42 protein-coding genes and 1 pseudogene are annotated in these 48,638 nt (G+C 66.9%); 20 read left to right on the forward strand and 23 right to left on the reverse strand.

Annotated elements, in window-relative coordinates:
- Positions 1-230: 230 nt before the first annotated feature.
- From ACXJKQ_RS19605 to ACXJKQ_RS19615, 3 genes are all read right to left on the reverse strand, one after another.
- A complete protein-coding gene (locus ACXJKQ_RS19605; RefSeq protein ID WP_457107394.1) occupies positions 231-1,049 on the reverse strand; it encodes a universal stress protein in 819 nt (272 codons plus the stop codon).
- A gap of 71 nt (positions 1,050-1,120) precedes the next feature.
- Positions 1,121-2,113 (reverse strand): glucokinase, encoded by a 993-nt coding sequence (locus ACXJKQ_RS19610; RefSeq protein ID WP_457107395.1) that lies wholly within the window; start codon positions 2,111-2,113, stop codon positions 1,121-1,123.
- A gap of 116 nt (positions 2,114-2,229) precedes the next feature.
- Positions 2,230-2,469, reverse strand: coding sequence for a biotin/lipoyl-containing protein (locus ACXJKQ_RS19615; protein ID WP_457107396.1), 240 nt, complete (start codon positions 2,467-2,469; stop codon positions 2,230-2,232).
- 195 nt (positions 2,470-2,664) lie between these two features.
- Here ACXJKQ_RS19615 and ACXJKQ_RS19620 point away from each other — a divergent pair, with 195 nt between their 5' ends.
- The 4 genes from ACXJKQ_RS19620 to ACXJKQ_RS19635 all read left to right on the forward strand — a co-directional run bounded on the left by ACXJKQ_RS19620 (position 2,665) and on the right by ACXJKQ_RS19635 (position 5,321).
- A complete protein-coding gene (locus tag ACXJKQ_RS19620) occupies positions 2,665-3,183 on the forward strand; it encodes an ion channel (RefSeq protein ID WP_457107397.1) in 519 nt (172 codons plus the stop codon).
- 87 nt (positions 3,184-3,270) lie between these two features.
- Complete coding sequence (locus ACXJKQ_RS19625; protein ID WP_457107398.1) at positions 3,271-3,723, forward strand: histidine kinase; 453 nt, start codon at positions 3,271-3,273, stop codon at positions 3,721-3,723.
- Between the two features lie 47 nt (positions 3,724-3,770).
- Positions 3,771-4,418, forward strand: coding sequence for a BON domain-containing protein (locus ACXJKQ_RS19630; RefSeq protein ID WP_457107399.1), 648 nt, complete (start codon positions 3,771-3,773; stop codon positions 4,416-4,418).
- Between the two features lie 105 nt (positions 4,419-4,523).
- Positions 4,524-5,321: a universal stress protein gene (locus tag ACXJKQ_RS19635; RefSeq protein WP_457107400.1), complete on the forward strand. Its 798-nt coding sequence runs from the start codon at positions 4,524-4,526 to the stop codon at positions 5,319-5,321.
- A gap of 124 nt (positions 5,322-5,445) precedes the next feature.
- Here ACXJKQ_RS19635 and ACXJKQ_RS19640 read toward each other — a convergent pair whose 3' ends face one another.
- The 5 genes from ACXJKQ_RS19640 to ACXJKQ_RS19660 form a co-directional block, all read right to left on the reverse strand.
- The gene (locus ACXJKQ_RS19640) at positions 5,446-6,303 is read right to left on the reverse strand and encodes a universal stress protein (RefSeq protein WP_457107401.1); all 858 of its coding nucleotides are present in this window, start codon (positions 6,301-6,303) and stop codon (positions 5,446-5,448) included.
- A gap of 15 nt (positions 6,304-6,318) precedes the next feature.
- Positions 6,319-6,651, reverse strand: a complete 333-nt coding sequence (locus ACXJKQ_RS19645; RefSeq protein ID WP_457107402.1) for a c-type cytochrome — start codon at positions 6,649-6,651, stop codon at positions 6,319-6,321.
- Positions 6,651-7,466, reverse strand: coding sequence for a universal stress protein (locus tag ACXJKQ_RS19650; protein WP_457107403.1), 816 nt, complete (start codon positions 7,464-7,466; stop codon positions 6,651-6,653). Before ACXJKQ_RS19650 ends, ACXJKQ_RS19645 begins: the two co-directional genes overlap by 1 nt.
- Before the next feature lie 183 nt (positions 7,467-7,649).
- A complete protein-coding gene (locus ACXJKQ_RS19655) occupies positions 7,650-8,297 on the reverse strand; it encodes a BON domain-containing protein (RefSeq protein ID WP_457107404.1) in 648 nt (215 codons plus the stop codon).
- 27 nt (positions 8,298-8,324) lie between these two features.
- A complete protein-coding gene (locus ACXJKQ_RS19660) occupies positions 8,325-8,525 on the reverse strand; it encodes a hypothetical protein (RefSeq protein WP_457107405.1) in 201 nt (66 codons plus the stop codon).
- Positions 8,526-8,657: 132 nt separating this feature from the next.
- Between ACXJKQ_RS19660 and ACXJKQ_RS19665 the strand changes: the two genes are divergently transcribed.
- Positions 8,658-11,234: a phosphoketolase family protein gene (locus ACXJKQ_RS19665; protein ID WP_457107406.1), complete on the forward strand. Its 2,577-nt coding sequence runs from the start codon at positions 8,658-8,660 to the stop codon at positions 11,232-11,234.
- A 220-nt stretch (positions 11,235-11,454) separates the two neighbouring features.
- Here ACXJKQ_RS19665 and ACXJKQ_RS19670 read toward each other — a convergent pair whose 3' ends face one another.
- On the reverse strand, positions 11,455-11,661 hold the full coding sequence (locus ACXJKQ_RS19670; protein WP_457107407.1) for a hypothetical protein: 207 nt from the start codon (positions 11,659-11,661) through the stop codon (positions 11,455-11,457).
- A 15-nt stretch (positions 11,662-11,676) separates the two neighbouring features.
- Positions 11,677-12,537, reverse strand: coding sequence for a universal stress protein (locus tag ACXJKQ_RS19675; protein WP_457107408.1), 861 nt, complete (start codon positions 12,535-12,537; stop codon positions 11,677-11,679).
- A gap of 249 nt (positions 12,538-12,786) precedes the next feature.
- On the opposite strand from ACXJKQ_RS19675, the gene ACXJKQ_RS19680 reads away from it, so the two are divergent.
- The 5 genes from ACXJKQ_RS19680 to ACXJKQ_RS19700 all read left to right on the forward strand — a co-directional run bounded on the left by ACXJKQ_RS19680 (position 12,787) and on the right by ACXJKQ_RS19700 (position 16,723).
- Positions 12,787-14,337, forward strand: coding sequence for a PAS domain S-box protein (locus ACXJKQ_RS19680; protein ID WP_457107409.1), 1,551 nt, complete (start codon positions 12,787-12,789; stop codon positions 14,335-14,337).
- Positions 14,327-14,935, forward strand: a complete 609-nt coding sequence (fixJ, locus tag ACXJKQ_RS19685; protein ID WP_457107410.1) for a response regulator FixJ — start codon at positions 14,327-14,329, stop codon at positions 14,933-14,935. The genes ACXJKQ_RS19680 and fixJ overlap by 11 nt, the downstream gene beginning before the upstream one ends.
- 306 nt (positions 14,936-15,241) lie before the next feature.
- On the forward strand, positions 15,242-15,610 hold the full coding sequence (locus ACXJKQ_RS19690) for an SPW repeat protein (RefSeq protein WP_457107411.1): 369 nt from the start codon (positions 15,242-15,244) through the stop codon (positions 15,608-15,610).
- Between the two features lie 79 nt (positions 15,611-15,689).
- Positions 15,690-15,914, forward strand: a complete 225-nt coding sequence (locus tag ACXJKQ_RS19695) for a hypothetical protein (RefSeq protein WP_457107412.1) — start codon at positions 15,690-15,692, stop codon at positions 15,912-15,914.
- 158 nt (positions 15,915-16,072) lie between these two features.
- Positions 16,073-16,723: a helix-turn-helix domain-containing protein gene (locus ACXJKQ_RS19700; RefSeq protein WP_457107435.1), complete on the forward strand. Its 651-nt coding sequence runs from the start codon at positions 16,073-16,075 to the stop codon at positions 16,721-16,723.
- A 134-nt stretch (positions 16,724-16,857) separates the two neighbouring features.
- On the opposite strand, the gene ACXJKQ_RS19705 is transcribed toward ACXJKQ_RS19700, so the two are convergent.
- The 4 genes from ACXJKQ_RS19705 to ACXJKQ_RS19720 all read right to left on the reverse strand — a co-directional run bounded on the left by ACXJKQ_RS19705 (position 16,858) and on the right by ACXJKQ_RS19720 (position 21,224).
- The gene (locus ACXJKQ_RS19705; RefSeq protein WP_457107413.1) at positions 16,858-17,712 is read right to left on the reverse strand and encodes a universal stress protein; all 855 of its coding nucleotides are present in this window, start codon (positions 17,710-17,712) and stop codon (positions 16,858-16,860) included.
- Positions 17,713-17,813: 101 nt separating this feature from the next.
- Entirely contained in the window at positions 17,814-18,110 is a 297-nt protein-coding gene (locus tag ACXJKQ_RS19710) for a hypothetical protein (protein WP_457107414.1), read from the reverse strand.
- Between the two features lie 11 nt (positions 18,111-18,121).
- Positions 18,122-20,857: a cation-translocating P-type ATPase gene (locus ACXJKQ_RS19715; protein ID WP_457107415.1), complete on the reverse strand. Its 2,736-nt coding sequence runs from the start codon at positions 20,855-20,857 to the stop codon at positions 18,122-18,124.
- Entirely contained in the window at positions 20,823-21,224 is a 402-nt protein-coding gene (locus ACXJKQ_RS19720) for a DUF6455 family protein (protein ID WP_457107416.1), read from the reverse strand. The genes ACXJKQ_RS19715 and ACXJKQ_RS19720 overlap by 35 nt, the downstream gene beginning before the upstream one ends.
- A gap of 372 nt (positions 21,225-21,596) precedes the next feature.
- Here ACXJKQ_RS19720 and ACXJKQ_RS19725 point away from each other — a divergent pair, with 372 nt between their 5' ends.
- Genes ACXJKQ_RS19725 through ACXJKQ_RS19740 form a run of 4 tightly spaced genes read left to right on the forward strand, consistent with a single transcriptional unit; the run spans position 21,597 to position 24,547 of the window.
- Entirely contained in the window at positions 21,597-23,015 is a 1,419-nt protein-coding gene (locus tag ACXJKQ_RS19725) for a S41 family peptidase (protein ID WP_457107417.1), read from the forward strand.
- Positions 23,012-23,356 (forward strand): ATPase inhibitor subunit zeta, encoded by a 345-nt coding sequence (locus ACXJKQ_RS19730; protein ID WP_457107418.1) that lies wholly within the window; start codon positions 23,012-23,014, stop codon positions 23,354-23,356. Before ACXJKQ_RS19725 ends, ACXJKQ_RS19730 begins: the two co-directional genes overlap by 4 nt.
- A gap of 52 nt (positions 23,357-23,408) precedes the next feature.
- The gene (locus ACXJKQ_RS19735; RefSeq protein ID WP_457107419.1) at positions 23,409-24,059 is read left to right on the forward strand and encodes a BON domain-containing protein; all 651 of its coding nucleotides are present in this window, start codon (positions 23,409-23,411) and stop codon (positions 24,057-24,059) included.
- Between the two features lie 11 nt (positions 24,060-24,070).
- Positions 24,071-24,547, forward strand: a complete 477-nt coding sequence (locus ACXJKQ_RS19740; protein ID WP_457107420.1) for a hypothetical protein — start codon at positions 24,071-24,073, stop codon at positions 24,545-24,547.
- Here the strand turns inward: ACXJKQ_RS19740 and ACXJKQ_RS19745 are convergent.
- Together ACXJKQ_RS19745 and ACXJKQ_RS19750 are read right to left on the reverse strand one after the other, a co-directional pair.
- Positions 24,542-25,063 carry an isoaspartyl peptidase/L-asparaginase gene (locus ACXJKQ_RS19745; protein ID WP_457107421.1) on the reverse strand — a complete coding sequence of 174 codons (522 nt, stop codon included), beginning with the start codon at positions 25,061-25,063 and terminating at the stop codon, positions 24,542-24,544. The two genes, ACXJKQ_RS19740 and ACXJKQ_RS19745, sit on opposite strands and share 6 nt — an antisense overlap.
- A gap of 130 nt (positions 25,064-25,193) precedes the next feature.
- Positions 25,194-26,480, reverse strand: a complete 1,287-nt coding sequence (locus ACXJKQ_RS19750) for a hypothetical protein (RefSeq protein ID WP_457107422.1) — start codon at positions 26,478-26,480, stop codon at positions 25,194-25,196.
- 290 nt (positions 26,481-26,770) lie between these two features.
- On the opposite strand from ACXJKQ_RS19750, the gene ACXJKQ_RS19755 reads away from it, so the two are divergent.
- Positions 26,771-28,288, forward strand: coding sequence for a GumC family protein (locus tag ACXJKQ_RS19755; RefSeq protein ID WP_457107423.1), 1,518 nt, complete (start codon positions 26,771-26,773; stop codon positions 28,286-28,288).
- Positions 28,289-28,383: 95 nt separating this feature from the next.
- Here ACXJKQ_RS19755 and ACXJKQ_RS19760 read toward each other — a convergent pair whose 3' ends face one another.
- Positions 28,384-29,541, reverse strand: a complete 1,158-nt coding sequence (locus ACXJKQ_RS19760) for a DegT/DnrJ/EryC1/StrS family aminotransferase (protein ID WP_457107424.1) — start codon at positions 29,539-29,541, stop codon at positions 28,384-28,386.
- Between the two features lie 681 nt (positions 29,542-30,222).
- Here ACXJKQ_RS19760 and ACXJKQ_RS19765 point away from each other — a divergent pair.
- Positions 30,223-30,384 carry a hypothetical protein gene (locus ACXJKQ_RS19765; RefSeq protein WP_457107425.1) on the forward strand — a complete coding sequence of 54 codons (162 nt, stop codon included), beginning with the start codon at positions 30,223-30,225 and terminating at the stop codon, positions 30,382-30,384.
- A 512-nt stretch (positions 30,385-30,896) separates the two neighbouring features.
- On the opposite strand, the gene ACXJKQ_RS19770 is transcribed toward ACXJKQ_RS19765, so the two are convergent.
- From ACXJKQ_RS19770 to ACXJKQ_RS19795, 6 genes are all read right to left on the reverse strand, one after another.
- A complete protein-coding gene (locus tag ACXJKQ_RS19770; protein ID WP_457107426.1) occupies positions 30,897-31,316 on the reverse strand; it encodes a GtrA family protein in 420 nt (139 codons plus the stop codon).
- 4 nt (positions 31,317-31,320) lie between these two features.
- Positions 31,321-32,892: a UbiA family prenyltransferase gene (locus tag ACXJKQ_RS19775; protein WP_457107427.1), complete on the reverse strand. Its 1,572-nt coding sequence runs from the start codon at positions 32,890-32,892 to the stop codon at positions 31,321-31,323.
- Between the two features lie 198 nt (positions 32,893-33,090).
- Positions 33,091-35,502, reverse strand: a complete 2,412-nt coding sequence (locus ACXJKQ_RS19780; RefSeq protein WP_457107428.1) for a WD40/YVTN/BNR-like repeat-containing protein — start codon at positions 35,500-35,502, stop codon at positions 33,091-33,093.
- Between the two features lie 472 nt (positions 35,503-35,974).
- Positions 35,975-36,973, reverse strand: coding sequence for a glycosyltransferase family 2 protein (locus tag ACXJKQ_RS19785; RefSeq protein WP_457107429.1), 999 nt, complete (start codon positions 36,971-36,973; stop codon positions 35,975-35,977).
- Positions 36,974-37,038: 65 nt separating this feature from the next.
- On the reverse strand, positions 37,039-38,202 hold the full coding sequence (locus ACXJKQ_RS19790) for a glycosyltransferase family 4 protein (protein WP_457107430.1): 1,164 nt from the start codon (positions 38,200-38,202) through the stop codon (positions 37,039-37,041).
- A gap of 134 nt (positions 38,203-38,336) precedes the next feature.
- The gene (locus tag ACXJKQ_RS19795) at positions 38,337-39,299 is read right to left on the reverse strand and encodes a WecB/TagA/CpsF family glycosyltransferase (protein ID WP_457107431.1); all 963 of its coding nucleotides are present in this window, start codon (positions 39,297-39,299) and stop codon (positions 38,337-38,339) included.
- A 1,321-nt stretch (positions 39,300-40,620) separates the two neighbouring features.
- Here ACXJKQ_RS19795 and ACXJKQ_RS19800 point away from each other — a divergent pair.
- From ACXJKQ_RS19800 to ACXJKQ_RS19815, 4 genes and pseudogenes are all read left to right on the forward strand, one after another.
- Positions 40,621-41,289 carry a sugar transferase gene (locus tag ACXJKQ_RS19800; RefSeq protein ID WP_457107432.1) on the forward strand — a complete coding sequence of 223 codons (669 nt, stop codon included), beginning with the start codon at positions 40,621-40,623 and terminating at the stop codon, positions 41,287-41,289.
- A gap of 137 nt (positions 41,290-41,426) precedes the next feature.
- Complete coding sequence (locus tag ACXJKQ_RS19805) at positions 41,427-42,470, forward strand: NAD-dependent epimerase/dehydratase family protein (RefSeq protein ID WP_457107433.1); 1,044 nt, start codon at positions 41,427-41,429, stop codon at positions 42,468-42,470.
- Between the two features lie 467 nt (positions 42,471-42,937).
- Positions 42,938-43,627: pseudogene (locus ACXJKQ_RS19810) on the forward strand (IS5 family transposase).
- Between the two features lie 3,175 nt (positions 43,628-46,802).
- Entirely contained in the window at positions 46,803-48,089 is a 1,287-nt protein-coding gene (locus ACXJKQ_RS19815; RefSeq protein ID WP_457107434.1) for an O-antigen ligase family protein, read from the forward strand.
- Positions 48,090-48,638 lie beyond the last annotated feature (549 nt).

The following is a 48,638-nucleotide window of genomic DNA, read 5'->3' on the forward strand; positions in this document are numbered from 1 at the left end:
TGGGCGCGGAGCCCGACGACGCCCCGATGAAGCCCTGGAAGGTCGTCCTGGGGATCTTCGTCCTGTTCCAGGCGGCCGCCCTGCTGCATCCGGGTCTCGGCCTGCTCGTCCTCGCGGGCGCCCTGGTGATCGGTCTCCGACGCCTGCTGCGCCGCTGGCGCCGGCGCCGATGAGCCCGGGCCGGCCGCCCTCCCGCAGGACGCGCCCCGCGGGGGTCGGGCCGGCGGTTCCTAGTGGGACATCAGGCAGCAGATCGTCGCCTTGGCCAACAGGTCGCGCGTGACGCCGCCGAAGAACCACTCGCGCAGACGGCTGTAGCCATACGCGCCGGTCACGATCAGGTCGGCGCCGAACGCGTGCGCCGCGCCGCGCAGGTCGTCCGCGACGGTCCAGCCCGAGGGCTTCGCATGGTGCGCGCTGGCGTTGACGTCGTGCAGGGCGAGAAAACGCACCACGTCCTCGACCTCGGCGCGGTCCTCGCCGTCGCCGACGCGGAACACCTGGACCGCCTCGGCGCGGCGCAGGAGGGGCAGGGCGTCCGACACCGCGCGGCGCGTCTGGAGCGTGTTCTTCCAGCCGATGACGATCTGCCGTGCCTCCAGGTACTCGACCTCGGCCGGGACCACGAGCACCGGCCTGCCCAGCTCCATGAGAGCGTCGCCGACATCGACGGCCAAGCCGGCCGTCACCCGCTCGTCGTCCGCCGGGCGGCCGATCACGACGAGGTCCGCGGCCCTGGACTGGCCTTCCAGGAACGGGATCGGACCATCCATGTCGGAGCGCCACTCGACGCGGTCGCTCCGGCCGCAGGCCCCTCTGAAGACCTCCTCGACGCCTGCGAGCCGCTCCAGTGCGGCCTGCCGGATCTCCTCGATGGCCGTGCCCATCGGCACCGCCGTCTCGCCGTAGCCCTGCGGGTAGTCCGGCAGGCAGGCGCCCGCCCCGATCAGGCGGGCACCCAGGCGATGCGACAGCTCCGCCGCGAGCCTGACCCGCGCCGGCGCGTGGCGCCCGTCATCGACTGCGACCATGATGCTGGCATACGACATGGCGATGGCCTCTGACCGAAAATCTCCGGTCGTCACTGTGGGGCACCGCGCGCCTGCGGCGTTGATCTGGCTCAAGCCCGCCAGTCCGCACCGGGGAACAGGAAGCGGTCCTCGGCCGCCAGGAGCGCTGCCAATCCATCGATGGCCGGTTCCGGACGCAGGATCACGAAGCGCGGGATGGCGCGCATCGCCGCCTGGAACGGGGGCTTGTCCTCGAAGGCGTCCCCGAATGCCCCGCCCTGCAGGACCTCGACGATGCGCGGGGCGATCCCACCGGCCAGGTAGATGCCGCCGGTCGCCGAGAACGTCAGGGCGAGATCGCCCGCGAACCGGCCCAGCAGGCGCGCGAACCGGCGGACCGTTTCCCGCGCGAGCGGATCGACCAGGGAGGCATCGAGCACTTCCGGCGGCCGGGACCAGCCGGCGGCCACGCCCCGCGCCGCCGCGATGGCCCGGGCCAGCCTGACGAGCCCGGACCCGGACAGCAGGGTCTCGGCCGTGAGCCGGCCCGCGGCCTTCATCAGGTCATCCCACGGCAGGTCGTCGCGTTCGCAGGGGCCGAACCCGACATGGCCGGCCTCGGTCGTCTGGATCAGGAGGCGCTCGCCGGCCGGGATCAGGGCCGCGGCGCCGAGGCCCGTGCCCGGCCCGAGGACGAGGCGCGGACCCGTGCCCGCGACCCCCGGCCCGATCCGCGCAAGGTCGGTCGGGTCGTCCGCGGCGAGACTCGGTAACAGGCCGGCGAGCGGAACGTAGTCGTTGACCAGCCGCACCGCCTCCAGGCCGAGGGCGGCGCCGATCGCGCCGCGGTCGAACGTCCAGGGTGCGTTGGTCAGGCGCGTGACGCCCTTGTCGACGCGGCCCGCCACGGCGAGCCAGGCGGAGCGTGGCCGGACCGGGCCCGGTCGGTCGAGGAAGGCCCGGATTGCGGCGACCGGACCCGGGTAGTCGGCCGTCGGCACCTTCCAGATCGGCGTGGGCCGGGCCGCCGGCTCCGGCAGGACGGCGAAGCGGGCGTAGGTGCCGCCGATGTCGGCGAGAAGCGCCGGGAGGGGCAGCGGCATCCTCAATCCTCCGGGGATCTGCCCGCCGCCGCGGCCGGCGCGAATTTCAGGCTGCGGATGTCATCGGTCGCCGCAGCCATCTCGGCGATCCGGCGCGTGCCGCGGCGTGCCGGTCGTCACGCATGGACCTCGGCGATGATGCAGCCGGGATCGACCGCCTCGCGCGCCGGCGCCATTTCCTCCAGGCGCCCGGCGACGGGAGAGACGATGTCGTGCAGCGCCCCGCCGATGCGCACGGTGGCCACGGCCTCCCCGGCCCGCACGCGCGCGCCGTCCGCGACGAGCCACCGTTCCAGGATGCCCTCGGGGGGCATGCCGCCGGACCAGAGGGCCTCGGATACGTGGATGTCCGCCATGATTGCCTCCCGGGTCCGGGCGACCGAACGGGCCACCGGGTGGCATGGGATGCCCTCGGAGCGCGTCCCGCGTTGATCTGGATCACGGCATGGCCGACGAGGCCGCCGGGACCGGGGCGCGGCTTGAGGCAGGTCAATGAGGCGCCCGGCAGGTCGGACAGGATCCCCCGGGAGCCCATCGCGCGGACCGAAGCCATGCTCGTCGTCCTGACCGCCAGCATCGTCCTCGTCATGGTCACCATCCTGGTGCTCTACGAGACCCTTCGCCTCACCTCGGAGCATCTCGCCGAACTGCCGGTGCCGCCGCGCTGGCGCATCGTCGCGGTGGTGCTCGCCGCCTTCGCCGGGCATACGGTCGCCGTGTGGGTCTACGCGGGCGCTTACTGGCTCCTCGTGCTCCGGTTCGGGCTCGGGGCCTTCTCGGGCGTGCCCATCCAGACCTTCGAGGACTGCCTGTTCGTCTCGGTGGTCGCCTACTCCTCGCTGGGCTACGGCGACCACGTGCCCCTCGGCCACGCCCGCCTGCTCACCGGTGTCGAGGCGCTCAACGGGCTCCTCCTGATCGGCTGGTCGGCCTCGTTCACCTACCTCGCCATGGAGCGTTACTGGCCGCTGCACGGGAAGGCGCAGGCCCATCGCGCCGCGCAGGCCCGGCGTGCCGGGGATGACCCGCCCGGCCGCGAACGCCTCGTCCCGCCGGCCCCCGGCACCTGACTGCGCCGGCGCCCTTGCGCTGGATCAAGGCCGGCCGGCCCGGCCGGTCTATCCTGGAGCCGCGGCAACCGGAAAGGGAAGCGGGCGATGGAAGCTGGAACAGGAGCGCGGCCGGTTGTCCTCGTCGCGGAGCCGCAGGCGCTGCCGGGCATGTGGCTGGAAGACGTCCTCACCGCGGCCGGCTGCGCCGTCAGCGGGCCGTACGGGACCTGCGGAGAGGCCGTGGAGAGCCTGAGTGCGCACCGGCCCGAATTCGCGGTCGTCAGCGTCGACCTGAACCAGGGGCCGGGCTTCCCCCTGGCCTGCGCCCTCCGCCGGCTTGGCATCCCCTTCGCGCTGATCGCTGGCAACGCGCGCGTTCCGGACGCCTTCTCCGACGTGCCGAGTTTCGACCGGCTGTTCGATGCCCGCGACATGGTCTCCGCCGTGGCGGCCCGTCGCACGGCCCGGGGCCGCCCCCTGGCCTGCCCGATGCGGGGCCGGATCGCAGCGGGCGAGGCCGTTGCGCTGGATCAATGTCCGCAAGCCTGCCGGGCCTAGCGTCGGTCCCCGCCAGGGGCGACCCGGACGCACCGAGGAGAGGGACCATGGGCGACACGCTGATTCGCCAGAACGTCGTCGACGAGCTGGACTTCGACCCGAGCATCGACGCTGCCCATATCGGCGTCGCCGTGGAGAACGGCATCGTCACGCTCTCCGGTCACGTCGGCAGCTACACGGAGCGCGTGGCCGCCGAGAAGGCGGCCCAGAAGGTCCGCGGCGTGCGCGGGGTGGTCGAGGAGATCAAGGTCCGGTTCGGCGGCCAGGCGCCGCCGCGCGACGAGGATCTGGCGCACCGCGCCGTGCAGATGCTCGACTGGTCCGTGACCGTGCCGAAGTACGCCGTGCAGGTGAAGGTCCAGGACGGCTGGGTGACGCTCACCGGGACGGTCGACTGGCAGTATCAGAAGGAGGAGGCCTATCGGGCGATCCGGCGCCTCGCGGGCGTCGCCGGCATCGTCAACACCATCGCGGTGACGCCGAAGGCGAGCGTGCCCGACGTGCACGCGAAGATTCTGGCGGCCCTCAAGCGCAACGCCGAGCTGGAGGCGGACGCCATCGAGGTGACGGTGAAGGACGCCAAGGTGGTCCTGAAGGGCAAGGTGAACGCCTGGTACGAGCGCCGGCTCGCCGAGAACGCCGCATGGTCGGCGCCCGGCGTGCACGCCGTGGAGGACCACTTGACCCTGCGCTAGGACCACCTGACCTTACGCGGAGCCCCACGGCGGGAAGGCCGGGCCGCCGAGCCCGCCTGCCCGTCGCGCGCGCATGCGGACGTCCCAGTCCGATGGAGACCGTCCATGACCTACGCGAGCATCATGGTGGCCGTGGACCTGACGGAGGGCGCGGGAAACCGCATGCGCCTCGCCGGTCACCTCGCCGACGACTTCCACGCCCGGCTGATCGGGGTCGCGGCGGAGCAGCCGGGCTACGCGGCTCCGCCGCCGGCCCCCGCGGCGAGCGCCGCCGCCGCGGACGCGGCCCTCCTGAACGACCTCCGCCTGGCGCAGGCGGCCTTCGTGGAGGCCGCCGGCGGCCGCGGCCGCGTCGAATGGCGCTCCGCCATCGAGCGTCCGCTGCCGTTCCTCGTCGCGCAGGCCGCCGCCGCCGACCTGGTGGTGACCGGACGCAGCTCCGCCCCCGAACCCGCGCGGCTCGCCGTCGATCCGGCCGACGCGCTCATGCATCTCGGCCGCCCGGTGCTGGTGGTGCCGCCGGACGTCGACCATCTGGACGCCAAGCGGGTCGTTGTCGCCTGGAAGGACACCCGCGAGGCGCGCCGGGCCGTCCTGGATGCGCTGCCGTTCCTGAAGCGGGCGTCCGAGGTGCTCGTCGTGTCCATCGACGAGGGGGCGATCTCCGACGGGCAGGACAGCCTGCGCCTCCTCCAGGCCCACGACGTCTACGCCGTCTGCGTCCGGCGCGACGCCTTCGGCGCATCGGTCGCCCAGGCGCTGGCCGAAGCCGCCGCCGAGCACGGCGCCGACCTGATCGTCGCGGGTGCCTACGGCCGCGGCCGCCTGCGCGAGTGGGTTTTCGGCGGCGTCACCCGCGACCTGCTGGCGGCCACACCCGTCTGCTGCCTGATGAGCCACTGACAGGATTGCCCGGGCAGCCGGCAGGACGGGTGAGCCCGCACGCAACCGCCCTGTTCGCGGCGGCCGCGAGACCCTGCGCCCGGGACCCGGGACACGGCGCAAAAGCCGGCGGGTCAGCGCGCCCTCAATGCGCCATCAGCACCGGCATGCGGGCGTGCTCGATGACGTGGCGGGTGACGCCGCCGAGCAGGAACTCGCGCACGCGGCTGTGGGTGTAGGCCCCGAGCGCCAGCATCGAGGCGTTCCGCTGCTCCGCCTCCGCCAGGATGGCCGCGCCGACCGAGCCCGCCGCGATCTGCAGACTGACGGCCTCCGCCACGATGCCGTGCCAGCGCAGGTAGGCGCACAGGTCGGCCGCCCGCGCCTCCTCGTATCGCTCCGTGCGCGCGTGCAGGACGGTCACGCGCCGCGCCTCGTGCAGCAGCGCGATGGACTGGCCGATCAGCCGCGTCGCCTCCAGGCTGCCGTTCCAGGCGACGACCACGTGGTCGAGCAGGTCGTAGGGCAGGGTCTCCCCGACCATCAGCGTCGGACGCCCGACCGAGAACAGCGCGGTGTCGAGCGCCCGCCCGGTGAAGGGTCGCTCCGGGTCGCGCCGGTCGACGATGACGAGGTCGCTGACGCGGCCTGCCAGCGTCAGGAGCGGCTCGACCTCGCCCGACAGTTCGGTCCAGGTCGCGAAGGTGGCGTCGAGGCGCCCGTCCGGGATCGCGAGCGGCACCCCCTCGCGCCCGCACCACGCCCGCAGGGCCGCTTCGCCCTCGGCCGCGGACTCACGCACGCCCCGTGCGATGGCCGCGAGGGAGACGCGGTCCATCGGCACGAGGCGCGCGAGCGCGGCCTGCACGTGCTCCGGGCCGGGCGCCATGTAGGTGACGCCGATATGCGCGTGCAGGCGCCGACCCAGACGGAGGGCGGCATCGAGCCGGCGCGTGGCATCGAGGCCGGGGGCGGTGGGGACGAGGAGACAGCGCAGGAACATCGGGGGTCTCCGCGCTCAGCGCTCCAGGGACTTCAGGTAGGCGATCAGAGCCTCGACCTGGTCCGGGTCGAACCGGAATTCGGGCATGCTGGGATGTCCGGTGCGGATGCCCTCGGCCAGCGCCTCGCCCAGGTCCTCGACGGGGTAGCGCGTGTGCAGGTCGCGGAAGGGCGGCGCCTCGCGCAGCGGGCTCGCCCCGACCCGCCCGACCGCGTGGCAGCGGGCGCAGTTGGTCCGGGCGAGGGTCTCGCCCTGCTTGACCTCCCGGTCCCAGGATGCCGCCGGGCCGGCGCGAAGGACGGTGAGCAGGGCGAGGGCGCCCGCCGCGAAGGTGGTGGCCGGGCGCATCAGTGGCTCATCAGGCAGCAGACCGGGGTCGTGCGCAGCAGGTCGCGCGTGACACCCCCGAAGACCCACTCGCGCAGGCGGCTATGGCCGTAGGCCCCCAGCACGATCAGGTCCGCCTCCGCGCGCCCGGCGAACCGCAGGATCTCGTCCGCGGCGCCGATCTCCGGGCTGCGCAGGAGGTGCGTGGTGACGCCGACCCCATGGCCGGCGAGGTAGGCGGCCACATCCTCGGCGCCCTCAAGGTCCGCGCCGGGGCCGACCACCGCGATGTCGACCGCGTCGGCCCGGGTCAGGAACGGCAGGGCGTCATGGACGGCCCGGCGCGCCTCGCGCGTGTCCTTCCAGGCCACGACGATCCGCTTCGCCGAGAGATCCTCGATCCCGGGGGGCGCGATCAGCACCGGCCGGCCGACCTCCATCAGGAGGGCTCCGACCGGCACACCCATCGGACCCGGGTCGCCGTCCGCCGGACCCTGCCGGCCGACGACCACGATGTCGGCGGCGCGTGCCTGCCCGGCGAGGTAGGCCAGGGGTTGGGCCGGGGCGGCGCGCCAGGCCCGCTGGTGCGCCGCCCCGGCCTCGCGCTCGAAGAGGGCCTTGGCCTCCGCGAGCTGCTCGTCCGCCCGGCGCTCCTCGAGAGCCCAGATCCGCTCGACCTCCAGCATGTCGCCGACCGGCATGGGGCCGAGGACCGGGCGTCCGGCGACGCCGGTCAGCGTGGCGTCGAAGCGCTCCGCGAGGCCGGCCGCCAGTTGGATGCGGTCCGCCGCCGCGGCCCCCAGATCGACCGAAACCATGATGTGCGAGATCTTCATGACCGCCTCTCGTGGCCGGGGTTCCGGCGCCGTCGGGGCACCGTGGCCCGGGTTCGCGGCATCGACCTTGATCCAGCTCAAGGGCGCGCGGGGTCGGCCCGACCCGTCGCCGGTCGGGCGCTGGTCGGGGTCCGGCGGGACCGGGACGGCGGCCTCCGCGGCGACAGCCGGCGACCGCGACCCTCAGCAGGCGAGCGTCAGACGGTCCTCGACGGCGCGCACGCCGGGCGCCGACCATGCCGCCCGCTCGGCGAGTTCGCGCTCGCGCCAGAGGTCGACGCACCCGTCGAGGGTGACCGTGTCGCCGTCCACGTGCACGCGGATCGTATCCGGGTCCCGGGCGCTGCGCCGGAGGGCGGCCAGGATGCGGGACTTCACCTCGGTGGCCCGGGCCGGCGGCTTCACGGCGATCAGGTTGACGATGTCGGTCACGCCGGCCAGGCGCCGCAGGGCCTGATCGACCGCCGCCTTCTGGTGGTAGTGCGGCACGCAACCCTGGAGCGTGACGCAGCCCCGCTCGACCTTGAGCGTGACCGCGCTCTCCGGGATCCGCACGTCCCATTCCAGCACCCGGGCGCACCGTTCGGCCAGCGCCTCGTCCCCGAGACCGGGGCTGCCCGGGTAACGGACCTCGATCCGCTCGACGACGCCGCGCACGCCGCGGACCCGGAGCGCGACGCGCTCGGCGATGCCCTTCTCGGCGTAGTTCCGGACATGCCCCGTCAGGGTCACGATGCCGTTCTCGACGATGACGCCGATCTGTGCCGCGTCGATCATCGGGGCGTATTCCAGCTCGTCGAGCACGTGCTGGTGCACGGTCTTGTCGTCCATGGCCGGTCTCCTCGGTTCGGCGCGGATTCAGAGGGCCAGCCAGAGCAGCGCCGGCGTCACCACCGACGCCACGACGGCCAGGGCCAGGGCCTGCAGGCTGGGAATGCTCCGGTAGCGGTAGCCGTCCCCGACGACCTGTCGGCCCGCATCGTTCCGCGGCGCCAGACCGACCGGCATCCGCACCCGGCGCACCGTCTGGATGTGGGTGGATCGAAGTACCAGGGTCATCGTTCGCTCCCGCCTTGCTGACGGGTGCATTCTGCCGGCCGGGACCCGAGGCGCCTTGATTCAGCTCAACGCCGCCGGCCCCGGTTGCCGCCAGGGTCGGCCCCGGGATCCGAAGCCGCCGGGGAGGCCGACATGGACGCGCCGCACACGTCGAGGGAGCGCCACGACGGCGAAGATCGGGACGCGGGGCACCGCCTCGCCTTCGTGCCCGGGCCGCTCGGGCCGGACGGCCTCCGGCAGATCGACGCCTACTGGCGGGCCGCCAACTACCTGTCGGTCGGCCAGATCTACCTCATGGCCAACCCGCTGCTGCGCGAGCCGCTCAGGCCCGAGCACGTCAAACCCCGGCTCCTCGGCCACTGGGGCACGACGCCCGGCCTCAACTTCATCTACGCGCATCTCAACCGGGTCATCCGGCAGCGCGACCTCGACCTGATGGCGGTGTGGGGGCCGGGCCACGGCGCGCCGGGCCTCGTCGCCAACGCCTACCTGGAAGGCACCTACAGCGAGGTCTACCCGGACGTGGCGCAGGACCAGGACGGGATGGCCCTGCTGTTCCGGCAGTTCTCGTTCCCCGGCGGCATCCCGAGCCATGCCTCGCCCGAGCTGCCGGGCTCGATCCACGAGGGCGGCGAGCTCGGCTACGCCCTGGCGCATGCGTTCGGCGCGGCCCTCGACAATCCCGGCCTGACCGTGGCCTGCGTGGTCGGGGACGGCGAGGCCGAGACGGGCCCGCTGGCGGCCTCGTGGCACGCGAACAAGTTCCTCGACCCCCGCCACGACGGCACGGTCCTGCCGATCCTCCATCTCAACGGCTACAAGATCGCCAACCCGACGATCCTCGCGCGGATACCGGAGGCCGAGCTGCGCGACCTCCTCGTCGGCTACGGCTACGAGCCGAGCTTCGTCGCGGGCGACGATCCGGCGACCATGCACCAGGCCATGGCCACGGCCCTCGACGCGGCCTTCGACGCAATCGCGGCGATCCGGACGCGGGCTGAGCGCGGCCCGACGGCCCGGCCGCGCTGGCCGATGATCGTGCTCCGCAGCCCCAAGGGCTGGACGGGACCCGCGCACGTCGACGGCAAGCCGGTCGAGGGCACGTGGCGCGCGCATCAGGTGCCGGTCGCGGCCGTGCGGGAGAACCCGGAGCACCGGGCGGTCCTGGAGCGCTGGATGCGCGCCTACCGGCCGGAGGAGCTGTTCGCCGCCGACGGCTCGCTCGTGCCCGACCTCGCCGCCCTGCCGCCGAAGGGGCCGCGGCGGATCTCGGCCAATCCCCATGCGAACGCACGCAGGAGCGTCCCGCTGCGGCTCCCCGATCTCTGGCGCTTCGCGGTCGCGGTGCCGGAACCCGGCCGGACCACGGCCGAGGCAACCCGCGCGCTCGGGACCTACCTGCGGGACGTCCTGACCCTGAACGCCGAGTCCCGCAACTTCCGCATCATGGGTCCGGACGAGACCGCCTCGAACCGGCTGGACGCGGTCTTCGCGGTGACGAGCCGGGCCTGGCAGGCGGAGGTCCTGCCGGGGGACGACCACCTCGGCCGCGACGGCCGCGTGATGGAGGTGCTGAGCGAGCATCTCTGCGAGGGCTGGCTGGAGGGCTACGTGCTGACCGGCCGGCACGGCCTGTTCGCGACCTACGAGGCCTTCGCCCACGTGGTCGATTCGATGGTCAACCAGCACGCCAAGTGGCTGAAATCCGCGAGCGCATTGCGCTGGCGCCGGCCGGTGCCCTCGCTCAACATCCTGCTCTCGTCCCATGTCTGGCGGCAGGACCATAACGGCTTCAGCCACCAGGACCCGGGCTTCATCGACTTCGTGGCGAACAAGCGCGGCGACACGGCCCGGATCTACCTGCCGCCGGACGCGAACTGCCTGCTCTGCGTCACCGACCACTGCCTGCGGACCTACGACCGCATCAACGTGGTCGTGGCCGGCAAGCAGCCCGCCCTGCAATGGCTGACCCTGGACGAGGCCGTCACGCATTGCGCGGCCGGCGCCGACATCTGGGACTGGGCCTCGAACGAGGGGGATGCGGAGCCCGATGTCGTGATGGCCTGCGCCGGGGACGTCCCGACCCTGGAGACCCTCGCGGCGGTGGACTGGCTGCGCCGGCACGTCCCGGAACTCCGGGTCCGGGTGGTCAACGTCGTCGACCTGATGACGCTGCCGTCCCGCGAGATGCACCCGCACGGGCTCGACGACGCGACCTTCGACAGCCTGTTCACCCGCGACCGGCCGGTGGTGTTCGCCTATCACGGCTATCCGTGGCTGATCCATCGGCTGACCTACAAGCGGACGAACCACGGCAACTTCCACGTGCACGGCTTCATCGAGGAGGGCACGACCACGACGCCGTTCGACATGTGCGTGCTCAACCGGCTCGACCGCTTCCACCTCGCCCAGGCCGCCCTGCGGGCCGCACCCCGGCTGCGGGGCCGGGCCGAGCACGCCGAGGAGGCGCTCCGGCAGGCCCTGGCCGCCCATCGCGCGTATGTCTGCCGGTCCGGCGACGACATGCCGGCGATCCGGGATTGGACCTGGCCCGGGCGGCCTGCGCCGGGACATCCCGACAGCCGCCGGATCGAGGGCGACATCATGCAGGGCGGCCTGACGGGCGCGGAGGAGGTTGCCCAGGACGAGGTTGCCCAGGAGGAGGTGGAGGCCGGATTCCGGCTCCCCGGGGCGGAAACCGGGCGATGATCGGCGTCCGCGAGGCCGGCTCCCCGGCCTGCCTTGCGCCCGGTCCGGACGGCGCGGGCCGCCGGACCGGGGCGGGCGCCGCAGGATGTGGTCGATGCCGCCGCCCCGCCGCGGCCGACACCGCGCGCCGCTGAGCGACACCGACGAGACCGGGCGGCCCGACGGTGATCACGGCAACCCGGTCGTGTCGGGTTCGCCCGTCAGGCGCGGCTGCGGCGCCTCACTCGACGAAGCCCCATCCGGCCTCCAGGGCTTCGCGTTCCTCCTCGGTCAGCGGGTCCGCCCAGTCCATCCTGTTCGGCGCGCGCTCCTGCGCGGGCGCCTCGTCGGCCTTGGGCGGCGCCGGTCGGGGCTGGCGACGGGCGAGGGTCCGCGGCCGCGCGGCCCGGCCCGCCGCGTCGCTCCGTGAGGGGGGTCGGTTGCGCATCGCAGTCTCCCCGGCTCAGCGGGCGAGGAAGAGCGGGGCCGGGCTGCCCCGCAGGAAAGACCGCGTCACGCCGCCGAAGAAGTACTCGCGCACAGGGGCATGCCGGTAGGCGCCCAGCACGATCATGTCGGCCCGGAACAACCCGGCCTGGCTGCGCAGGGTGCCGGCCACGCTGTCGCCCGTCGGAAGGTCGTTGACGCTGACGTTCACCCCGTGGCGCGCGAGGTGGGGCGCGAACTCGGCCCCCGGCACGGTGGCCTCGATCGCCGCCTCGGTGCCGACCGAGACGATCTCGACCGCTTCGGCTGCGCGCAGGAACGGCAGGGCGTCGTTGGCGGCCCGCGCGGCCTGGGCGCTGCCGTCCCAGGCAACGATGATCCGCCGCGCCGCGAAGGCATCGTGTCCCGGCGGGACGGCGATGACCGGCCGGCCGCTGTGGAACAGCGCCTTCTCGACCATCTCCCGGTCGAGGTCGTAGGTTCGCGGGCCGATGTCCAGAACGGTCAGGTCGTGCAGGCGGCCCCGCTCGGCGAGCCGGTTCACGATGTCTGGGTAGGTCAGGCTCGGCGCCTCCGTCGTGCAGACCACCCCGGCCTGCGCCGCGTCCCCGGCCGCGCGCTCCGCGACGGAGCGGGCCAGGGCGTCGAGGCGGCGGTCCATGACGGAGGCCCCGTCGAAGTCGAAGTCGCCGAGCCAGGCGTCGCTGCCCGAGAGGCGCCAGGATGCCGACTGGACGGTGAGGTGGGCGCCGGCGGCCTTGGCCAGGGTCAGACCGTAGCCGATGGCCGAGGACACCTCCTCGCGCTCGCCCTCCACGGCGGTGCCGACGAGCACGTCGCGGATGGCCGCGAGCGGGGATGAGGCCTGTCTGGGCATGGGCGTCTCCGGGATGGATCGGCCCCATGGTTCGCCCCGCCGCGACCGGGCAGCCTTGATCCAGCTCAAGCCCTGCCTCCAATAAGCGGCCGGATCGGAGAACGATTTGGATTCGGCCGCGAACATTGCCGCCGGCTGTTTTCTACGCGGGAACTGGAGTAGCTTCACGGGCGCGTGATGCGAGCGACGTGAGACGCCGGGCACAGGTGAGTTCCGCCGTTGCGCGCAGGATTTTCACCGGTGTGAACGATGACGAACCCCGCCGGCACGCCCGGCTCCGACCAAGACGGCGGCGGCACGCAGTCCGGCGACGAGCTTCGGCAGACCCTCGACGAGGTCGGCATCTGCATCTGGTCGCTGGACATCCCGACCGGCCGGGCCACGGTCTCCCCGACCTGTGGCCGCCTGTTCGGCGTCCCGTCCGAGCAACTGACCACCTTCGCCGCCTCCCAGGCCCTGGTGCATCCGGACGACCGCCAGAGCCGGGCGGACGCCCTGCAGCGAGCCTTGCGGGACGGCGGCAGCTACGAGGTCGATTATCGCGTCGCCCGGCCCGACGGCCACGTCTGCTGGCTGCGCTCCCGCGGGCGGGTGCAGCTCGACCCGGAGGGCCGGGCGGTCCGGCACCGCGGGGTCGTGCTCAGCATCGACGCGCAGAAGCGTGCGGAGGTGGACCTCCGCGCCCGCGAGGCGCATCTCCAGTCCATCCTCGACACCGTGCCCGAGGCCATGGTGGTCATCGACGAGGCCGGACTCATCCACTCGTTCAGCGCGGCGGCCGAACGCCTGTTCGGCTACGCCGCGGCGGAGGCGGTCGGGAGGAACGTCCGCATCCTGATGCCCGAGCCGATGCGCAGTGAGCACGACGGCTATCTCGATCGATACCGGCGGACCGGGGAGAGGCGGATCATCGGCACCCACAGGGTCGTGACGGGCCAGCGGCGGGACGGATCGATCTTCCCGATGGAACTCGCCATCGGCGAGATGCGCTCGGGCGAGCAGGTCTTCTTCACCGGATTCATCAACGACCTGACCGAACGCCAGCACACCCAGGCCCGCCTTCAGGAACTCCAGTCCGAACTCGTCCACGTCTCGCGCCTGAGCGCCATGGGCGAGATGGCCTCGACCCTGGCGCACGAGCTGAACCAGCCCCTCGGCGCCATCGCCAACTACACCAGGGGCTGCCGCCGCCTGCTGGCGCGTCCGGACCCGGACAACATCGCCAAGACGATGGAGGTGCTCGACAAGGCCGCCGAGCAGGCGCTGCGGGCCGGTCAGATCATCCGCCGCCTGCGCGAGTACGTCGCCCGTGGCGAGACGGAGAAGCAGGTCGAGCCGGTGGCACGGCTGATCGAGGAAGCCTGCACGCTGGCCCTGGTGGGAGCCCGCGGACAGGGGATCAAGACCCATGTCACGCTGGCCGCGGACACGCATTCGGTCCTGGCCGACCGGGTGCAGGTGCAGCAGGTGCTCATCAACCTGATGCGAAACGCCTGCGAGGCCATGCAGCAGGGGCACCGGCGCGAACTGAATGTCGAGGCGCGCCCTGCGGGACCGGACAGCATCGAGATCGCCGTCTCGGATACCGGGCCGGGCATCTCGGACGAGGTCGCGGACCGGCTCTTCCAACCCTTCGTCACCACGAAGGAGGGGGGGATGGGCGTCGGCCTCTCGATCTGCCGCACCATCGTCGAGGCTCACGGCGGCCGACTGTGGGTCGAGGGCAACGGGGCGGGCGGGGCGACCTTCCGGCTGACGCTGCCGGCCGTGCACAACGGAGACCTCAGCCATGCCAGCTAGCCTCGTGCACGTCGTGGATGACGATCCGGCCATGCGGGACTCGGTCGGCTTCCTGCTCGGGACCGACGGCTTCGCGGTGGAACTCTACGAGGCCGGGGCCGACCTCCTCGATCGGCTCGGCAAGCCGGCCTCGGGCTGTGTCCTGACCGATATCCGCATGCCCGGCATCGACGGTCTGGAACTGCTCCGCCGCCTCAGGGCGGCGGGTCACAAGATCCCGGTCGTCATGATGACGGGACACGGAGACGTGCCCCTCGCGGTGGCGGCGATGAAGCTCGGGGCCTGCGACTTCATCGAGAAACCGTTCGACGACGCGGCGCTGCTGCAGGCGGTCCGTTCCGCCCTGGAGCGGGGCGGGCCGGTGGAGGTCGCCGATCCCGACCTGCAGGAATTCGTCCGGCGGGTCGGCACCTTGAGCGAGCGCGAGCGGCAGGTTCTGGACCAGCTCGTCGCCGGCGGCACCAGCAAGGAGATTGGCCGCGCGCTGGCCATCAGCCCGCGCACGGTCGAGATCTACCGGGCCAAGCTCATGGCTAAGACCCAGGCCGCGAACCTGCAGGAACTGGTGCGCTCGGCGGTGCTGGCCGGGATCGCCTGAGCCGGCTCGCGGCGGGCAGGCCGGCGCCCGGATCGCGCCGCCCTGCCCGCCCACCGTCGACGCCCGCTCCGAGAGCCCCGGATTCGAGCCGGCTCGACCACGATGAAGCCCCTGGGCGACAGGCCCGTCGGGACCGACGAACGGGCCTGCCACGCCGGCCCGGACGATGGGGCGCGCGGGTCTTGAGGCAGATCAATGCCTGGCCGGCCCGATGCGGGAGTCTCGGGCCATCGAAGGCGGCAGGCCCTCTACCGCCAGGGCCGGCCTCTCTGAGCGGTCCGGCCCGTGCAGCGTCGGGAGGCGGCGATGCGAACCATCGAGAACAAGACTGGGGACATGGTCCCGAACGCCCTCAACATCGCTCTCGGTGCCGCCCTGGTCCTCGCGCCCTGGTACCTGGGGCTGGGTTATGACACCGCCGCGGCGCGCAACGCCTTCCTCAGCGGCGGCGTCATCACCGTCATCGCGGTTCTGGCCCTCGGCCAGACCTACGACTGGGAGGAATACCTCAACCTCGCCGCCGGCCTGTGGGCGGCCATGGCGCCGTGGGTGCTCGGCTTCGCGGACGCCAAGCCCGTCCTGTGGGTGCATGTCGTGATCGGCCTCGCCGTGGCCGTCCTGGCCGCGTTCGAACTCTGGCGGCTCTTCGTGTCGCCCCAGGCGCGCTCGGTCTGACGCGCCCCGCCGGCTGCGCCGGCGCGGGCCGGTGCGTCCTCACCCGGGCCGCCGACCCGTCCCTGCCCGGAGCGGCACCATGCCCTTCGATCCCCTGGCGCTCGCCGTGGCGGCCTGCTTCACCGCGGGCTGCGCGTCCATCCACGCCCTGCGCCGCCATGCCGAGGCCCTCACCCTCGTCCTGGGTCTCCTGGCCTGCGGGCTCGCCACGATGCTGGGCTCGCTTCTGGCCGGCTGCAACGGTCTGCTCGTGCTGTCCGATCCCCTGCCCGCATGGGGGCTCGTGGCGGCTGCGGGCGATTGAGCGCCGCAGCGCGGCTACGTAGTTGCCCTTACGTGATCCTGCTTAAGAGAACGGCCGGAATTTCGCCCGCCCCCCGGCTCCGCCAATCTCCCCGCCATCCGATGCGCCCGAGGAGAGAAGCGATGGCCGATGAGATCACCCTTCCCCCAATTCCGCAGATGGCCCTGAACGTCCCCGTTGGTGGGCGGCACGCCGGTGTCCTGTTCGCGGGCTGTCCCGACCTGATCGGGACGCCGTTCGGCTACACCCGCGAGGAGGAGATCTACGGCGAGGGCGAGGAGGCCGAGTTCGTCTACAAGGTCGTCAGCGGCGCAGTGCGCACTCACAAGATGCTGAACGACGGCCGGCGGCAGATCACCGGCTTCCACCTGCCCGGCGACCTGTTCGGGTTCGAGCATGGCGAGAGCCACCGTCAGACGGCCGAGGCCCTGTCCGACACCCGGGTGCTGATCTTCGGGCGGCGGCAGATCGAGCGCGCTGCGACCGACCGGGCCGAGGTCGCCTGCCGGCTCTGGACCATGGCGACGACCAGCCTGCGCCAGGCCCAGGATCACATGATCCTGCTCGGGCGCCGCTCGGCGGCGGAGCGCGTCGCGGCCTTCCTCATCGAGGTGGACGAGCGCCTGGGCGGCATCGGCACCTTCGCGCTTCCCATGACCCGGCGCGACATCGCGGACTTTCTCGGCCTGACCATCGAGACCGTGTCGCGCACGCTCTCGCAGCTCGAAGAGGACGGGGCACTCCAACGCGTCGGCGGCCGCCAGGTCAGCCTGCGCCGTGCCCGGCTCCGCCGCGTGGTCGAGGACTGAGCGGGCGCTGCCGGGAAGGGATCGCGGGAAGGGATCCCCTCCCCCGCGGCTGTCCCGGTGTCGTGGTTCCCCGGCGCCCGGAGCGGCGCGCGGGCTGCGGCCGCATGGCTGGGGCGCGCCTGCGGCCCCGACGGTCAATGGGCGAGGAACAGCGGTACCCCGCTTCGCCCCAGGAGGGACTGGGTCACGCCGCCGAGGAACCATTCCTGCAGGCGGGAATGCCGGTAGGCGCCCATCACCAGCAGGTCCGCACGGAACAGCCCCGCCGCGGTCCGCAACGTCTCGGCGACGTCATCGACGACCGGCAGGGTGGTCACCGACACCGTCACGCCATGGCGCGCGAGATGCTGGGCGAACGCGGCGCCGGCAACCGTCGCCGACAGATCCTTCTCGCCGACCACGGACACGACCTCGACCGATTCGGCCGCGCGCAGGAACGGCAGGGCGTCGTTGGCGGCCCGCGCGGCCTGGGCGCTTCCGTCCCAGGCGACGACGACCCGCGGCCTGGCGCATGCGGAGCGCCCGGGCGGTATCACGATCAGCGGGCGCCCGCTCCCGAACAAGACCCCGTCGATCAGGTCGCGGTCGAGGTCGACCTCCCGGGTCTCCGCGTCCAGGAGGGTCAGGTCGGCGAGCCGGGCGCGGGCGGTCAGCCGGGCGATCAAGTCCGGGTAGGCCAGCGCGGGCGCCTCCGTGGTGCAGATCACGCCCGCCCCGGCGGCGTTCCCGGCGGCACGCTCGGCGGTCGCCAGCGCAAGGCCGCGCAGGCGCCTGTTCTCGCTCCCGACGAGGTCGTTGACGAAGCCCAGTCCCGCCCCGGCGACCAGGGTCAGCCGGCGGGCCGCGGACTGCACGGTGAGGTGGGCGCCCGCGGTGGCGGCGAGGGAGAGGCCGTAGTCGAGGGCCGTCTCGGGTTCGTCGCCGCGCCCCTCCTCGGTGACGGCGACGAGGATGTCGCGGAACGCAGCGAGGGGGGACGGGAGGGGCATGGGGGCTCCGGGCTGGTGTCCGCCCCAGTCTCCGCCGGACCGGGCGGGGCGCCTTGATCCAGCGCAACGATGGGCCGTCCGGCGCCCGCGGCCCGGACCGGTCATCGCTTCCGGAGGCGGGACAGGAGGCCCTCCACCGCACGGGCCGCCGCTTCGAGCCGCGGCTTCAGAGCCGGGATATCCTCGCTCAGGAGCGCGAGACCGAGCGGCAGCATCCAGAGGCCGAGGACGGGCAGGACCGACAGCGCGCCGCCCCCGATCAGGGCGAGCGCCGCCGCCACGCGCAGCGGCCGCCGCGTGGGCTTTCGCAGCCACCGGACCGCCTCCTGCACGCGTGCGGGAAGAAGGCCGGTCAGCCGCTCGACCCGTGCATCCCAATCCGCCGCGCTCGGCGCCATCGCGATCCTCCTCAGGCCGGACGGTCGAAACGCCCGGCGGCCGTGCGGGCCGCCGCGATCAGGGATCCGAGCTGGACGACCAGAACCGGTGCGAGGCTCGCCGAGAGAACGAGCGTCCAGCCGCTCCCATCGAGGGCGACGAGGCCCAGCACCGTGCCGACGGGAGGAAGGCAGGTTGGGCCGACGAGCAGCGCCGTGCACAGGAGCAGGGCGGCCCAGACCCAGGGGTTGCACGTGACCTCGTTGCGCAACAGCCTCGAGCCGGAAGCCCGCATGTTGAAGACCTGCCAGAGCTGCGCGAAGGCGAGCGTCAGGAACGTGACGGTCACGACGGAGGCCCGGTCGAGGGCGAGCCAGGACGCGGCGGCGGCCAGGCTCCCGAAGGTCGCCGCCGTCAGGACGGCGGCGTGCAGGGCGATCCGGATCCATTGCGGGCGCCCGAGGAGGGGCTCCCTCGGATCGCGCGGCGGCCGCTCGAGAATGTCCTCCCGGCCTTCCCCCATCGCCAGCGCGAAGGCCGGGAACACGTCGGTCACGACGTTCAGGTAGAGGATCTGCAGCGGCAGGATCGGCAGCGGCAGCGCCGACAGGACCGCGAGCCCGACGACCATGACCTCGCTCAGATTGCAGGCCAGGAGATAGGCGGCGAAGCGGCGGATGTTGTCGAAGATGGCCCGCCCCTCGCGGATCGCGCCGACGATGGTCGGGAAGGCGTCGTCGAGGAGGACCATGGCGGCCGCCGCGCGCGCGACGTCGGTTCCCCGCCGACCCATGGCGACGCCGATATCCGCCTGCTTCAGCGCCGGGGCGTCATTGACCCCGTCGCCGGTCATGGCGACGATCTCGCCCTGCGCCTGATACGCCCGGACCAGGGACAGCTTCTCGGCCGGGCTGACCCGCGCGAAGACCGCGACATCTGCGAGCGCCCCTGGCGCGAGGTCGCAGGGCACGCCCTCGACGACGCGGTCCCGCGGGCCGGCGATCCCCACGGCGCGGGCGATGCTCCGGGCCGTGACGGCGTGGTCGCCGGTGACCATGACCACGCGGATGCCCGCGTCGCGACAGGCCGCCACCGCCTCCGGGACGTCCGCCCGGGCCGGATCCTCCAGGCCCACCAAGCCGAGGAACGTGAGATCCGCGAAGGGATCGTCTCCGTCCGCATCCGCCGTCCTCTCGGCGCAGGCGATGACCCGCAGGCCCCCTGCCCCGAGGTTCTCGACCCGGCGCCGCCACAGGTGGCGGGCCGCCTCGTCGAGGGGGCGGTCGCGCCCGCCCTCGCCCATGCGCCGCGAGGCCGCGAGCACCGCCTCCGGGGCACCCTTGACCATCACGCGGTAGCGCGGTCCCACGGCGTGGACGGTGGCCATCATGCGCGTGCCCGCGTCGAAGGCGTGCTTGCGCACGACGGGCTGGTCGCGCAGGAGCGCCGCACGGTCCAGCCCGACGGACCGGCCCGCCCGCAGCAGCGCCTGTTCCATCGGGTCGCCGCTGCCATGTCCCGCACCCGGCCCGAGCGATGCGTCGTTGCAGAGCACCGCGACGTGGAGCAGGCGCTCGACCTCCGGCGCCCCGCCGGGGCGCTGCGCGGACAGGTCCAGTTCGCCGGCGGGCAAGGACAGCCGTCGCACGGTCATCCGGTTCTCGGTGAGCGTGCCCGTCTTGTCGGTCAGGATGACGGTCGTGGCACCCAGCGTCTCGACGGCCGACAGGCGCTCGATCAGCGCGTTCCGCCGCGCCATCCGCCACATGCCCCGCGCGAGCATCAGGGTCGCGACGATGGGCAGGCCTTCCGGGATGGCCGCGACGGCGAGCGCGATGCCGGCCTCGGTCATGAGGCGAAGGTCCTTGCCGGTCGCCACGCCGAGGACGGCGAGGAGGACGGCGATCGTCAGGACGACCCAGACCATCTGGCCCGACAGGCGTTCCAGGCGTCGCTCCAGGGGCGACCGATCCGGCTCGGCCTGATCCACGAGCCGGGAGATGCCGCCGAGTTCGGTCCGCGGACCCGTCGCGACGACGACGCCGGTGCCGCTCCCGCGGGTCACCAGCGTGCCGCGGAACAGCATCGGGGCGCGCTCGGCGAGGCGCGCTTCCGCGGCGACCGGGGACGCCCCCTTGTCGACCGGCACCGATTCCCCCGTGAGGGTCGACTCGTCCGCGCCGAGGTTGGAGGCCTCCACCAGACGGATATCGGCCGGGACGGCATCGCCGCCCTCGACCAGCACGATGTCGCCCGGGACGAGATCTTCGGCGGCGAGCACCCGGACGTGCCCGTCGCGGCGGATCCGGGCGGAGCGCGTGCCGAGCGCCCGCAGGCCCTCGACGGATCGCGCCGCCCGCAGCTCGGTGAAGAAGCCCAGGCCGGTGTTGACGGCCAGGACCGCCAGGACCGCGACCGCCTCGTGCCAATCGGCGAAGGCGAGCGACACCGCGCAGGCAGCCGCGAGCAGGTAGACGACGGGGCTCGCCAACTGGTGCAGCAGCAGGGCGAGCACGCCGGCCCTCTGCCGTGTGGCGATCACGTTCGGGCCGACGTGCGCGCGCCGCCGCCGCGCCTCCGCATCGGTCAGGCCCACCTTCAAGGACGTCCCGAAGCACCCCGGAACGTCCGCGGCCGGCAGGGCATGGACCTGGTCCGCTCCCGGCCGCTTCAGGGCGGGGGTCGATGCCAGGTGCGGGGCCGGCGAGACCGGTTCGGGTGCCGGCCCCGGCTCAAGCACGGCGCAATCGGTCGAGGCGCGCGGCATTCGGGCAGAACTCCGCGTGGGCGTCGGCGGCCGTCCCGGTCCGGAGTTCGTGCGCGCAGCGGTCGCGCTGCGTGCAGCGCAGGCAGACCGCCTCGAGATCCCGCATGGCCGCCGGGTCACGCCGTCGGACGGCCTCCGGATCGAGCTTCAGGCTTCGCATCAGGGTCACGATGTTGCCGAGCCTCATGTCGGCATCGGGCGCTCCGGGCGCGGGACCGATCGCTTCGGCCTCCAGCATCGTGTCCATCATCTCCGCGTCGATGGCCCTGATTTCCTCGGCCGCCTTCAGCAGGCAGCTCCACGCGCCCATCGCGGCGGCGACGCCGAAGGGGTCGAACGGATCGTGTCGGTCGGCGGGTGCGGGCATCGTGGTCTCCGATGGGCGCCCGGGATCCGCCAGGGGCGGCATCGTGGGCGGCTGGCTGTCGGGTACGGCGCGAGGGTGCCCTCCTCCGCGGTCGGGGCCATGATCTGGATCAAGGGACGCCGACGCGGTGCGGAGGCGGCTTCGCCCGCGCACGGCCCGGCGCGGCCCCGGTACGGGATCTGCCGCCGCGGATCCGTTGCGGCGCTCTTGATGCACCTCAATGCGACCCCGGGCGCAGCCTGGGACACCGGCACGCGCCTGCAGGCGGGAGGGTGTGCAGGCTCAGAGGCGTGAAAGCTTGGCGGTCAGACCTGAAAGTCGGACTTGGAGGTCCGACAGACTTGGAGGTCGGACAGACTTGGAGGTCGGACCATGTCCGGACCGGCAAGACGCCGGCCGATCTGGTGGCTCGCGGCGGCCGCCTGCCTCGCCGGGGCTGTCGGTACGGTCCTGGCGAGCCCCGCACCCCGGGATGCCGGACAGCGATCCGCCCTGGTCCCGGCCGCGTCCTATCGGGCGCTGGCGACCTTCGGTGACGCCTTCCACGCCGTCCGGACACGGGCGGCCGACGAACCCGCCGACGGCGCATTGATCGAGGCGGCGGTCGCCGCGATGCTCGCCGCGGTGGACCCCTACGCGCGGTACCTGACCGCGGCGGAGGTCCGTCGCCTCGACGAGGCGGAGTCCGGACGCTATGCCGGTCTCGGCCTCGATGTCGAGGCCGGCGGGACGGTCGTGGGCATGCTGCCCGGCGCCCCCGCGGCGCGGGCCGGTCTGGTGCCCGGTACCCTGATCGCGCGCATCGACGACGTTGCCGTCGCGGACCTCGGCCGGGCCGAAATCGTGGACCGCCTGCGCGGTGCGCCCGGCTCCACGGTGCGGCTGAGCCTCGTCCCCCCGGGCGGCCAAGGGCCGGTCGAGATGGTCCTCACACGGGAGTGGCTGCCGCTCCACCCGGTGCGCATCCGTGCCCTGGGCACGGTCGCGTATGTCGGTCTCGCCCACTTCGATGCGTTCGCGGCCGGGCGACTGCGCGGGGCCGTCGCGCGCCTCAAGGCAGAGATCGGTCCGGGCCGGCTCTCCGGCTTCATCCTGGACCTGCGCGGGAACCCGGGGGGCTTGGTCGTTCAGGCGGTCGCCGTGGCCGGAGCGTTTCTCGGTCGCGGCGAGATCCTGCGCCTCGTCGGCCGCGGCCCCGACGACGTCGAGCGGTTCGCGTCGGACGGCGCGGGTGGCGGTCTCATCGACGGCGTCCCGATGGTCGTGCTCGTCGACGGCGACACCGCCTCCGCGGCCGAGATCGTGGCCGCCGCCCTTCAGGATCACCGCCGCGCGACGGTCATCGGCACCCGCACCTACGGCAAGGGGGCGGTCCAGACGACCTATGCCCACCGCGACGGGCGCGGCCTTCGCCTCACCACGGCCTGGATGGTCACGCCGGCCGGCCGCAAGTTGGAGGGGCGCGGCATCGTGCCGGACCGCGTGGTGATCCAGGCCGGCGTGACGAAGGGGGGCGCGGGCAACGTCGAACTCCTCCCGTCCCCGCCGGGCGGGGGCGACGGCGGCCTGCGGGATGGCGTCGTGGCGGATGCCGACCTCACGCCCGCGCATGACCGTCAGCTCGCAGCCGGCCTGCGCCAACTCGGGGCCGCCGCAACGACGGGTGCGGCGGGCGAGGCCCCGGTACGCGGCTTTGACCTGCCTCAAGGATCGTCGCGGTGCGCGGCCGGACAATGCCCGGTCCGGCGCGGGCAACGCCCGCACCGATCCCATGATGGAGCCGCCCCATGACCACCTTCGACGAGCGCGAACGGGCCTTCGAGCGCCACTTCGTGCAGGACGAGGAGCAGCGCTTCCGCGCGCGCATGCGGCGCAACCGGCTGCTGGCCCTCTGGGCCTGCGAGCGCATGCGTCTCCCGGAGGATGCGGCGGAACGGTTCGTCGAGGCGTTCACCGACCGCGGTGTCCTGACGGCCGACGGACCGCTCGTCGCCGAACTCCAGGCCGACCTCAAGGCGGCGGGCGTCGAGGCGACGCTGCCGGACCTGCACGCGGAGATGGCGCGCTGCGCCGCCGTGGCCGGCGCCGAGCCGCGAGTTGGGGTTGCGCTGGATCAAAGCCGGCCCGTCTAGGGCCGCGCACAGTCGCGTCGCTTCGATCACGCCAACCACCGGGAGAGACGCCATGACCGACAAGGACTTGCGACGCGACGTCCTCGACGAACTCGACTTCGACCCCAGCCTCGACGCGGGCGACATCGGCGTCGCCGTGTCGGAGGGGGTCGTGACCCTCACGGGGCACGTCGGCAGCTATGCCGAGAAGGTCGAGGCCGAGCGGGCCGTGCGCCGCGTCAGGGGCGTGCGCGCCATCGCCCAGGAGATCCAGGTCCGCTACGCCGACGAGAAGAAGGTCGCCGACGACCAGATCGCGGCGCGGGCTCTGGCGATCATCGACTGGTCCGTGCACCTCCCGAAGCGGGCCATCCAGATCAAGGTCGCGGGCGGCTGGATCACGCTGACCGGCACGGTGGACTGGCAGTACCAGATGGCCGGCGCCGAGGCGGCCGTCCGGAAGCTCAGCGGCGTGCACGGGGTGACCAATCTCATCGCGGTCAGGCCGCGGGTCCCGCCGGCGGCCGTCAAGGACAAGATCCTGGAGGCGTTCAAGCGGAGTTCCATGTTCGAGGCGGACGGGATCACGGTCACCGTCTCGGGCGACAAGGTCACGCTGGAAGGCGCCGTGACGGCCTGGGCTGAGCGGGACGCCGCCGAGCGCGCGGCCTGGTCGGTGCCCGGCGTCCGCGCCGTCGAGGACCGCATCGTCGCCCTGAGCTGAGGAGAGCCGCCATGTCCGTCGAGACGCATGGGACCGACGCCGTCGTCGGCCGGTTCGCACGGCGCCCCGGGACGCCGGACGCCCCGGCCCGGATGTACCGCGTGACCCTGACGCTGGCGCGCTGCCCAGAGCATCCGGACGGCAGCGCCGGCAGGGGCTACGAGATCCTGGCGCCCCTCGGACCCGACGGCCACCTCGACGTGGCCCTCTGGCACGAGGCCCGCGACCGTTGCCGCGTGCGCCGCTTCTGGACCGGAGAGGCCGACTGGCACGGCCGCCTCGTGCACCGCGCCGGCGGCGAAGGCGGCGCGACCTGGCTGATCGACTACGAGGACTGGACGAACGAGGATGACGAGGCGGGCTACCGCCTCGGCACGCATGCCTTTGTCGAGGGCGAGTACGTGTCGATCCGGGATGCCGGCGATGCCGTCTACCGCACGTTCAAGGTCGCCCGCGTCAGCCGCGTGGACGTTGGGAGCGGCTCATGACGCCCGTTGCGCGTCGGCGCTGTTTGTGGGCCGACCGCGCCCCCTGATCGTCTCCCCGGTCCCACGATCGAGATCCGGGCTGGTCATGCCCCCGGTCGGGGTCAGGTCGGCGAGAGACCCGTCCCCGTCGAGGGCGACGGCGCCGACGGTGCCGAACTTGCGGGTCTCGTCGAGGGGGCTCGAGGCGGGGTCGTGGTCGAGGGCAACCTGGCCGGCCGCCCGTGCCCTGCAGAGCTGGTCGCGGTGGACCTGCGTGGAGAAGGAGGCCCCTTCGACCCTCTCCAGGCCGTGCGGTTGCGCGAAGGCATCGGCACCGGCGCCGGCCACGAGGACGAGCCCGCCCGCCTCCAGCACGGCCAGGGCGTCGACGAGGGCCGTCCGGCTGTCATCCGAGGCGGCGAAGGAAGGGCAGTCGGTCTGCGCGTAGAGCGCGCGGGTGGCGGCCGCGAGCAGGGGAGATCGCGACGGCCAGCGACTTCGCGGGCGCGGCCCATGTCGCGCCGCTACCGATCTCATTTCGGTCGCAGCCCCTCCACGGAACGATGAGCCGCGGTCGGGGCAGGCGTCGTGCAGGGCGCGAGGGCCCCGACAGCGGCGCAGAGCCGCGCTGGTCCGTCTCCGACGTGATCGCGGAGACGGCACGCGCTCACGGAAGCTGCACCTGCGGAGGCGCCTGCCCGCCCTTCCGGCGCCAGGCGCGGGCGACGCGCCAGACAGCCACCGTGAAGATCGCCTCGCCCACGAGAACGCCGATCATCGAGAATAGAGGCCCCACCGCCCAGACCATGACGACGACGAGCACGATCGAGATCACCGACGAGTAGACGCTTGAGTGAGCGAGCGCCCGGAACTGACCCCCGGCTTGCAGCAGGATGCTTTCCGGCGTGCGGACCAGCCGTAGGCCCATGATCGCCAACCACAGGATGAAAGCTCTCTGGACGTAAAGCAGATCGTAGTCTCTCGTAAACAGAAGCGACGGCACAAGATAGGCGATGACTACGCCGAGCCCCAAGGTCGCGAACCAGCCACTCATGAGGATGAATCGAAACAGGACCATCGTGCGATCGACGTCGCTCCATCGCTGCTGCGCGATCAGCCATGCGAGGCGCGGCCTCTCGAATTCTCCGAGTGCGTTCATCAAGATGATGGCTGGTCGGATCAAGAGTGCGCTCGCGGCGAGAGCCGCGAAGGCGGCGGCACCCGAAATCAGAGTCACGAAATAAGCATGCGCGTTGCCGGTGGCCTCCGTCGTGACGAGTCCGAGGAGCGACCAGCTCGAATGCTCCTTCCAGACGGCACCATAGCGCGACACTCCTTCGAGACGGGGCCATCGCAGCTGTTCCGCCAGATGATGCGGTCCGAATGCCAGCAGGCCGCTGGCTGCACTGAGCATCAGAGCTCCGTACGCCAGGAGGGGTGACGCGCTGCCCTGCCACGCGACGAGTCCGATGCCGACGGCGAGTATGAGGCCCGATACAATGTCGGACAGTGTGGCTCGCAGCGGCAGGCCGATCGCATACGCATAGGCGCGACCGAACCAGCGCAGCATGGTCAGGCTTGCAAATCCTCCAAACAGGATCGCAGCTATAAATTCGGTTCCAAGTGCGATGCTCAAGGCAGAAATCAATAAAAACACCAATAAAGCCAGCGTGAAATTGACGGCGAGCAGGCATTCGACCATGCCGGCATCGCGCGTGCCGTCGGCTTTCGCCATCACGACGGGTAGGGGCGCGCACAGGAATGCACCGGAAAAGCTCATCAGAAATTGCGAGGTGACCATGAGGAACGAGAAGGTGCCAAATTCATTCGGGTTCATCAGATGAACGAGGACGACTGACAGAATGAATTGTGTCGCCGAAAGCGCCAATGGTCCGGATACGGCAATTGCATACGGCGTCATGAGTCGAAAGAATTGAATTATATTAACGGTCATGGGAGTGCTGTTTTTCCAAATGAGCATTGTGGTGCCAAATCAAGTTCAATTCGTTGCGCTATGGCGCGCGATTAAAAAGCGTTGTTGCAATTCGGGCATTAAATTTGCTAGCTTCACGCCATCTGTGAGCATGGGCGATAAAATCTCCGTCCTGGAAGGGGTGGCTGATCGCAGAAAATATCAAGTCCCAAAAATGGGTCGATGATCGCGGCAATTTGTGTATCTACAGTATTGTCGATGGACTCGTAATCCAAGTACGAATCGAAGCGCCTGTTATCAGGATAGTCTTTATGCTGCAAGATCAATATATGAAGCCCTCAGTGGGTACCGTGTTGAGATCTATGTGGAAGCATAAGATATTGATGTTCCTGGCTGTCGCCGCCGGTGTGCTGTTATTTTTATCTGCTTATTTGTTAATTGCGCCGGTTTATGAAGCGTCCACGTCGCTTCTTGTCAGCCAGACGTCGGAGAACATCTCCGATGGCAGCCGGAAGCAGCTTGATCTGATCGCGTCTCAGGCGCGAATTGCGGAAAGCGAGGATGTCGTCCGCGGCGCGATCAATCGCGTCGGGCTTGATAAATTCAAAGGCGTGGGCCGTTCGCGCCTTCCCGGATTGGGAGGGTGGCTGAGGCAGATCGTCCATGGCGGGCGGGACAAGGACGGGGCGGTCACGGAGAACGCTGGAAATAAGGATTCGGGGATCTCCGACCTTGATCTGATCGCTTCCGTTTTGAGCCGACGCCTCACGGTGCGGACTGAGCCCAATTCCGAGGTCCTGAAGATCTCGTTTCAATATACGGATCCACGCCTGACGGCAGCTTTCGTGAACGCCGTGGCGGAATCGTTCATCGAGCGCCAGATCCGTCTCGCCGATACGCCAGGCGCCATCGATTTCTTTCGTGAGCAGAAGAAGCGATTCAACGAAGAAGTTGAGATGCGCTCCCGGCTGTTTGAGCAGTTCTCACGTCGGGAACGGATGTACTCGGTGGAGGATGAGCGAAGCCTGCTCCTGCATCGCGCCAGCGACCTTGCCGCAGCTCTGACGATGACGCGCAGCTCTCTGGTTGACAAGCAGGGTCAAAAGGGTGCGCTCGTCTCACAATTGCGACTTCTCAAGCCGGTGACACAGTCTCCATTCGTATCGAATCTGGTCGAAAATCTCGGTAGTGACGAGAAGGGGCGGCCGCCGTCGCGAGGCCCATCGGAAAACACGGCTGGCGCTGGAGACCCACCGTTGTTGATGGTGCGCGTCTATCAGGATTCGATGGTTGCGCTGCTGAAGGTCAATTCCGAGATCGCCGGCCTTGTCGATCTCGTTAAGCAGCAGGAGCATGAGGTCAGCTCCGTCAACCGAGACCTGACGACCCTTGTCAGCAAGCAGACGGAATTCGAGAGATTGAAACGCGACGTCACTCAGGCGACGTTGAATGCCGAGCTCTACGCGAAGCGGGCCACCGAGGAGCAGATCAATGCCGACCTCAGATCTGCGAAGCTGACGAACATACGTGTGATTCAATCGGCTACGACCCCGCTCCGAGCCGTGTTTCCCAACGGGACCCAATTTCTCGGGCTCGGCGTCGTGCTCGGTCTGATCCTGGGCGCCTCGGCTTCCCTGATGCTCGAAATGTATGGTCCGCGACCGGCGTCCGACGCGACGACCCCGGTCGCGTCGGTTGCGCCCGGTCGCTTCGCCGCCGCACCGGCTTCAACGCCCGGCGTGCAGACCAGTGAGATTCTCCGGAAAGCGTCCGCCTACTTCGCGATGGCCGACCTCAAGCGGCGCGCACGGGCGCCTTCCGGATCTTAGTGCTCGACTCGATCCTGCGTGATGCCGTTGCCGCCGCCTGCGCCTCGCTGCTTAATCCACGCCAATGTTGGGACAGCCGTGAAAACGAGGCGGAATCAGGACCCGATCGGTGCAGGCTCGGTGCCCGATAGACCGGTTGTCGTAAGGAAATGCCGAAGGGCCGCGATGACGGCGTCCTGCTCATCGTCACGCAGGCCCGGGTATAGCGGTAACGAGAGCGTGCCCTCCCCCCACTGCCACGAGATGGGATATCGAAGCGGCGCCTGGGCCGTGCGGTACAGGCTCAGAGAGGGAACACAGCGATAGTTGACGGTTGCACCGATCCCAGCCTCGCCGAGAGCAGTCAACACGGCGTCCCGGGCACCACCCGGAACGTGGATCGGGAATAGATGCCGCGCCGAGACGGCGCCGTCTTCGATGGTCGGCCATCTGAAGGGCGTGCCCGACAGCGCAGCCTCATACCGTCTGCAGAGACGTTCCCGGACCTTCTGCTGCACGTCGATCTCAGCGATCTGCGGCTCCAAAAGGACCGCAAGCAAATCCGGGAGGTTGGCTTTCGTCCCCAGGCGGGCGATGTCCCAATGGCGGTAGGCGTGTCCTTCGAAACGCCGGGCCGCGCTCGCCGACATGCCGTGTTGAACGGTCTGAGCCAAGGCATCCGCCAGAGCCAGATCGTTGGTGATGACAGCGCCTCCTTCGCCACAGGTTACATTCTTGGTCGCATAGAACGAGAAGATCGCCGCATCGCCGAGCTGGCCCGGACGCCGGCCGTCCCGCGTGCCTTCGAAGCAGTGCGCCGCGTCTTCGATGATTTTGACCGCGGCGGGAATGGCAGCCCTGAGGGCCGGTATATCCACCATCTGGCCGTACAGATGGACCGGGATGACGGCGCGGGTCCTCGCGGTCACCGCCTGCCCTACCTGTACCGGGTCGATGAGCAATGTTCGCGCATCGACATCTACGAAGACCGGTGTCGCGCCCACTTGCCGGACGACGTTGGCAGTCGCAGCGAATGTCATGGCGGGAACGATGACTTCGTCGCCCGCTCCAATGTCGAGGGCGAGCAACGTCGCGATGGCGCCCTGTGTCCAGCTTGACGTCAGCTTGGCGCTCTCGATCCCGAAGAAGCGGCGCAGCGTCCTTTCGACCTCATGACAACGTGGACCGCTCGTGAGGAAAGGACTTGCGAGAACCGACGCGACACGTTCAGCGTAATGGGCCGGGAGAGAGTGTCGATAAAATGGAACGGCCATTCAGCTGACCTCACTGGCGCTGGATCCTGCGGTATCCAGTGCATGTTGTTCAAGTAACCGCAATACCGCACCGCACGACCCGGCAGACCTCGTGCGAGACAGGCGTGCAGCCGGCCGATCTGATCTGATGCCTGTTCGACACGGGGTACGTTGATCGGGCGGCGCATACCCACTTGGGATGTCCCACCACGATTCGCCTCATTCTCGCTTGGTTCGACACGGCCGAAGCCCCCGCACACCGGCGGCCCGGACGCCATGCGTTGCGGCCGCTCAGGAATACGACGCGCATGCAGTACACGGGCTCAACGCGCGCCGGCTCAAGGGAGGCCCATGGTACCGGAATATTTATCCGCAGACGCCATCGGCCTTCTTGCGTGATGCGATCCATGCTGCTCCGATCACGGTCGGGCTTGCCGTCAAGCGATCCCGACCGCCGGACTGGCGGGGATCCCACTGAGTCGAGACCTGGGGGACCAAGCCCTACGCCATTCCTGCTCAGAGCGGCCGAGGCGGGATACGGTCCCGTTCAACGCTTGAGATCGTCGTCGCGATACGCATTCGATGGCCGGCCTTGTCGAAGTGCTTCGCCGGGAACTTGCTGTTTACACTTATGCAACGATTGGTGAGGATAATTCACGACCGGCCTGAGCAAGCGTTTACTCGAAGCGAGGATGCCCAGACATGGTTCTTATCGTCGCCTCGGCTTTTGCAGCGGCTCTCGTCGCGTTCATCTGGACGATAGGCAGTGGCCTGATCACCTCCATCCTGGCGGTCTTCATGGCCGGCAACTGTGCCGCTCTGATCGCTGGATGCTGGATCACGCGCCAACGCGGTGCGGCCTAGGGACCCGCACAAAACTCCCGATGCCTGGGAGTTCTCCGTCAGCACGCGACCGTGCGACGGGCGTTTTGTGCGAGGCTCTTCGCCAGACGGGCTTCTGGCGAGCCGACCGCTCGACTTTATGACCGCCGGACACGCGCGATCCGAGGCGGGCGTGTGGCAACGGGCCGACCACCATCTCCAACTGTACGAGCACGTGTCCAGCGTCAGGACGGCCGGGCCAGCCGAGGCCGCTCGGCACGCCGGCTCCTATGTTTTTGTCCGACGCCTCCGGGGCCGCGAGTTCCTCGGGTCAGCTCCGGGTGAGCCGCAGAATCTTCGGCCGTCCGGGACGGACGGCGCCGGGTGGCGCAGTTCGACCGACAGGTGCGGCCTTGGCGGGGACCGCCCCGATCCGGCCGACGGAGGTACGCTGCAAGGGTCAGGGGGATGATCGGCGGGTACGCGACGGCAACTACTGGCGACGAGGCCGGTGATGCTGCACCGGGGCATGATCGTCGCTCTCGACGTCGCGTTCAGGGCATCTTGAAGGTGACCGTCTTGTGTCCAAAGTAGTTGGCGACGGCACCGGCCATGATGCCGATGGCGTGCGCGGCAGGCGCCGCGACCGTCGTGAGGCCGAGCGGCATCAACACTCCATCGCGCGCGACGACCGCCACCGCCACGGTTACGACTGCCCCGATGAGATTGACCAGGAGGAAGCCTCCAAGTTGCGCGGCAAAGGATCGCGACGAGCCCGGGAAGACGAAGCTGCGGTAGATCACGAAGCCGATCACCATGCCAACCGCAGTGGCTGTCGCGACCGCGAGCGAGAACGGCATCACGGTGCTGAACAGGAAGCGTGATGCCCAGCTCACGCCCGAGGCGAAGCCGCCCGCGAGCAGAAAGCGGACGCGCTGGTCGAGCCGTGTGAGGTCCTGCAGGCCGAGCCGCATCATCTCAGACCGACAGGCCCGCCCAAGCCAGCACGAAGCACATCGCGAGCACACTCCCAGCCGTCAGCGCCAGCCGGTCTGTGAGCGCGAAGACGACCGGATCATCCTGCAGCGTGCCGCGCTGACACGCGACCCAGATCCGCCCCAAAATGACCGACAGCGCGAGGGGGAAGCCCCAGAGCCACGCAACATCGCCATAGAAGGTCTGCTTGAACGCGTCGTCGATCACATAGAACACCAAGATGAGGAGCGCGGACGTGCCCGCCGCGACACCGGCGGCCAGCACCAGGGGCAAATCCGCCGCCACGTAGCCGCGTCCGTTGATCTGGACCGCGCCGCGCGTCGTGGCACGGGCGATCTCGGTGTGGCGCTTGGCCAACGCCAGCGAGGTGAACAGGAACATCGAGAACACGAACAGCCATGGCGAGGCGATCGCCGCCACCGCGGCGGTCCCCACCGCCAAGCGGATCGTGAACAGGCTGGCGAGCGTCAAGGCGTCGAGCAGGACCACCCGCTTGAGGTAGAACGAGTAGGCGAGCGTCAGTCCGGTATAGGCTGCCAGCGTGAGGACCACTTTCGGGCCCGCGAGCGCGCCGAGCAGGAAGCCGGCTCCGAGGCCGGCCGGCACGGCGGCGAGACCGTAGACGATCGGGAACTGGCCGCTGGCGAGAGGACGGTTCTTCTTCGACCAATGCCGTCGATCGTCCGCGACGTCCCAGATGTCGTTGAGGATGTAGGTCGCCGACGCGATCAGGCAGAGCGCCACGAAACTGATCGCGAGCGACCCGAGTGCGGATGGGTCGAGGAAGCGATTGGCCAAGACGGCGGGCACGAGGACCAGCGCATTCTTGGCCCATTGATGGGACCGCATGCTCTTGAGGAGCAGGCGACCGTAGGACGGACGCGGGAAGACGCCGACGACGTCGGCCGCTCTGCGGGCCGCCCGCTCCACCCCCGGGGAGGCGCCTACCACGATCGCCTGCCGGGCGGCCTGCCACACCGGCAGGTCGGCGCGGCTGTCGCCCGCATAGTCGAAGCCCAGCGGGAAGCGGCGGGCGAGCTCGGCCGCTTTGGCGCGCCCTTTCAGGTTCGTCTGCCCGTCGCTGGCGATGACGCTGCTGATGAACGGGAAGCGCCGGGCGATCTGGGAGGCTGTGACATTGTCGGTGGCCGTCGACATGTGGACCGGCCGGCCTCTCCCGGCCTCGGCCTCCGCGAAGGCGACCAGTTCCGGGTTCTCCGGCAACGCCTCAATGTCGAGCGTGACAGCCTGCGCCATGCGTCGTTTCAGGTGGGCGCGCCCGCCCATCGCCCAGTAGAGCATGCGCAGGATATTCAGCGGATCGGCCCGCATCAGCGCGAGCGCCTTCTCGTAAAGCACATMCGTCCGCAGGAGCGTTCCGTCGAGGTCGAGGATGAGTGGCACCTCGCGCGATCCAAGTTCCGGGAAGGCCGTCGGGCGAACGGCCTCGACTCCCGGACCGATCTGCCCCGACAGCAGGGAGCCGGCTACCAAGCTCGGTGAGCCGCCATACTGAATCCGGGGGGGGGTGTCGTGCAGAACAGATCGCGTCATCTCAGGCCTCAAGCTCCGCTCAGCAACGATTGTGGACAGGGCCGCCTCAATCAGCGCCGCCAAGATGCAGTGATCCACATCCGGCCGGTCGGGTCGCCGCTGAGATGAGAAATACGCAACTGAAGAACTATTGCAGGAGTCGATACAACGTCTTTCTGCCGAGACGCATGGTGGTCAGAGAGGCCGGGTTCGAGAATTTCAGCGCAAGGAAAAGCATTCCGTGTCCTCTCCGAATGCGTAGGCCTTCGCTTTGCAGTCGGCCGGTTCCCCGACCATGAAGCCGGAACCCACGTAGCCTACATAGACGCGGCCGAAATGATCGGCATCGGCGCCGAGAACAGTGACCTGATCCAAGGTGCCGACGGGGAAGGCCCCGATCTTGGTCCAGCTCTCACCATCATCAATTGATCGCCAAAGTCCATATTCGTCATTCAGCCGACCGGATATGAAAATCGTAGGATGGCCGGCGAGGTCAGGCCGCCCAAAGGCGATATCATCGACTTGGCTGACTCCGCGGATCGAAGACCAAGTCTCCCCGCCGTCACGGCTGCGCCTCAAAGGCGTGCCCGTCGCGTAGGGGATGCCCGATGTGAAGAACAGCTCGCCCTGTCGACCTGGCACGGCGCGGAGCTTCGCGGCGTATCCCGTATTCGGCGCGATCTCACCCATGAAGACTTGGCGCCACGACTCGCCACCGTCGTCCGTTCGCCAAAGCCCTTGCAGACGTTGATTCGATCCTTCCCCGCTATGAACCAAATAGAATACGCCGGGCCGCGTGCCGTCTGCCGTGAGGGTCTTTCGCGACAGGTATATGTGTGGATGTGAACCCGTGAACGGCAGGGTCTCGCCACTCAGAACGACCCGTTGCCAGGACCTTCCGAGATCCTTTGTGTAGAACGGCGCGCGGTTGTACGTCGGCTCCCAGACGATGTTGTTCGGGTCGCCGGCCGAGACCGCGATGGTGCCGAACGACATTCGCCAGGGGTCATCGGGCCGGGTACCCGGCGGGGTTGGCAGCGTGGCGAATTTGGTCCAGCTCTCGCCGCCGTCCAAGCTGTACCCGGCCAGCACGGCATCGCCATCCTCGGAGCAGCAGGACGTCCGGGTATCGGACGCATTCGTCACGACGAACCGCGGGTTGGCGGGAGTCAGCGCCACCTGTTGGGCGGCGATCAGCACGCGCTCCTTCGGGCCGTAGGTCGTCGAATAGGCCGTCAGGTCATGCTTGACGTGGATGCCGAAGTCCCAGACTGCGAACAGGGGGGCCTGCCCCGGGGCCTGATTGACGTCGTTCGCGACCAACTCCTCGATACCCCGGGTCTGGCTCACCCACGTCACCGTTCGCGGCGATTCGGACAGGTCCGCGTAGAAGACGCCCATGCCTGCGCCAGCCCAGAGCCGATCCTTCTTCACGGGATCGAACATGATACGGCTCATCGCGAAGTAGGAGGCGTTGCTGACGCGAAGCCACGGCGGGTCACCGGACCCGACCCGCGACGCGTGCGCCAGACGCGTCCACGAGCGCCCCCCGTCGGTCGATTGAAACACCGTTCCGCTCTGATCGATGATGAGGATGCGCGCGTCGTCCGCGTCGTTGGCCACGGCTACAAAGGGCAGGCTCGGCAGAGCGCCGTTGGATGTCAGGCTCTGCCATGCGCCTGCGCGGTAGCGCCAAGCCATGCGAGTCTCGAGATCGACACCGAAGAATGTCCCATCCCGCGCGAAGGCCCCCTGACTGAGCATCGACGGTCCGCCCTGCCCGTTGGAGGGAAGCCGGGAAAAGCTTCTGCCGCCGTCGGACGAGGCGAAAAGACCGTTTCCGGCCGACATCGCCCAGACGCGCCCCGTGAACCGGCCGCCGGCTTTCTCGAACCACGTGATGATGCCCGGGCTCTGGTGCCCGTCCTGGGACGGGCGCAGATCTTTAGCCGGAGGCACCGACGGAACGCGCGACCACGTTAAACCCGCGTCCTCGCTGCGCCAGAGACCGTCGGCCGGAGTGCCGAAAAGCGCGACGTCCGGCCGCTCGGGATCAACCGTGATGAACGGCCCGGAATTGCGGAACTCGCTATTCGGATCAAATCCATGCGCGAACGGTGCCGTCGACGAAGCTGCGAATGACCGCCCGCCGTCCTGTGAGGTGAACACCCTTCCCTTCAGCGCCAGATAAATCCGACGCGGGTCCGAGGGTGCGACGACGACCTCGTACACCCCCTCGTTCATTCCATTCTGGACACGAAACGTCGACGGCATCGAAGCGGCGGTCACAAGTTGAACCCATCGATTAGCCGTGTCGCTCCAGATATAGGCTCCGTACACATCCGCTCTGACGACGCGCGTCACCCCGCTGACGTCCGAAGAGTATCCGGTTATGAAGCCGCCCCCACCGAGCTTCACGGACCGCCACAGATAGGATTCCGCGTGGGCGGCTGTCAGGGCCGCCAGACTCCACAGCAATACGGCGAGACCGCGTAGCGATGCGGAGGAGGGCGGACCCGTCGTTGACGATCCGCGCTGCCTCAAGCGCCGCGGCAGGTTCCACCCGCGATCAGCAACCGCGGCCCGGCCAACCATCCCCTGGCGCACAAAACGGAAGCCCGTCGGCATCATGGCCTGCACTCCGCCGCAACACTGAACCGGACGCCCGGAAACCGCCGACATCCGGCCCGGACAACGACGTTGGGAACGCGCCTCAGCTGAACCATGCGGCTCGCCTTGCCTTGGACGACGGAACGTCGTGGACCACGGGACGTCGCCCCGCCACGGCTGGAGGATGGCGCCGAGGGGCGGAGCGCCTGTGGCGTGATGATCCCGTCGCGACCCGGAGCCCCAGAGACGATCGCGAGTCTCGAACGCGCCGGGTTTTGGACTGGGAAGCAAATCAGAATCATCCCGGAATGAGAATACAAAGTGATGATCATCGTTCGCTCCGCCCCGTGTGCTGCCATCGCGGAAACAAAAATCTCCATGCTCAGATCTGATCGGAACGTCGAAAAATTCCCAACGTGCAGATACTAAAGATCAACCGAATCTACGCCGAGCCCAAGCCACATCAGGATTGACGATTTCGAATTATAACCACTCAACCCTTGATGATGACCGCATCCAATTGATCGGTCGGCGGTCGGCGCGATGCGGCGAGCCCCGCGAAAAAACCGAGGGCGACCGCATTCCAAGCCACGAACGAGTACAGCCCACCCTGGAACGAGCCGCGCCGCAGCATGAGAAACAGTATCGGACCGGCGAATGCCACGACCAGGTATGTGAGGTAACGCCGGTCCGAGCCTGCGGCGATCGTCAATGCGACGATCGCGGCCCACCAGATGACTACGAGTGCGCATGTCCGGACCTGCGTGAGTTTAGAAAGCGCCTGCCGCCAGTGAGGCTGCCCGAGGACGGCGCGAAAAACCTGGCCGACCCCGTTTGCGTAACCGGTTAAGAGCCGAGTGCGCAAAAGCTTATAGCTCTCGATCGAATGCCCATAATGAACTACGGCGGGGACATCGATTCGGGTCAGCTTCCAGCCCTGGCAAATCAATCTCGAAGCCAGTTCAAATTCCTCGAACGATTTCAAATTACGGTCGGCAAAGTACCCGCACGCCTTCACGGCGGAGACCCGATAGAGCCCTCCGCAATCCAGACGATCGACCAGCCGAGGAAAGTACGCGGAATTTTTTTCGGCGTTGACCTTTCGGGTCCGAAATTCATGATTATCGGCATTCGCCTCTTCAATGCGGCCGCCGACCCCCGCGAAATCCGGGTGCATTTCCAAAAATGGGATCGCCTTCGGCAGGAACGACCGATCGATCTCCATGTCACCATCGAGAAGATAGAAGAACTCTCCTCGGGCAAATCGATACGCGAGTTGGGCGCCGGCACCGCACGACCGCTCGGACGGATTTGCAAGCTGTACGATCTTCACATCGTATCGTGCCGCGATGTCGAGTGTGCCGTCGGTAGAACCACTATCGGCAACAACGACCTCACCACCGAACGGCTCGGCCGCTTCGAGAGCCGTTTCGATCGCGCGTGCGATCCGCTCCGCCTCGTCGAGAACCTTGATCCCGATCGTGAGCTTCATGGCCAATTCCGCTTGGAAGATGGAAATTGCATCAGAATTTCAAAAATTGACTTCATTCTTCGCAATCAAGACAAAAGACTTTCGTATCGTGCAAGTGTCTTGTCGAATGAAATTCCCGCGGCCACATTTCTCGACCGTAAGGCCATCTCCTCGTAAAAAGCGCGGTTGGACGACAGGTGCGTAATACACTCCGCCAAGCCGCGGGCATCGTCGAGATCGACCGGAATGCCGCAGCGCCGCCCGGACTCGTCGGTAATGCCTTCCAGCTGGACTGGAATGTTCGAGACGACGAGCGGCAGCCCAAGTTTGGCCGCTTCGATGAGCGCTAGGCTATGGCCTTCGAAACGGCTCATCTGCACGAAGACGTCGGCCGAAGCCAGCGCCCGAAGTGCCTCCCTGCGAGTCATGAATCCGCGAAACATCACGCGATCCTTGACACCCAGACGATCAGCGAGGTCGCGCAATCTCTCTTCCTCTGGCCCCCGTCCGATAATACTCACAATCACGCCCGGCATGTCCGGCGCCGCTTTGATCAACACGTCGTAATTCTTTTGCGCCGAGATACGCCCGAGGCTTACGACGTGAAATGGCGCTTCGTTCCCGAGACGCTGCTGCCTTATCCGAGACAGCTCCGACAGATGCTTTTCGATCGCCGGCGGCAGCGCATTGGCGATGACCCGCTGCTTCGTTTGCAGCCAGCCGCCTCTACGACAATACGAAGTCGCTACTGTCTTCGAAACACACACTGACGCAAAGACGTTCGGCGGCGCCCCCACATATCGATCGAGCCAATTCATGGGCCAATCCAGGGTGTCGGCGGGGGTATGATGCGATGTGATCGCCCGAATGCTTCTGTTCGACAACAACGCTGCCATGGGCACCAACAGATTGGCGGCCGGCATCGCGCTCACGACGCAATCCGGGGCTTCCGTTCTAAAAATCTGGACAAGTTGCTTGATCAAGCGCAGCAGACAGACGATCGATCTCGGCTTCTCAGAGGCGACGTAGCGCCATGCGGCACGGCCACCAGCTTCCTCCGAGGTATCGGAACCCGGCCACAGTGCAATGAGACGTGCTTGAAACCCCTTGGCCGTCAAGCCAACGGACAGATCGCTCCAGAGTTCGCCTACTCCGCCCGCTTCGGAATGGTTGGCAACGAAGTAAACCGTCGGGCGCAAGGGCACGGAGGTTCCTTGCACTGCCGTCACGATCGGCTCGGTCAACAACATGTCAGCCGCATCACAATTGGTGTCTCTTCCTGCCGTCGGTCTCATGCATTTCTGCATGAGTCAGCGCTTAATCCAGGGACCGGATTTGAACCGTGCGCCTATGCGGTTCAACATTTTAGGAGCGGCTTATCGATCTATTCCAGCGCAATCCGATGGGTGCCGTTCGTTCGATCTGATGTCTTCGTGAGAAGGTGAAACACTGCGACCGGATTAGACCACAAATATCTCAAGCTCAACCGTCGCGGCTCCTGATACATGCGGTATAGCCACTCCAGACCGGCATCCTGCATCCACCGTGGCGCCCTCGGGACGTCCTCCGCGATGTGATCGAAAAGTCCGCCACAGGTTCTGATCCAAGCCAGACCTGCCAGCTTGCTCTGCCATGAACACGCGATCTCTTCTTGAAGGGGACTACCCAGGCCGAGCCACAAGACCTGTGCGCCGCTGCGAAGGATATCAGAACAGATTTTATCTTCGTCCGCGCGATCGAAATAACCGTCCCGACACCCAACGACGTGAAGGTTCGGATATAGCAGCTTCAATCGCTGCGACGCACGCGATGCCACGCCTGGCTTCCCGCCCAAGAAATAAAAACGTATTTGCTCGCGGGAAGCCAGCTCGGCGCAATCATGGATAAGATCGGTCGTTGCGACGCGCTCCGGCAGAGGAATACGACAGAACAAGCGTGATGCGAACACCAGCGAGGCCCCGTCGGCATCGATGATTGAGGCTTTTGACAACGAGTTTCTAAAAGAGTTATTGAAATGATAACGTGCTATGACCGAACCGTTAGACGCCATGACCAGCTTCGGTTCGGCTAGGCGGCCGGACAACGCGGAACGGCAATCCCCTTGCATCTGCTGAGCGAGTTGTTTCCGCGATATGACCGTCGTGGGAATACCGCCAATACGCAGTATCGACGATTTTTCCGCCGCATCATCGACCGGCGGGTTGGCGCCAGCCGTCTGAGACACGGTATTTCCCATAGGCAGATCGGAGAAACTGTCTTCTCGGCTTGAGGCGCCGTCCGTGCCGCTGCGTAACGCCGCAACATCTGTCCGTTCACAGCATGTCGATAATCTGTCCAGACGCGACATCTCTACATCCCTCCTGTAGCGCTTCGGGTGTAGGGCAATCACTCCGCCTTAACGATTTTTTAACCTATAATCATTCGATCGCCGCAGCGCAATAGAAAATTCGCGGGAGAAAAAAGCGTTTTCAATCCATAATTTAGGGGTCGTTCCGGAGAATAATTGAATTGACCGGGATGAGGTGCGTTCGTGATGCGAGACGGCCGATTCGATCTTTGAAGTGGCGAGCCTCGACAAGACGATCGGCGCCGATGAGCCCGTTTGCCGGCGCTTGAACGCAGGAATCGCGATAGAAAGCGCAACGATTTCGCAACAGGATCTGCTCTGATCCGCTTGGATTGGCGCAATCCGCCTCCCTGCGACGGAATTCGACTTCCTGATGCCAAGGACAGAGTGGCCGAAACCTCGGTTCTGAGTCGCCGGGCCGTCGCTCAAGCCGGGCTGAGGCTGGCTATTTCCGTTGGCTCGTCGACACACACGGAAGGCGTCGCGCGGTTTCGCCGGTGTATTCGTTGTGGTGAGGTTTCGAGGAAAGCGGCAACGCATGCCCGAGGACCGGTCAGCGCGTCGATGGACAAGAGATTTGCCCTTCAGATCCCGAGCGCCGGGGGCGCCGGAAAGATCGGCGCCATCTCGCGCTTCTTCTCGGGAGCGTATTTAATGACCGGTCACTTGCAAAATATTGAGCGAACTTATACAGTTTTTGTTGCAATCATATCGGCGTAACCTACGTTTTCTTTCGCAAACAGTTCGGGCTCCATCAGAAAATCGACGCATTGAGATGCAGAAAGCATTTTTAATGTCAGTAATTTGGACCGTTAATCGGCCGTTAACCCTATTGCGAAGCGGGGCGATAACCGATATAGGGAATTCGGGAAGTGTCTCGGGATCGAAAATTGATTCGGTTCTGCGACCCGCGTCTTCGGCCGCGCTGTCTGGCGACGTGCGCCGCTCATGCGCGATCGAGTGCGTTCAGAATACGAGTTGAGATGCGAGCTTAATCGCACGGAATACCAGAGCTGCGAAGACGCCAAGTCGCAGGCTTCAACGAAAATAACCCGCCGCGCCTTCACCGTCAGCATCCGTACATCCCTATGGTCCTTCGCGAAAGAGACGGGTCAATTTCTTTAGGTCGCGGCGAGTGGTGATGAAAATTCAGTTGCGGATTCCGTGTCTATCGAGACTCTGAATGCCCCGTGATAATGCGAGTTTTCGTTGGCAAGACGAGGGTGATGGTTTCACTTGGGGAATGGAGAGCGGGAAAGCGTCAATTGAATGCCGCTTTTACTCAATCGATTGTTGGAAATAGATCGAGGAGGGTTAAGCGATGAATTCTGCTGAACCAGGGTTGTTGGCGACCCCAGGTCCTGACTCTGAGGTGGGCGCTGGCCATACGTCCAATATCTGGAATGGTGTGCGTATTGCAATCGACGTGGTCGTAGCGGCTGCTGCCATCGTCCTTCTGACCCCGCTCCTCGCCTTGATCGCTGTGTTGGTATCGTTCGACAGTCCTGGACCTGTCTTGTTTCGGCAGGGGCGTACCGGTCTGAATGGCCGTAAATTCAATATCTATAAATTTCGCACCATGCATGTCCAGGAAAACGGGCCCGACGTCCAACAAGCGAGCCGCAGTGACGCCCGCGTGACCCGTGTTGGTCGGTTCCTGAGACGGAGCAGTCTCGACGAACTTCCGCAATTGTTGAATGTTCTCAAATTCGAGATGGCGATTGTCGGACCTCGGCCGCATGCGGTTTCCCATGACATCTATTATGGAAAATTGATTCCGGGCTACAATGCGCGCTTTCGTGTGCGGCCGGGGATAACCGGCTGGGCGCAGATCAGCGGGTCCCGAGGCGCGACCCCCTGCTCCACCGATATGGAGCGGCGCGTTGCCCTGGATCTTTGGTATGTATCGAACGCCAATTTCATGCTCGATCTAAAAATAGTTCTGAAGACGGTTCTGATGTGTCTGGCGTTCAAGCTAGACGCTTACTGAAGCTGCGATCTGCGAACACGATGATCGTAAGTCAAAGAGTTGCCGCTGTGTAAATGACTTCGGCTCGACCGGCGCATGCCGGATAGATCGGTGCTGCGGCAGAACGTCATTTGATAGCTGCGAGCGAGGTTGTCGCGATGCAGAAAAGAGTCGCTGTTACCGGAGCAGCAGGATACATCGGTTCGGTGCTCGTCGCCCATCTTCTTGGGCGCGGATATCGCGTTCGGGCCATCGATGCGTTCTTCTTCGGGCACCAGTCCCTGCGCAGCTTCCGCGATCATCCCGCGATGGAGATTCTACAGTGCGACATCCGCAATTATCCGCCCGGTGTCTTCGATGATTGCGACATCGTAGTCGATCTGGCAGCTCTCTCGAATGATCCGTCCGGCGACCTCGACGCAGAATTGACGCGGTCGATTAACGAGCGGGGCCGGATAGCCTCCGTTCTGCTCGCTGAGCGGGCCGGGGCCGCGCGCTATCTTTTTGCAAGCTCCTGTGCCGTCTACGGCGAGCATATTGGAAGCGATGTGGATGAGGAGTCCGAGCTCCGGCCGCTTACCCTATATGCAGAGACATGTGCAAAGGCAGAAGAGTTCATACTCAGTCGGAACAATTCGGATTTTACCACGGTCTCGTTGCGAAATGGTACGGTCTTCGGCTTGTCACGGCGGATGCGGTTTGACTTGGTAGTCAATAAGATGGCCCTTGATGCTTACGAACTCGGCTGCATCAGCGTCGTCGGAGATGGCGCGCAGTGGCGTCCCCTGGTTCATGTCGATGACGTCGCGCGAGCGTTTCTTCTCGCCCTCGAGGCGTCCGACCGGGCCGTGGCTGGCCAGGTGTTCAACATAGGCCGAGAGAATTACCAGATCTCGGAGATCGCGTACCAAGTCTGGCTGGCGAGCGAGGTCGCGCCAGCGGTCTCGTATATTGGTGCCGGTACGGACCGTCGGAACTATCGGGTCAGCTTCAAGAAAGCTGAGGAACGACTGAAGTTTCGGGCGCATCGGTCGATCGGTAGCGCTGTGTCGGATCTGCAGGATGCACTCCGGGATGGGCGTGCGGGCAATGCGCCGTGTTGTCATACGGTCGAATGGTATCGCTCCCTCCTCGCGGCGAAAGGCGTTGGTCTTGGTCTCGCCCACCGGCATGTGAGCGGAAACGTGGTTTTGGTCCGGTGAGCAGATCGGAACCGGACGCGCTTTTTGGGAGTGCGGGAGTAATCGGAAGATGCTTGTCCGCCGTTTCCGAAGAGCCGCCGGCCGAATGCGGCCTCCATCGAGGGAATCCTATGTTCCCAAGATGTCGGTCGCCGGTGACCGGCAGTTCATCCCGCCAGAGAGGGGGCACGCGACGCTCCCGTGGCGGGCCGGCCCCCGGAAAGATGGAGCCGAATGGCTGCCGGGATGTCCTCGGCTCTGAGGTGTGGGCAATGAATGGTCGCGACGGTGCGCTGTGCGCGGGTAAGGGAGACCTCACGTGGCGCCAGCATCCCGGCGAAGGACAACCGATCGGGCATGGGCTGCAGGAAATGCCGCCGCGCCATATCGGCCGACTCGGCGTGTCCTCGCCTGATCCATTGGCTCAGCGTGCGTTCTCTGCTCCCGCGCTGAAGGGGGCGATGTTGTGCGACGTATAATGGGCTGTTCTGCAGCCGCTGGTCGAGGCATGCCGGCCGAAGGTGGCGAGACCGCCGTCACGGACCTGCGGGGCACGCTTTCGGCGATCCTGAAGCGGCATCGGGACCGGCCAAGTGGCGCGCGATCCCGGAAGGGCTTGGGCCGTGGTGGCGTGCAGCGCAGATTTTCGTCCGGTGGTCGCGCGCTGCGGTTTGGGATCGACTGCCCGGCCGTCTGTAGGGGCGCGGCGTTCTGCGGGGCGTCGTGTGCTTTGACGGCGCCAATATGCGTGCGCATCAAAAGGCGGCCGGAGCCGCGAGATGGCGGGATCTGCAACCCAGCGAGACAATCGTGAAGCTGTCGGCCGATCAGGGGTTGGCTATGAGACCAAGGCTTGCGTGATCACCTGCGGCGCAGGCCGTGCCCTCGCCGTCCGGATCGGCGAGGGCAAGCCCATGAACCACCGCACATGCCGCCCTTGCTCGATCGCCAGCCGGGCCTTCCCCCAACAGGTCGTCGCGGATCGCGGCGACTCTAGCCGTCGCCCCCGGCAGTCCGTTCGAGGGGCCTCGGAAAACCCACCCTCTCGTCGAGCGATCTGGGCACGGCTCGGAGAATGGCGAGCCGTTGCTATGCGCTACAAGACGGCTACCACGTGCTTCAATGGAATTCCCTGCCTTGCCGCTGCCATCGATCACCTCAGATGGCGACCCCTCTAGATTGGGGGGCAGGGCGGAGGCCTGATGGGGGGCCGATCTTCTGGTCCTGCAGGTCTCAGAATCACGGCATGAGATTTGGACTGACGCCCAGCACTGGTCTCGCTGAACCTTCACGTAATATCCGTCCCGTCAACGAATGCCAAAAATTCATGGGCATCAATTGAAAGCTCAATTTGAGCAACGGCTGCTGATCAAATCAATCATCGCCAAGATCGAATTTCCTGCATCGCGAGCGAGCTAAAACGCCGCCATACGGTCAGGGTTCGGTAAGCATGGATCGGGGCGATGGTCGGAGCGATGCGATATACAATAAGATATATTATGGATATGCAGATTAAAGATGCTGAGACGACGCATAAAGCCACGATGATCAAGCCGTCGAAGAATCGGGCCGATCGTGGTCGGTATCCGTGAGTGCGGTCCTGAAATTTGAGAAATGGCCGAGCGTAGCGCAAATCCGAACACTCTACTATTCAGTCGGGTGTTAACTACGCATATCCTTCGATATTTGTCGACAGCAAGCGCGCAAAAATTTCTATTGGAAGGGATGAGACAAGTTTCTGTTTCTAGGTGTATTGCGCGGCAGGATACAGTGCGGCCGCTTCGTCGGCGCGCCCGATTGACTGCCGTGGCCGGCTGCATCCTGAGGCGGACTGGACGGATATGGCGGGTTCGAGCCTCGCGCTTCCAGCGCTCTTGGGAAGAAGCGCACAGGCCGACTGGTGTGCGGGCGGATGAGGGTGTCACATGCCGAAGCAGCTCGGGAGACGGTACTTCAGGATGTCCATGGCTGATCGCAGGGCGGATCTGGCCTGGCCGTGCCTCCGATCGTCGAGCATTCGTCGGCGGCGCGTCGGGGCCAGCATCTCGGCGGTGCATGCGGTCGCTTTCGATGGAGACGGACACCTGGTCGGACAATCACCAGTCCCGGGCTGTGACCCCGCAACTGTTTCGTCGGGAGCTACGTTTCCGATCCCGTCGATCAAGCCCGCTTCGAGTGCCTGAGCCCACCCGAAATTGGTCTCGCCTTTGATGTGGCGGCCGCGACATCGGCTACCGGCGGGACGCGACGACCGATCGATTTTCACAGCCTTCGCAGATCGATCGGACGGCTTGCCGAATGAGGAGCTCCGCCTGTCGATCCCGCTTTGCGATGTCGGCGTTTCTGACCTGACGCCCTGGCGACTGAACACGCCGTTGCGAAGCAGCGGATAACGGCGCGCTCGTCGACGATGCGGCCGTGAAGGTCAGAAGGTGTTCGGGGGCTGCGGCAGTTGCAACTCCGATTTGTTCATGGGGGCGCTGAGCGAGGACGGCGACCGGGTCGACGCCGTCGCCGCTTCGACGTCGGCGAGGCGCCTCAACCGTTCCTCCATCGTCGAGTCCGGCAACTGGTGCCGAATTGACAGTCGGTATCGAAATACTTGAGTCAAGACTCGTCAAGCTCAGGCATCCGCCTAAACATCCGCATAGACACATCAAAAGACTGAATGAACCGATGCGCCGTTGCTCGGAAAACATATATCACCCTCGCGCACGGAAATCTGCCGAACCCAAATTGCCCACATATGCAGTCGTGGTAAAGCTCATCCCTCGCCGATTATATTACCCAATGTGACGGCAGATCCTCGGCCGAGGGACAGAATTTCTACAAGGCTACGTCTTTCGAAGGGACTGGAGTAAGGCGGCAGATTGTGGCGCTCACCGTGCCAATGGCCTCAAGGAGAGGCGCGTCTACCGCGCGCCAGCCGGCGATCGCCTTACCCTAGCTGCTCGATCGGGCCGACGTGTTGATCAAAGGCGGCCCCGGGGTCGCTGGTCTTCAAAAATCGATTCCTGCTGGTACCGCACTGAGGGCAGACGGCGTTTCTCCGATCCGTCGGCCTCCTAAAAAATTCCGACGCATCGAAGCTCGACTTCGGTCGATCATGCGGCTTGGCCGAGGACGTAAGCCCAGGGTCGCGGCGGGACGAGGTGCCTATTCGTTCCGCGGCGTGGTCGGCGGGACATCACGGAAGTCTGTTCGCGCCAGAGCGCGTCGCGCATCGCCGCGAGCGCGTCGACCAAGGTCGGCTTTGGTTTGGCGGACCCTGCGGCCGTGGTAGCCCGCGCGCGCTCGCGGCTCGGCAGCTTGCGACGGGCCTGCAGGGCCACGTGACAGCCGACATCGAGCAATGGCCTGTGGCCGGAGGCCCCCGTTCGCGACAGATGCGCTCGAAAGGCGCCCGCGCGGTGAGGAACGGCAGGGCTCGGACCCGTCGGGCTCAGGGGACAGGGGCGAGCAGCATCAAACTCATCCAGCGCAGTCCATTCGCGTTGACGAGGTGGCTATCGGAGGAGCGGACCGCGTCGCGGTGAAGGCCTTTGGTCGCGATGCATTTGCCGCGGCGGCGCTCAATCCTGTCGTCGAACGCCAGGATGATCCCGGCGAACCGACAGGCAGGAGCAGCATGACGGCGTCTCTTGGCGAGGGCACCACCGGTCGACCCGTCTGGCCTGCTTCGTCCCCTCGGCCCACGCGATCCGCCGCGGGTGGCCAACGCCGAGCTACGAGCGTCGCACAAAACCCATAGCTGCGCGTCCAGGAGGGATGGCGTCACCGCTTCTTTCTGACGGCCTGCGGGTGGTGAGCGAACCCTTGCTACAGCCTGAGCCGGCCAAGCCGAACGGCGGTCGCCCTCGAACATCCCACCGCGCGGCGCTGACCGGCATATCGAACAGAGGCTTTGTCGGACGCTCCTGAGCGCTGGACGGGCAGCGCATGAACGCGAATTTCAGAATCTGGGAACGCTACGGCGTCGGTAGCAATGGCTCGCCGCAAGAGGCGGCTGCTCATACTGAGCTGGACAGATTGGCGCTCAGGATCCTATATTTTCTCGATGCACACGGATCCAAAGCTGCATCTTTTTCGTGTCTTCCTACACGATAAGCAATCGAATGCGACAGCGCTCATGGAGCCGTGYGGCTGGGTTCAGTACCGTCACTAATTATATCGGATCTCTGAAGCAAAAATGAAGCCGAGACATGTTTTGGATCGTTTACATAGCTCAACGATTTCGAACTTGTCGTGTCTGTGTGAGCGGGCATAGAGCGCTGTCGCCGACGATCTCAAGCTAAGGTCATCGCTATTTCCAAATTGGCCAGTTCTGTTTTCGAGGCGMGTGAAGGGAAGTCTATGAGAGCAGATCGTTTCGATGTCGATAAAGATATTTCGGGGCATGTCGCTCATGAGAGTCTCTTGTCGATCGCTTTCTTTGCGCTCTGCGTGATGGTTGTCAGCGCGCCGATCACACAGGATGGGTTGAGCGGCGGCGACGCTTCTTCGATGGCGGAAGGAAATCCGATCCGGCAATTGGGATATGTCTTCATTCTGTTGGTCATCATGTTCGGATCGAATGCGCATCGTGATCTCCGGGTCTTGTCCGCGCTTCCGACAAGCATCTGTGTGGTGCTGGCTTATTCTTGGCTGAGCATCATTTGGGCTATCGATCCTTCCATCGCGACGCGTCGTTTGGGGTTAACAACAATCGTTGCGCTGTCTACGGCTGTTGCGATTCAATCACTCGGGGTCTCGAAGACGATCGCTCATATCCGGATCGTTCTGCTGCTGGCCGTTGTCGCGAGCTATGCGGCCGTTGCGTTGTTCCCGAACATCGGGATCCACCAGTTCGAAGCTGGCCGAGATGCGGCCCTCATCGGTGACTGGCGCGGGATTTATCCTGAAAAGAACTTTATGGGCGCAATATGCGCAATAACCGTACTGATTTTCTTGTTCGGAAATGGGCAACAAAATCCTTTATTGAAATGGATTGCCGTCGTGGCATCCTTTGTATTCTTGGTCAAAACGGGATCCAAAACTTCGACGGCCCTCCTTCTCTTGGCCGTTCTATTAGGGCACGCGTTCCGCGCCAATAATCATCGAAACTGGCCGTTTGCCTTGATGGCCGCATTGACGGCGGCCTTTTGCCTGGGGGTCGGCCTGCTGTGGTATGGCGAGGTGTTGATGGCCCCGCTGGATCGGGACGACACCTTGACCGGCCGCTCACAAATCTGGCGCGTGTTGATTGCTTATATTGCCGATCACTGGTTTTTGGGGGCCGGATATGGCTCATTTTGGTACATTGGTACGGTGAGCCCGGTTTATGATTACGCTAAAGGAGGAAGTTGGTTCGAGATTGCCTCCCAGGGGCACAATGGCTATTTGGATATTGCTTCGCAGATCGGCCTTCCTGGCCTTGCAATTGCCGTGTATTGTCTTTTAATACGGCCCGTTGCAAGGCTTTTGAGCCATCCGGGATATGACGACCGGGACGGCGCTCTGTATCTGGCCGTATTGGTCTTTTGTATTGGRCACAATTTTACGGAGTCCACGTTCCTCGCGCGAGATCATATTCTTCACTTTATGATCGTCGCCGTTTTGTGCATGATGATGTTTGGCAATGATACCAGCCGATCATCTTAGATTGGAATGTCGACGGTTGATGCGTTTGACATTTGCTAAATACAAAATGCTGGCTGACGATGAATTTAGGGACAAACCGTTTCAGTTGAACTCCAATCAGCACATGAGTGGCGGCTGCGCCCAGAAAATTCGACCGGACGCAGCGGACGAATCCCGTAGCACCGCGAGACCCCGAATTTGCAGATCCGGAGGCAGTGTCCTTGCATGGATCTTGATCAAAGTGTTTTCGGATGGACGCAAGATCKAGAATTACGCATTAATGTACGCCATAAAATCCGATCTCTGACGTCACGGGCGCGTCAGGGAAAGTATCGATCGCCGCCCGACGCCTGACGTGCTTCCTTTGAAGTCTTCGTTGGGTGGCTATGAATGGTACATTGCGCATAAGAATTTTTCATTGTAGTATCGTCCTGCGAGCAGCAATCTCTCAAAGGGCACTATGGCAGCGATTGCTACACAGGCCGCGAGTCTGATGCTCGTCGGCTCTTTGATGGTGGCGCCGGGGTTTTTGCTGGTCGCCGTCTTGGCAGACGCGATTCCGGTCCGATT

The sequence above is a fragment of the Methylobacterium sp. P5_C11 genome (assembly GCF_054049775.1).

Coding starts and splice junctions, on each gene's coding strand:
- ACXJKQ_RS19765 (WP_457107425.1), top strand. CDS start 30,223: ATGGTTCTTATCGTCGCCTCGGCTTTTGCAGCGGCTCTCGTCGCGTTC.
- ACXJKQ_RS19705 (WP_457107413.1), bottom strand. CDS start 17,712: ATGCCCCTCCCGTCCCCCCTCGCTGCGTTCCGCGACATCCTCGTCGCC.
- ACXJKQ_RS19755 (WP_457107423.1), top strand. CDS start 26,771: ATGCTGCAAGATCAATATATGAAGCCCTCAGTGGGTACCGTGTTGAGA.
- ACXJKQ_RS19690 (WP_457107411.1), top strand. CDS start 15,242: ATGCGAACCATCGAGAACAAGACTGGGGACATGGTCCCGAACGCCCTC.
- ACXJKQ_RS19735 (WP_457107419.1), top strand. CDS start 23,409: ATGACCGACAAGGACTTGCGACGCGACGTCCTCGACGAACTCGACTTC.
- ACXJKQ_RS19680 (WP_457107409.1), top strand. CDS start 12,787: ATGACGAACCCCGCCGGCACGCCCGGCTCCGACCAAGACGGCGGCGGC.
- ACXJKQ_RS19715 (WP_457107415.1), bottom strand. CDS start 20,857: ATGCCGCGCGCCTCGACCGATTGCGCCGTGCTTGAGCCGGGGCCGGCA.
- ACXJKQ_RS19630 (WP_457107399.1), top strand. CDS start 3,771: ATGGGCGACACGCTGATTCGCCAGAACGTCGTCGACGAGCTGGACTTC.
- ACXJKQ_RS19620 (WP_457107397.1), top strand. CDS start 2,665: ATGCTCGTCGTCCTGACCGCCAGCATCGTCCTCGTCATGGTCACCATC.
- fixJ (WP_457107410.1), top strand. CDS start 14,327: ATGCCAGCTAGCCTCGTGCACGTCGTGGATGACGATCCGGCCATGCGG.
- ACXJKQ_RS19725 (WP_457107417.1), top strand. CDS start 21,597: ATGTCCGGACCGGCAAGACGCCGGCCGATCTGGTGGCTCGCGGCGGCC.
- ACXJKQ_RS19780 (WP_457107428.1), bottom strand. CDS start 35,502: ATGATGCCGACGGGCTTCCGTTTTGTGCGCCAGGGGATGGTTGGCCGG.
- ACXJKQ_RS19740 (WP_457107420.1), top strand. CDS start 24,071: ATGTCCGTCGAGACGCATGGGACCGACGCCGTCGTCGGCCGGTTCGCA.
- ACXJKQ_RS19710 (WP_457107414.1), bottom strand. CDS start 18,110: ATGGCGCCGAGCGCGGCGGATTGGGATGCACGGGTCGAGCGGCTGACC.
- ACXJKQ_RS19745 (WP_457107421.1), bottom strand. CDS start 25,063: ATGAGATCGGTAGCGGCGCGACATGGGCCGCGCCCGCGAAGTCGCTGG.
- ACXJKQ_RS19695 (WP_457107412.1), top strand. CDS start 15,690: ATGCCCTTCGATCCCCTGGCGCTCGCCGTGGCGGCCTGCTTCACCGCG.
- ACXJKQ_RS19730 (WP_457107418.1), top strand. CDS start 23,012: ATGACCACCTTCGACGAGCGCGAACGGGCCTTCGAGCGCCACTTCGTG.
- ACXJKQ_RS19785 (WP_457107429.1), bottom strand. CDS start 36,973: ATGAAGCTCACGATCGGGATCAAGGTTCTCGACGAGGCGGAGCGGATC.
- ACXJKQ_RS19625 (WP_457107398.1), top strand. CDS start 3,271: ATGGAAGCTGGAACAGGAGCGCGGCCGGTTGTCCTCGTCGCGGAGCCG.
- ACXJKQ_RS19645 (WP_457107402.1), bottom strand. CDS start 6,651: ATGCGCCCGGCCACCACCTTCGCGGCGGGCGCCCTCGCCCTGCTCACC.
- ACXJKQ_RS19750 (WP_457107422.1), bottom strand. CDS start 26,480: ATGACCGTTAATATAATTCAATTCTTTCGACTCATGACGCCGTATGCA.
- ACXJKQ_RS19615 (WP_457107396.1), bottom strand. CDS start 2,469: ATGGCGGACATCCACGTATCCGAGGCCCTCTGGTCCGGCGGCATGCCC.
- ACXJKQ_RS19655 (WP_457107404.1), bottom strand. CDS start 8,297: ATGGACGACAAGACCGTGCACCAGCACGTGCTCGACGAGCTGGAATAC.
- ACXJKQ_RS19635 (WP_457107400.1), top strand. CDS start 4,524: ATGACCTACGCGAGCATCATGGTGGCCGTGGACCTGACGGAGGGCGCG.
- ACXJKQ_RS19675 (WP_457107408.1), bottom strand. CDS start 12,537: ATGCCCAGACAGGCCTCATCCCCGCTCGCGGCCATCCGCGACGTGCTC.
- ACXJKQ_RS19605 (WP_457107394.1), bottom strand. CDS start 1,049: ATGTCGTATGCCAGCATCATGGTCGCAGTCGATGACGGGCGCCACGCG.
- ACXJKQ_RS19770 (WP_457107426.1), bottom strand. CDS start 31,316: ATGCGGCTCGGCCTGCAGGACCTCACACGGCTCGACCAGCGCGTCCGC.
- ACXJKQ_RS19700 (WP_457107435.1), top strand. CDS start 16,073: ATGGCCCTGAACGTCCCCGTTGGTGGGCGGCACGCCGGTGTCCTGTTC.
- ACXJKQ_RS19790 (WP_457107430.1), bottom strand. CDS start 38,202: ATGTTGTTGACCGAGCCGATCGTGACGGCAGTGCAAGGAACCTCCGTG.
- ACXJKQ_RS19665 (WP_457107406.1), top strand. CDS start 8,658: ATGGACGCGCCGCACACGTCGAGGGAGCGCCACGACGGCGAAGATCGG.
- ACXJKQ_RS19720 (WP_457107416.1), bottom strand. CDS start 21,224: ATGCCCGCACCCGCCGACCGACACGATCCGTTCGACCCCTTCGGCGTC.
- ACXJKQ_RS19670 (WP_457107407.1), bottom strand. CDS start 11,661: ATGCGCAACCGACCCCCCTCACGGAGCGACGCGGCGGGCCGGGCCGCG.
- ACXJKQ_RS19795 (WP_457107431.1), bottom strand. CDS start 39,299: ATGTCGCGTCTGGACAGATTATCGACATGCTGTGAACGGACAGATGTT.
- ACXJKQ_RS19660 (WP_457107405.1), bottom strand. CDS start 8,525: ATGACCCTGGTACTTCGATCCACCCACATCCAGACGGTGCGCCGGGTG.
- ACXJKQ_RS19650 (WP_457107403.1), bottom strand. CDS start 7,466: ATGAAGATCTCGCACATCATGGTTTCGGTCGATCTGGGGGCCGCGGCG.
- ACXJKQ_RS19610 (WP_457107395.1), bottom strand. CDS start 2,113: ATGCCGCTGCCCCTCCCGGCGCTTCTCGCCGACATCGGCGGCACCTAC.
- ACXJKQ_RS19640 (WP_457107401.1), bottom strand. CDS start 6,303: ATGTTCCTGCGCTGTCTCCTCGTCCCCACCGCCCCCGGCCTCGATGCC.
- ACXJKQ_RS19805 (WP_457107433.1), top strand. CDS start 41,427: ATGCAGAAAAGAGTCGCTGTTACCGGAGCAGCAGGATACATCGGTTCG.
- ACXJKQ_RS19800 (WP_457107432.1), top strand. CDS start 40,621: ATGAATTCTGCTGAACCAGGGTTGTTGGCGACCCCAGGTCCTGACTCT.
- ACXJKQ_RS19760 (WP_457107424.1), bottom strand. CDS start 29,541: ATGGCCGTTCCATTTTATCGACACTCTCTCCCGGCCCATTACGCTGAA.